At 73.0% G+C, this 56,867-nt stretch carries 48 protein-coding genes and 2 pseudogenes (2 of these 50 cut by a window edge); 19 read left to right on the forward strand and 31 right to left on the reverse strand.

Annotated features, from left to right (window positions below):
* The 5 genes from ACZ4VF_RS21390 to ACZ4VF_RS21410 all read right to left on the reverse strand — a co-directional run.
* Positions 1-56 carry the 5' portion of a cold-shock protein gene (locus ACZ4VF_RS21390; protein ID WP_467927761.1) on the reverse strand. It extends 145 nt beyond the left edge of the window, so the window shows 56 of its 201 coding nt (coding positions 1-56); it begins with the start codon at positions 54-56; its stop codon lies off the left edge, out of view.
* A gap of 439 nt (positions 57-495) precedes the next feature.
* Complete coding sequence (locus tag ACZ4VF_RS21395) at positions 496-891, reverse strand: DUF2267 domain-containing protein (protein ID WP_467927763.1); 396 nt, start codon at positions 889-891, stop codon at positions 496-498.
* 97 nt (positions 892-988) lie between these two features.
* Positions 989-1,525 carry a nucleotide exchange factor GrpE gene (gene grpE / locus ACZ4VF_RS21400; RefSeq protein WP_467927764.1) on the reverse strand — a complete coding sequence of 179 codons (537 nt, stop codon included), beginning with the start codon at positions 1,523-1,525 and terminating at the stop codon, positions 989-991.
* Positions 1,522-3,414: a molecular chaperone DnaK gene (gene dnaK, locus ACZ4VF_RS21405; protein WP_467927765.1), complete on the reverse strand. Its 1,893-nt coding sequence runs from the start codon at positions 3,412-3,414 to the stop codon at positions 1,522-1,524. The genes grpE and dnaK overlap by 4 nt, the downstream gene beginning before the upstream one ends.
* 40 nt (positions 3,415-3,454) lie before the next feature.
* Positions 3,455-3,838 (reverse strand): J domain-containing protein, encoded by a 384-nt coding sequence (locus ACZ4VF_RS21410; protein ID WP_467927767.1) that lies wholly within the window; start codon positions 3,836-3,838, stop codon positions 3,455-3,457.
* A 382-nt stretch (positions 3,839-4,220) separates the two neighbouring features.
* Between ACZ4VF_RS21410 and ACZ4VF_RS21415 the strand changes: the two genes are divergently transcribed.
* Positions 4,221-5,123: a hypothetical protein gene (locus ACZ4VF_RS21415; protein WP_467927768.1), complete on the forward strand. Its 903-nt coding sequence runs from the start codon at positions 4,221-4,223 to the stop codon at positions 5,121-5,123.
* A 322-nt stretch (positions 5,124-5,445) separates the two neighbouring features.
* Here ACZ4VF_RS21415 and ACZ4VF_RS21420 read toward each other — a convergent pair whose 3' ends face one another.
* Positions 5,446-5,718, reverse strand: a complete 273-nt coding sequence (locus tag ACZ4VF_RS21420) for a hypothetical protein (RefSeq protein ID WP_467927996.1) — start codon at positions 5,716-5,718, stop codon at positions 5,446-5,448.
* Positions 5,709-5,888: pseudogene (locus ACZ4VF_RS21425) on the reverse strand (4-hydroxy-2-oxovalerate aldolase); the annotation flags it as partial. The pseudogene ACZ4VF_RS21425 and the gene ACZ4VF_RS21420, both read right to left, overlap by 10 nt.
* Positions 5,889-6,169: 281 nt before the next feature.
* Here ACZ4VF_RS21425 and ACZ4VF_RS21430 point away from each other — a divergent pair.
* Positions 6,170-7,480 carry a GNAT family N-acetyltransferase gene (locus tag ACZ4VF_RS21430; RefSeq protein WP_467927769.1) on the forward strand — a complete coding sequence of 437 codons (1,311 nt, stop codon included), beginning with the start codon at positions 6,170-6,172 and terminating at the stop codon, positions 7,478-7,480.
* Here ACZ4VF_RS21430 and ACZ4VF_RS21435 read toward each other — a convergent pair.
* Positions 7,448-8,077, reverse strand: a complete 630-nt coding sequence (locus ACZ4VF_RS21435) for a DUF1707 SHOCT-like domain-containing protein (protein ID WP_467927771.1) — start codon at positions 8,075-8,077, stop codon at positions 7,448-7,450. The two genes, ACZ4VF_RS21430 and ACZ4VF_RS21435, sit on opposite strands and share 33 nt — an antisense overlap.
* Positions 8,078-8,106: 29 nt before the next feature.
* Positions 8,107-8,388 carry a hypothetical protein gene (locus ACZ4VF_RS21440; RefSeq protein ID WP_467927772.1) on the reverse strand — a complete coding sequence of 94 codons (282 nt, stop codon included), beginning with the start codon at positions 8,386-8,388 and terminating at the stop codon, positions 8,107-8,109.
* A gap of 474 nt (positions 8,389-8,862) precedes the next feature.
* On the opposite strand from ACZ4VF_RS21440, the gene ACZ4VF_RS21445 reads away from it, so the two are divergent.
* Complete coding sequence (locus tag ACZ4VF_RS21445; RefSeq protein ID WP_467927773.1) at positions 8,863-9,015, forward strand: hypothetical protein; 153 nt, start codon at positions 8,863-8,865, stop codon at positions 9,013-9,015.
* Positions 9,016-9,352: 337 nt separating this feature from the next.
* Here ACZ4VF_RS21445 and ACZ4VF_RS21450 read toward each other — a convergent pair whose 3' ends face one another.
* The gene (locus ACZ4VF_RS21450; RefSeq protein WP_467927775.1) at positions 9,353-10,288 is read right to left on the reverse strand and encodes a LysR family transcriptional regulator; all 936 of its coding nucleotides are present in this window, start codon (positions 10,286-10,288) and stop codon (positions 9,353-9,355) included.
* A gap of 133 nt (positions 10,289-10,421) precedes the next feature.
* Here ACZ4VF_RS21450 and ACZ4VF_RS21455 point away from each other — a divergent pair, with 133 nt between their 5' ends.
* From ACZ4VF_RS21455 to ACZ4VF_RS21465, 3 genes are all read left to right on the forward strand, one after another.
* Positions 10,422-11,690, forward strand: a complete 1,269-nt coding sequence (locus ACZ4VF_RS21455) for an MFS transporter (RefSeq protein ID WP_467927776.1) — start codon at positions 10,422-10,424, stop codon at positions 11,688-11,690.
* Positions 11,691-12,653: 963 nt separating this feature from the next.
* Complete coding sequence (locus tag ACZ4VF_RS21460; RefSeq protein WP_467927777.1) at positions 12,654-13,697, forward strand: vWA domain-containing protein; 1,044 nt, start codon at positions 12,654-12,656, stop codon at positions 13,695-13,697.
* A gap of 159 nt (positions 13,698-13,856) precedes the next feature.
* Positions 13,857-14,480, forward strand: coding sequence for a DinB family protein (locus ACZ4VF_RS21465; protein WP_467927778.1), 624 nt, complete (start codon positions 13,857-13,859; stop codon positions 14,478-14,480).
* Between the two features lie 12 nt (positions 14,481-14,492).
* Here ACZ4VF_RS21465 and ACZ4VF_RS21470 read toward each other — a convergent pair whose 3' ends face one another.
* Both ACZ4VF_RS21470 and ACZ4VF_RS21475 read right to left on the reverse strand, forming a co-directional pair.
* A complete protein-coding gene (locus ACZ4VF_RS21470; RefSeq protein ID WP_467927780.1) occupies positions 14,493-15,452 on the reverse strand; it encodes a RimK family alpha-L-glutamate ligase in 960 nt (319 codons plus the stop codon).
* 225 nt (positions 15,453-15,677) lie between these two features.
* Positions 15,678-16,421 (reverse strand): class I SAM-dependent methyltransferase, encoded by a 744-nt coding sequence (locus ACZ4VF_RS21475; RefSeq protein ID WP_467927781.1) that lies wholly within the window; start codon positions 16,419-16,421, stop codon positions 15,678-15,680.
* A gap of 665 nt (positions 16,422-17,086) precedes the next feature.
* Here ACZ4VF_RS21475 and ACZ4VF_RS21480 point away from each other — a divergent pair.
* Both ACZ4VF_RS21480 and ACZ4VF_RS21485 read left to right on the forward strand, forming a co-directional pair.
* On the forward strand, positions 17,087-17,989 hold the full coding sequence (locus ACZ4VF_RS21480) for an EamA family transporter (RefSeq protein ID WP_467927997.1): 903 nt from the start codon (positions 17,087-17,089) through the stop codon (positions 17,987-17,989).
* 158 nt (positions 17,990-18,147) lie between these two features.
* Complete coding sequence (locus tag ACZ4VF_RS21485) at positions 18,148-20,088, forward strand: DNRLRE domain-containing protein (RefSeq protein ID WP_467927782.1); 1,941 nt, start codon at positions 18,148-18,150, stop codon at positions 20,086-20,088.
* A 110-nt stretch (positions 20,089-20,198) separates the two neighbouring features.
* Here ACZ4VF_RS21485 and ACZ4VF_RS21490 read toward each other — a convergent pair.
* The 5 genes and pseudogenes from ACZ4VF_RS21490 to ACZ4VF_RS21510 all read right to left on the reverse strand — a co-directional run bounded on the left by ACZ4VF_RS21490 (position 20,199) and on the right by ACZ4VF_RS21510 (position 28,064).
* Positions 20,199-22,949: pseudogene (locus ACZ4VF_RS21490) on the reverse strand (bifunctional YncE family protein/alkaline phosphatase family protein).
* Positions 22,950-23,005: 56 nt separating this feature from the next.
* Complete coding sequence (locus tag ACZ4VF_RS21495) at positions 23,006-24,394, reverse strand: ABC transporter permease (RefSeq protein ID WP_467927783.1); 1,389 nt, start codon at positions 24,392-24,394, stop codon at positions 23,006-23,008.
* Complete coding sequence (locus tag ACZ4VF_RS21500; protein ID WP_467927785.1) at positions 24,391-25,368, reverse strand: ABC transporter ATP-binding protein; 978 nt, start codon at positions 25,366-25,368, stop codon at positions 24,391-24,393. Before ACZ4VF_RS21500 ends, ACZ4VF_RS21495 begins: the two co-directional genes overlap by 4 nt.
* A gap of 418 nt (positions 25,369-25,786) precedes the next feature.
* Positions 25,787-26,422, reverse strand: a complete 636-nt coding sequence (locus ACZ4VF_RS21505; RefSeq protein ID WP_467927786.1) for a response regulator — start codon at positions 26,420-26,422, stop codon at positions 25,787-25,789.
* A gap of 427 nt (positions 26,423-26,849) precedes the next feature.
* Entirely contained in the window at positions 26,850-28,064 is a 1,215-nt protein-coding gene (locus ACZ4VF_RS21510) for a sensor histidine kinase (protein WP_467927998.1), read from the reverse strand.
* Between the two features lie 290 nt (positions 28,065-28,354).
* Here ACZ4VF_RS21510 and ACZ4VF_RS21515 point away from each other — a divergent pair, with 290 nt between their 5' ends.
* Positions 28,355-29,443: an ABC transporter permease gene (locus tag ACZ4VF_RS21515; RefSeq protein WP_467927787.1), complete on the forward strand. Its 1,089-nt coding sequence runs from the start codon at positions 28,355-28,357 to the stop codon at positions 29,441-29,443.
* The gene (locus tag ACZ4VF_RS21520; RefSeq protein WP_467927789.1) at positions 29,440-30,123 is read left to right on the forward strand and encodes an ABC transporter ATP-binding protein; all 684 of its coding nucleotides are present in this window, start codon (positions 29,440-29,442) and stop codon (positions 30,121-30,123) included. Before ACZ4VF_RS21515 ends, ACZ4VF_RS21520 begins: the two co-directional genes overlap by 4 nt.
* Before the next feature lie 200 nt (positions 30,124-30,323).
* Here ACZ4VF_RS21520 and ACZ4VF_RS21525 read toward each other — a convergent pair whose 3' ends face one another.
* The 3 genes from ACZ4VF_RS21525 to ACZ4VF_RS21535 form a co-directional block, all read right to left on the reverse strand.
* Positions 30,324-30,770, reverse strand: coding sequence for a hypothetical protein (locus tag ACZ4VF_RS21525; protein WP_467927790.1), 447 nt, complete (start codon positions 30,768-30,770; stop codon positions 30,324-30,326).
* A 437-nt stretch (positions 30,771-31,207) separates the two neighbouring features.
* Positions 31,208-32,254, reverse strand: coding sequence for a beta-ketoacyl-[acyl-carrier-protein] synthase family protein (locus tag ACZ4VF_RS21530; RefSeq protein WP_467927791.1), 1,047 nt, complete (start codon positions 32,252-32,254; stop codon positions 31,208-31,210).
* A 116-nt stretch (positions 32,255-32,370) separates the two neighbouring features.
* Positions 32,371-33,204, reverse strand: a complete 834-nt coding sequence (locus ACZ4VF_RS21535) for an MmyB family transcriptional regulator (protein WP_467927792.1) — start codon at positions 33,202-33,204, stop codon at positions 32,371-32,373.
* Between the two features lie 1,074 nt (positions 33,205-34,278).
* On the opposite strand from ACZ4VF_RS21535, the gene ACZ4VF_RS21540 reads away from it, so the two are divergent.
* Positions 34,279-35,031 (forward strand): hypothetical protein, encoded by a 753-nt coding sequence (locus ACZ4VF_RS21540; RefSeq protein WP_467927794.1) that lies wholly within the window; start codon positions 34,279-34,281, stop codon positions 35,029-35,031.
* 422 nt (positions 35,032-35,453) lie between these two features.
* On the opposite strand, the gene ACZ4VF_RS21545 is transcribed toward ACZ4VF_RS21540, so the two are convergent.
* Together ACZ4VF_RS21545 and ACZ4VF_RS21550 are read right to left on the reverse strand one after the other, a co-directional pair.
* Positions 35,454-36,683, reverse strand: coding sequence for a cytochrome P450 family protein (locus tag ACZ4VF_RS21545; protein ID WP_467927795.1), 1,230 nt, complete (start codon positions 36,681-36,683; stop codon positions 35,454-35,456).
* 162 nt (positions 36,684-36,845) lie between these two features.
* Positions 36,846-37,211, reverse strand: coding sequence for a hypothetical protein (locus ACZ4VF_RS21550; RefSeq protein WP_467927796.1), 366 nt, complete (start codon positions 37,209-37,211; stop codon positions 36,846-36,848).
* Between the two features lie 216 nt (positions 37,212-37,427).
* Between ACZ4VF_RS21550 and ACZ4VF_RS21555 the strand changes: the two genes are divergently transcribed.
* On the forward strand, positions 37,428-38,405 hold the full coding sequence (locus ACZ4VF_RS21555; RefSeq protein ID WP_467927797.1) for an AraC-like ligand-binding domain-containing protein: 978 nt from the start codon (positions 37,428-37,430) through the stop codon (positions 38,403-38,405).
* Between the two features lie 24 nt (positions 38,406-38,429).
* Here ACZ4VF_RS21555 and ACZ4VF_RS21560 read toward each other — a convergent pair whose 3' ends face one another.
* The 4 genes from ACZ4VF_RS21560 to ACZ4VF_RS21575 are packed head-to-tail and all read right to left on the reverse strand — an operon-like array spanning position 38,430 to position 42,899.
* Positions 38,430-39,827, reverse strand: coding sequence for a GH1 family beta-glucosidase (locus tag ACZ4VF_RS21560; protein WP_467927799.1), 1,398 nt, complete (start codon positions 39,825-39,827; stop codon positions 38,430-38,432).
* A gap of 17 nt (positions 39,828-39,844) precedes the next feature.
* A complete protein-coding gene (locus ACZ4VF_RS21565; protein ID WP_467927800.1) occupies positions 39,845-40,678 on the reverse strand; it encodes a carbohydrate ABC transporter permease in 834 nt (277 codons plus the stop codon).
* Between the two features lie 5 nt (positions 40,679-40,683).
* Positions 40,684-41,628, reverse strand: coding sequence for a carbohydrate ABC transporter permease (locus tag ACZ4VF_RS21570; protein ID WP_467927801.1), 945 nt, complete (start codon positions 41,626-41,628; stop codon positions 40,684-40,686).
* Positions 41,625-42,899 carry an ABC transporter substrate-binding protein gene (locus ACZ4VF_RS21575; protein WP_467927803.1) on the reverse strand — a complete coding sequence of 425 codons (1,275 nt, stop codon included), beginning with the start codon at positions 42,897-42,899 and terminating at the stop codon, positions 41,625-41,627. Before ACZ4VF_RS21575 ends, ACZ4VF_RS21570 begins: the two co-directional genes overlap by 4 nt.
* A 282-nt stretch (positions 42,900-43,181) precedes the next feature.
* Between ACZ4VF_RS21575 and yicI the strand changes: the two genes are divergently transcribed.
* A complete protein-coding gene (gene yicI, locus ACZ4VF_RS21580; protein WP_467927804.1) occupies positions 43,182-45,452 on the forward strand; it encodes an alpha-xylosidase in 2,271 nt (756 codons plus the stop codon).
* 279 nt (positions 45,453-45,731) lie between these two features.
* Here yicI and ACZ4VF_RS21585 read toward each other — a convergent pair whose 3' ends face one another.
* Complete coding sequence (locus ACZ4VF_RS21585) at positions 45,732-46,808, reverse strand: Gfo/Idh/MocA family protein (protein WP_467927805.1); 1,077 nt, start codon at positions 46,806-46,808, stop codon at positions 45,732-45,734.
* Between the two features lie 104 nt (positions 46,809-46,912).
* On the opposite strand from ACZ4VF_RS21585, the gene ACZ4VF_RS21590 reads away from it, so the two are divergent.
* From ACZ4VF_RS21590 to ACZ4VF_RS21600, 3 genes are all read left to right on the forward strand, one after another.
* Entirely contained in the window at positions 46,913-47,500 is a 588-nt protein-coding gene (locus ACZ4VF_RS21590) for a TetR/AcrR family transcriptional regulator (RefSeq protein ID WP_467927806.1), read from the forward strand.
* A 61-nt stretch (positions 47,501-47,561) separates the two neighbouring features.
* A complete protein-coding gene (locus tag ACZ4VF_RS21595) occupies positions 47,562-48,128 on the forward strand; it encodes a GNAT family N-acetyltransferase (RefSeq protein WP_467927808.1) in 567 nt (188 codons plus the stop codon).
* Between the two features lie 52 nt (positions 48,129-48,180).
* Complete coding sequence (locus tag ACZ4VF_RS21600; protein WP_467927809.1) at positions 48,181-49,035, forward strand: GNAT family N-acetyltransferase; 855 nt, start codon at positions 48,181-48,183, stop codon at positions 49,033-49,035.
* 50 nt (positions 49,036-49,085) lie between these two features.
* Here the strand turns inward: ACZ4VF_RS21600 and ACZ4VF_RS21605 are convergent, their stop codons facing one another.
* Positions 49,086-50,030: a MurR/RpiR family transcriptional regulator gene (locus ACZ4VF_RS21605; RefSeq protein WP_467927810.1), complete on the reverse strand. Its 945-nt coding sequence runs from the start codon at positions 50,028-50,030 to the stop codon at positions 49,086-49,088.
* A 148-nt stretch (positions 50,031-50,178) separates the two neighbouring features.
* On the opposite strand from ACZ4VF_RS21605, the gene ACZ4VF_RS21610 reads away from it, so the two are divergent.
* From ACZ4VF_RS21610 to ACZ4VF_RS21620, 3 genes are all read left to right on the forward strand, one after another.
* Positions 50,179-51,186 carry an N-acetylglucosamine kinase gene (locus ACZ4VF_RS21610; protein ID WP_467927812.1) on the forward strand — a complete coding sequence of 336 codons (1,008 nt, stop codon included), beginning with the start codon at positions 50,179-50,181 and terminating at the stop codon, positions 51,184-51,186.
* Positions 51,187-51,194: 8 nt separating this feature from the next.
* Positions 51,195-52,766, forward strand: a complete 1,572-nt coding sequence (locus tag ACZ4VF_RS21615) for a sodium:solute symporter (RefSeq protein ID WP_467927813.1) — start codon at positions 51,195-51,197, stop codon at positions 52,764-52,766.
* A 68-nt stretch (positions 52,767-52,834) separates the two neighbouring features.
* Positions 52,835-54,004, forward strand: a complete 1,170-nt coding sequence (locus tag ACZ4VF_RS21620) for an anhydro-N-acetylmuramic acid kinase (protein ID WP_467927814.1) — start codon at positions 52,835-52,837, stop codon at positions 54,002-54,004.
* 59 nt (positions 54,005-54,063) lie between these two features.
* Here ACZ4VF_RS21620 and ACZ4VF_RS21625 read toward each other — a convergent pair whose 3' ends face one another.
* The 3 genes from ACZ4VF_RS21625 to ACZ4VF_RS21635 all read right to left on the reverse strand — a co-directional run.
* Complete coding sequence (locus tag ACZ4VF_RS21625) at positions 54,064-55,287, reverse strand: beta-ketoacyl-[acyl-carrier-protein] synthase family protein (RefSeq protein ID WP_467927815.1); 1,224 nt, start codon at positions 55,285-55,287, stop codon at positions 54,064-54,066.
* Entirely contained in the window at positions 55,284-55,592 is a 309-nt protein-coding gene (locus ACZ4VF_RS21630; protein WP_467927817.1) for an acyl carrier protein, read from the reverse strand. Before ACZ4VF_RS21630 ends, ACZ4VF_RS21625 begins: the two co-directional genes overlap by 4 nt.
* A gap of 141 nt (positions 55,593-55,733) precedes the next feature.
* A protein-coding gene (locus ACZ4VF_RS21635; RefSeq protein WP_467927818.1) for an MFS transporter crosses the window boundary here: on the reverse strand, positions 55,734-56,867 show its 3' portion. Its footprint extends 501 nt past the window's final position; the window shows 1,134 of its 1,635 coding nt (coding positions 502-1,635); its start codon lies beyond the right edge, outside the window; it ends in the stop codon at positions 55,734-55,736.

Consider the following 56,867-nt stretch of genomic DNA (forward strand, 5'->3'; position numbering starts at 1 on the left):
GCGATGAAGCCGAAGCCCTTCTCCGCGTTGAACCACTTGACGGTTCCCTGAGTCATTTCTTGCTCCTTGCAGGGGCTGGGTACGGGATCCACACCGTGTGGTGTCCCGGGCCGGCCTGGACGCGACTTCTCCAGTTCCCTGAAGGAAGGCGGCGCCCGCGACATCGTTCTTCGCGAGCGTGCGGTGAAACACAGACACAAAAACTACGACCGTCCTCAACAACCGAGGCTCCGCCGGATTCATTCCCGCCCCCCGAGATTCTTTCCGAAGCGCCGCCATTCCTCCCTGGCGGCTTCGCGCCTCCCACGGCCCCCCACGACGTTTCCCCAGGTCAGCGGCGTGACGGACGTCACGCGGCTCCGGCGCCGCCGACTAGCGGCACAGCGTCAGACCCATGACCAGTGCCGCCGGCAGAGCGATCCCGCCGAAGCAACCATGAGAGCGCTCCCATAGGTCCCGCCGCTGGTGGTCCCCCGCCCGGCGCCCGGCGCTCGATCACTCCGGCTGCGGGTGTCCGAAGAGCAGGTCGTAGCCCGGTGGCAGTTGGAGCAGGATGCGGTTCATCAGGTCCTCGCCCGCGATGTCGGCCACGACGCTGAGCACGGCGCCGACGTCCCAGGTGGCGGTCTTCTCCGTGGCGCCCTCGATCCAGGCCGCGGTGGCCCGGATGAACCGCTCGGGCGACAGCGGTTCGTGCGCCTGGAGCGGGTTGAGCAGGACGAGCCCGAGCGTCTCGGGGAGCCCTGCGGCCAGCTCGGCGCGTACGTCGCCGACCAGATGAGCGCCCAGCAGACCGAGGACGACCCGGGCGGCGCGTTCCGCCTCCTCCCGGGAGGGGTATTCACCGCGGTCCTGGACCGCGTCGATCAAGGCGTCCCAGTGCATGCGCATGATGTCCTCCCCAGGGGCCGGCCACCACGCCTCCCGACGGGCCGGGAAGCCGCGGTGGTCTGAGTGGCATCCGTTACGGGTCCCCGCACCGGCACGCTCACCGCGCCCGCGGTTCCGGGACGGACAGGCCGCGCCGGGACCGGCCGCCGCCGGATGCGCCGGACGGGTTCCGGGCGGGCGGGGCCGGACCGGTGACCTCCACGGAGGCCGGACGCAGCAGATGCCCGCCGAGCCGGTAGCCGGGACGGAGGACCGCCGAGCAGACCGGTCGCTCCGCGGCCGGGGAGACGCGGTACGTCAGGGCGTCGTGACGGGCGGGGTCGAAGGGATCGCCCACCTCGGCGCACGACGTGACGCCCAACGAGCCGAACCGTTCCCTCACGCTGTCCGTGATGTCCTTCAGACCGGGTGTCATCGCCTCGTGCGCGCACGCCCGGTCGACGGCGTCCAGCACGGGCAGCAGCGACCGGACCACGTTGGCCACCGCGATCTCCCGTACGGCCAGGCGGTCGCGCCGTACCCGCTTGCGGTAGTTGTCGTACTCCGCCTTCACCCGCCGCAGGTCGGCGGTCCGTTCCTCCACCAGGCACCGCAGGCGGGCGAGTTCGGCGCTCCGCGGCCCACGTCCTGTCATCGTCGGCCCGCCTCCGGCTTGTCGTCGTCGACGATCTCGGCGTCCACCACGTCGTCGTCCCTGCCGGATCCCGCCGCCTCGCCGCCGCCCCGCCCGGTCTCGCCCGGCTGCCCGGCCTGCTGGGCCTGCTCGGTCCGGGACTGCTCGTACATCGCCGTACCGATCCTCTGCGCGGCCTGTGCGGCGCGGTCCAGCGCCTGCCGGATCGCCGCCGTGTCCGCGTCCTCCGACGCCAGCCGCTCCTTCAGCTCGGCGAGCGCCGACTCGGTCTCGCTCCTGGCGTCGGCCGGGATCCGGTCCGCGTTCTCCCGGATCAGCTTCTCGGTGGAGTACACCAGCTGCTCGGCCTGGTTCCGGGTCTCCGCCGCCTCCCGCCGCCGCCGGTCCTCCTCCGCGTGCTGCTCCGCCTCCCGCACCATGCGGTCGATGTCGTCCCGGGGCAGCGCCGAACCCCCGGTCACCGTCATCTTCTGCTCCCTGCCCGTGCCCAGGTCCTTCGCCGAGACGTGCATGATCCCGTTGGCGTCGATGTCGAAGGCCACCTCGATCTGCGGCACCCCCCGCGGCGCCGGCGCGATACCCGTCAGCTCGAACATCCCCAGCTTCTTGTTGTACGCGGCGATCTCCCGCTCCCCCTGGTACACCTGGATCGTCACCGACGGCTGGCTGTCCTCCGCCGTGGTGAAGATCTCCGAACGCCGGGTGGGAATCGTGGTGTTCCGCTCGATCAGCCGGGTCATCACCCCGCCCTTGGTCTCGATCCCCAGGGACAACGGCGTGACGTCCAGCAGCAGCACGTCCTTGACCTCCCCCTTGAGCACCCCCGCCTGCAGGCTCGCCCCCACCGCCACGACCTCGTCCGGGTTCACCCCCTTGTGCGGCTCCTTGCCGGTCAGCTCCCGCACCAGCCCCGACACCGCCGGCATCCGCGTCGAACCGCCCACCAGCACCACGTGGTCGATGTCGGACACCTTCACCCCGGCGTCCCTGACCGCGTTGTGGAACGGCGTCTTGCACCGCTCCAGCAGATCCGCCGTCAGCTGCTCGAACTGGGCCCGCGTCAGTTTCTCGTCCAGGTGCAGCGGGCCCTCGGCGGAGGCCGTGATGTACGGCAGGTTCACCGTCGTCTCCGACGACGACGACAACTCGATCTTCGCCCGCTCCGCCGCCTCCCGCAGTCGCTGCACCGCCATCTTGTCCCGCGACAGGTCCACCCCGTACCCGCTCTTGAACCGCTGCACCAGATGGTCCACCACCCGCTGGTCCCAGTCGTCCCCTCCCAGACGCGTGTCACCGTTGGTCGCCTTCACCTCGATGACGCCCTCACCCATCTCGAGCAACGACACATCGAACGTGCCCCCGCCCAGGTCGAACACCAGAACCGTCTGCTCGCTCTCCCGGTCCAGCCCGTACGCCAGCGCGGCCGCCGTCGGCTCGTTGATGATCCGCAGCACGTTCAGCCCGGCGATCTCACCCGCCTCCTTCGTCGCCTGCCGCTGCGCGTCGTCGAAGTACGCGGGCACCGTGATCACCGCGTCCGTGACGTCCTCGCCCAGGTACGCCTCCGCGTCCCGCTTCAGCTTCTGCAGCACCCGCGCCGAAACCTCCTGCGCCGTGTACCGCCGGCCGTCGACGTCCCCCTGCTCCGGGAACCGCCACCCGTGGTCCCCCACGTGCCGCTTCACCGACCGCGCGGTCCGCTCCACGTTCGTCACGGCCTGCCGCTTGGCCACCTCGCCGACCAGCACCTCACCGTTCTTCGCGAACGCCACCACTGACGGCGTCGTACGAGCACCCTCCGTGTTCGTGATGACCGTCGGCTCGCCCCCCTCCAGAACCGCCACCACCGAGTTCGTCGTACCCAGGTCGATACCCACCGGACGCGCCATCGCCCTGCTCCCTCTCACCCGTGCTCACCCGTGCTCCGCGTCACGTCTGTGCTGCCCGCCGGGGTGTCCGCTCCCACCGGACGGGGCCAGCGCGCAGCGGAGGCTCGGGGCGGGCGGCCCCGGGCACCACGACGTACCGTCGCGCGGGCCTGACCGGCCGTGCGAGGTCGGGACCGCCGTCGCAGGCCCGCTCGGCCGTCCGCTCGCACCCCTGGTCGTAGGTGGCGCGCCGGACCGGGTCGCGCAGCGTCTCGTACGCCGCCCGCACCTCGCCGAAGCGTCCGGCGGTGGCCGCGTCGACGCGGGTGTCGGGGCGCAGCTCCCACACCCGGGCGCGGAAGGCGGAGGCGATCGCCTCGGCCGTCGCCGAGGGCTCCACCCCCAGCAGCGCGTACAGGTCCGTTCCCTGCTCCGGCACCTGCATCCCGGGCCACCTCCTCGCCTGCTGCGAGCTGTGTTTTCACCCGTTGTCCGCCTCTAGTCATGAAGTAAGACGTGAGCCCTCCCTTGTCAAGGTTCGAGAGGGCGGACCAGCGTGTGCGACACCCAGGGGCGGGGCCGCAACCGGAGTCTTGGGGCGAGGGCCGAGGGCGTGTCCCTCACCCGGACGGCCGAGCCACCGGTGGACACCGCCCTGCCGGTGACAGCGCCGGTGACAGGGCCGGTGACAGCGCGGCGCGGGCCCGGATCCCGTGCCGTCACGGGCCCTGTGCGGGCGGACTCCCGGCGGGTGATCATGGGGTGGGCCCCGCAGGATGATCCCGGCTGAACGCCGCCCGATCTCCGCACACGCAGGGAGCAGCCCGATGGCGATGACGCAGACCTTGATACCGGTGCTCGAGGATGCCCACCAGGCCCATGTCGCGGCGCGCGACCGGCTGCGGGCGGACGCGGCCGTCGCGCCGCCCGGCCCCCACCGGCAGATGCTGGAGCACGAGGCCGACGACCTCCAGGACCGGGTGCGCCGCATCGAACGCCATGTCCGCGGGCTGCGGCCCCGCGGACTGCTCGGCGGCGCGACCGACGTGGCGCGGTTCGCCGCCCGCACCACCTGGAAGACGGCCACGCTCCCGCTGGCCGTCGGACAGAAGGCCGTGACCGGGGTGATGCGCGGCCGAGGGCCGGCCGACGAGCGGCAGGTGCTGAGGAACATCGAGGACGAGTACGCCGCCGCTGCCCGGGCCCTGGCCAGCACCCGGGCCGGAGAGGTCCTCGCCGACCAGGCCCAGGACCGCACCAGCCGCGACCTGCTCCGGGACGTGTGCCGCGAGGACCAGGAACTGCTGGCCCTGCTGGAGGACAGCCTCACCCGGCAGGCCCGGACCCTGGCGGCCGCGAGCGACGGCCTCCGGGTCGAACAGCGGGCGCAGGGCGGCCTCGTCGACACGGCGACCCGCCCCCTGCGGGCCGTCGCCCACCGGCTGCGGCGGGCGCCCTGGCCCGGGCAGCATCCCGACACCGGGCAGGAGCCGGTGGTGGACCAGCCCGAAGTGAGTGCCGCGGCCGAGCAGATCCAGGGAGCGGTCAGCAGCGAGGAGAGCCTGCCCATCATCGGTTTCAGCCAGCTCGGCGTCGAGGAGATCGAGCGGCGCCTGCCCACGCTGTCCGAGTCCGACCTGCACGTCCTCGACGGGTACGAGCGCACCCACGCCCGGCGGAAGGCCGTCCTGGAGGCCATCGAGCGGCTCAGCTCCAGCAGGGCGGGCTGACCGCAGGGCGCCCCGGTCGACCGGTGGCGCGTCAGGTGGCACGGGCAGTGGCGTGCCGCAGCGCGGCCGCGAGTCCGTGCGGGTCGGGGGACGGACAGTGCGAGGCGCGCGTACGGGCTCCGCGGGTGCGGGAGGTCCACCACCAGGGCCGGCTTCCCCGCCACCAGCGCGACGAGGTCCTCCCGGCCCCTGGCGTGCACCAGCTCTCCGGCGCACCACCTTCCCGCGCGGAAGCGGTAGTGCCGGCCCGGCGCGCCGAGCCGCAGCGCCCGCCACCACGACGGCTCGACCCGCACCCGCGACACCGCCTCCAGCGGCACCCTCACGACGCGCCGCCGTGCGGCCACGGCCATGCGCCACGGCAGGCGGACGACGAGCCGGCCGCCGTCGACCCGAGCCCGTACCCGCACCGCGACCACCTCCCTGGTCCAGCCTCCCACCGCCGGCGGCCCAGGGCGATGCCGGTGATCATGCCCTCCTGGCCGCCGACCGTACGGCGCCGGCCGGCCTCCACGAGGAGGTCGCGGGCGGCCGACCTCGCGTCGCGCGGGGAGCTGGAGTACCCGCCCGCGCAGGCCGTTTCCTTCCGAGGGATGCCGCCGGGTCGAGGACGTCCCGGTAGGCGCGCACGCGGTCGCGAACGCCGTCCGTGGTGAGCCGGCCGCCGGAGTCGGTGACGTACACGCACCGGACGCCGTACCACTCCATCAGGTCGGCGTGGAGGGCGAGTTCGGCAGGTTCGGCCATGTGCGACGTCATCCGGAACCATCGCGGCCTCCTGCCGCAACTCCGCCTTCGCCTCGCCCCGCGCAGGTCGGACCCGTCATCAGGCCACCGCCCTCCCCGAGCCCGGCCGACGGAACGACGACTGCGGCGCGGGTCCGGCCGAGGCCGGTGCCGCCGTGCACTTTCTCGCCCCGCAACAGACCGCGGCAGGGCACCTTCCGCCGTACGCCCGGCAGGAGTTGACGGAGGCGCCCGCCCCGGGAGTCGCAGTACCCTCGCAGGGCACGCGACGAGCCGTGGCAGGACGAAGAGCGGAGCGCATGACGGAGCGCACGATTGACCTCGATCCCGATCTGCGTGGCTGGTGTTCCCGGAAGATTCACGTCCGGGCCTACCGCTGGTACGCGACGGTGTCTCTCGACCGCGACGGATACCTCGGCGCCAGGGGATCGCGGGGAGACGGCGGCCAGGTGCCCGCCGCCTACACGGAAGCCGTCGACAGGGCCCGCGAAGCCTGCGAGGACCGCCTCTCGTACGACGGCTGTCCAGGCCCCTTCGGCTCAGGAGACGGCGGCCCGGCCTGGGTCTCGCTGCTCGTTCCGTTCCCGCAGGTCGATGCCGCGGTCGAGGCACTGCGCGCCGCCGAACTCTGGCACGACTACGCCGGGCTCCGCACGCTCGCCGAACAACTGGCGCTCCCCGTCGGCGACTGGCTGGCTCCCGGTCAGCGTGAACTCGTACGCGGTGCCGACTTCGTCCCGCCGCCCGCCGTGTTCCTGCGGTTCCTGCGCCGCAAGGCCGAGGAGCAGGGACTACGCCTGAACGGTCGCGCCACGGCCGGGAGCGTGTGGATCCGTCCGACGCTGTCACCTGTCGAGAAGCGGAAGCGGGAAGCCCATCCGGAGCGGTATCCCGGGTGGGTGGACCGCTGGACCGGGTACGCCGAGCCGGACGGCGCTCCCACCAGACCCCCCGTAGGCGGCAGGCACCGCGGTCTCAGCCACGGCGCGGCACCCGTCCGGTTCCGTGCGGTCGAGACGCCGGGCCACGGCGACTGCCCCTGCGGCATGGACCTGCACGCCCGCGGGGAGGCCGACGGCCGGCACGCGACGCACCACGTGCAATGGGCGCTCGGTGTCCCCCTGCCCAAGAACCTCGCGTGGTGGGGCGACCTGGCCGTCGTGACCACCCGGTCGCCCATCGCGTGGCGGAAGCTGGTCTCCCGGGTGGCGCGGATGCCGCAGCGGGAGAACCACTACGACTTCAGCTCGTGGTCCCACCTCGATGCGCCTGAGGTCACCGCGGACGACGTGCGGGCGTACCTGCTGAAGGCGGACGAACGTGTCGTCGGCTACCTGGCCGCTCGGAACCACGGTCGGCACGCCGGATGGGATCTGGTCAGGGGGGCGGGGTACGGCGAGCGGGACGACACCCTGCGCCCGTGCGTCGACCTGATCTGGGTGGCGGACACCCACCGTCACCGGGGCACGGGCGCCCGCCTCGTGCGGGAGCTCGCCGACGACTTCGGCTGTCAGGTCTCCGATGTGTCCTGGACGGCCCCGCTCAGCGCGGCAGGACGGCGTCTCGCACGGCGGCTCTCACCAGGGGGTGTCTGGGTCAGCACCCCGTAGGGCCCTCGACGACGGCGCCGGCGGGCGGGTGCGGGTGGCCCCGTCACCGGAACCGTCTCGACGCCGCGCGTGGCGGATCCTCAACCGTCCGAATTCCATGGACCCGGAGATCCGGATCCTCGGCCCCCCGGGGTGTAGGCGTCGCGGGGGTGTGTAGCGCGTGTCCTTCCACGCGGTGTGCAGACCCTCGAGGTCGACGATCGCGTCACGAGGCACCGTGATCCTGGCTCCGCCGCTGCCGAGTTGCAGCTCGATGTCGACCACCGGATGCTCGATGACCGCCTGGGACAGGTCCAGGCGCACCCGTCCGAAAGCGGACGCGACCTTGAGGGCCCGGGGCACCCGCCACGCACCGCGCCGCTCGATCCGTCCGCCGGTGGCGGCGATGACGGACGTGCTGGCCGCGTTCTCCGCCGGGAGCGAGGCCAGGGCCGGCGCGAGGTCGCTGCGCGTCCGGGCGGTGAGAACCTGGTGGAGGCGTTCGTCCAGCTCCTCGTGGGAGATGTGCCCTGCCGCGTACGCGTCCTGTACACGCTGCACGGCCGTGTCGCGGTCGTCCTCGGAGAGCGGCGGCGGGTCTTCCGGCAGAGACGTCACCGTCCCAGCCTAGTGCCGTGTCCGTCGCGTCACCCGGAGGCCTCGCAGACGGCGAGGTGGTCGGCGTGGCCGTGTTGGCCGAAGTACCCCTCGCCGACCGTGCGGGAAGCGCCGGACGGCAGCGCGTAGCACAGGCCGGTCGCGCTGTCCTGGTAGACGACCATCACGTCGACCGTGTCGGAGCAGTCGCTGGCGGCGCTGGTGTACCGCCAGCTCTCGTACAGGGTGACGCAGGAGGGGGCGGCGGGGGGCGGACCGGGGTTCCCGGACGCCGCGGAGGCCGGCTCCGCGAGGGTGAACGGGAGGATCAAAGAGATGATGGAACCAGCCGTCCGTACAGACCATTTCATCTTACTCTGCACTGATTTGACTCCTTGACTCTTGAACAGAAGACGTACGAACGACCAAGGAAAGCGGGGAAGAAGGCTCCTTCATGCGTTCAGATGCCGAAGGAACCAGGTGTCGGGTTCGGACGCAACACGCCTGCGCCCGCCTTCGGACAGAGCGGCGGTTGCAGGGGGCGGACGGCCGTTGCCCTGGGGCGGGGCCGCAGGGGCCGTGTCCGCGGCCCGTACGACACTTCAACCATTTCAGCGCCGTGCGGCGCGCCCGCTCCGTTTCCCCAGGCAGCGTGCCCCGGCGTCGCCCGAGGCTCCGGCGCCTCCGCAAGCGGTGCGGCGTCGCGGCGGTCCGTCCTCGGCCGAAAGAGGCTGGACCGCCGGTCACCGGGTAGGCGGTTTCCGTGGGTCCCGACGAGAGCGGGGCACCCTGGTGAAAGGAGTGTCATGTCAGGAGTTCTGCAACGGCTCAAGGAGTTCACGCGCAGTCCGCAGGGGCAGCGCACGATCGAACAGGTACGCCGTACCGCGGCCGACCCGCGCCGCCGGGCCCAGGCTCAGCGGCTCTTCGACAAGCTGCGCACCCGCCGGTCCGCTTGAGCCCCGGCCCCTCAAGGGGTGAGGACCTGCCGCCCGTCAGCTCGCGGTCGTGCCCGGATCCGGCCCCGGGGCCCGGACGCGAGGGGTCGACGAGGCGGAGCGGCACGATGCCCACCGGGTGCGGCCCGGTGGGCGTGGGCGGGGCGAGTCGCGCCGGCCGGCGGCGGTCGGAGCCGCCCGCGCCCGACGTGCCGCCTGACGTGCCGCCTGACGTGCCGCCTGACATGGCGCGCTGACCGGCAGCCCGGCCCGGTACCCGCGTCCGGCCTGCCCACGGACGGTGCCGGGCGTGCTGTCCGCGTGGCGGCGGGTCGGGGCACCGGCGGACGGGACGCGTTCAGCGCGGCAGCACCCAGCCCGGGATCCACGTCCCGGCGGTGTCGTGGCCGGACATGGTGGTGGCGAGGTGGGCACGGAGGGCGGCCAGCGCCGGGTGCGGGTTGTCGCGGTGCCAGAGCAGCGAGTGCGGGTAGACGGGGGTGGGTCCGGTGACCGGGATGCGGCGCAGGCCGTGGCCGGCGGGCCAGACGAGACGCGTGTGCTCGCCCATGAAGGTGGCCAGGGCCGGGGTGTCGGCGACGGTGTCGAGGAGCGCGTCCGAGCCGAAGTTCGGGCCGGTCGCCTCGATGGTGAGGCCGAACTCGGCCACGAGATCGTCGTAGTAGGCGGCCCACTCGGTACCGGGGACGATGCCGGGCATCCAGATCCGGTGCCCGGCGAGCTCGGCGAGGGAGACCGACCGGGCGCCCGCGAGGGCGTGGCCGGGGCCGGTGAGGAGCTGGAGCGGTTCGTCGAGCACCCGGACGGACTCGACGTCCTCGGGAAGGGACCGGCCGGGCGCCGCGACGGCGCGGAAGGACGCGTCGATCGCCCCGGAGCGGATGGCGGCGACGGCCGTCTCGACGTCGAACAGCATCAGCACGTCGAGGTCGATCTCGGGGTGTGCCTGGTGGAAGCCGCGCATCAGACCTGACGGTGCGGCACGCGAGGCGATCACGTCGACGCGCAGCGGGCGGCGGCCGGTACCCACGGACGCGACCGCGCGCTCGGCGACGCGCAGCAGCTCGCGGGCGTGGGGCAGGAAGGCCTGCCCGTCGATGGTGAGCCGGGCGCCGCGCGCGGTGCGGGTGAACAGCCGTACGCCGAGGTCGCGCTCCAGCGCGGCGATGCGCTTGGAGACGGCCTGCTGGGTGACCGCCAGCTCGGCGGCGGCCTCCTGGAACTGCCCCGCGTCGGCGGCGGCGACGAAGGTCCGGACGGTGTCGAGGTCCACGCCGACACCCTACGCGCACAACCACTGGTTGTGGCCGGCGGTCCTGTGGTTGTTTGCTCCTGGGCCGTAGCGCTCGCTTTGATACTCCCGATCGCTGATCGGTTGTGCGGGTGAGAGCGCGAAGGGAGGCCGCATGCGGAGCGGGCAGGGGCCGGGACGTCTGTTCGGGCACCGGCTGGGGCGGCCGTTCGGATGCCTGTGGGCGGCGTACGGGACCAGCGCGCTCGGCACGTGGCTCGCCTTCGGCGCGTTCCCGCTGATCGCCATCCGGGTGCTGCACGCCGGGCCGGCGGAGGTCGCCGCTCTCTCCTCCGTGGCGGCGGCGGTGGGCGCGGCCGTGGCGGTGCCGCTCGGCCCGTGGACGGAGTTCCGCCGCAAGCGGCCGGTGCTCGTCACGATGGACCTCGTGCGGTGCGCGGCGCTGCTGACGGTCCCCGCCGCGTTCGCGCTCGGCGTGCTCACCTTCGTCCAGCTCCTGCTGGTCTCGGTCGTCGTCGCGGCGGCCGACATCACCTTCCGCGCCGCGTCCGGCGCGTACCTGAAGACGCTCCTGCCGGCCGACGGCCTGCTCGTCGCCAACGCCCGGTTCGAGTCGACGGCCTGGACGACCACGATCGTCGGGCCCCCGCTGGGCGGCGCGGCGATCGGGCTCCTCGGTCCGGTGGCGACGGTGCTGGCCGACGCGGTCAGCTACCTGCTCTCGGCCCTGGGCATCCGCGCGATGGGCGGGCCCGAGCCCGGACCCGAGCGCCGTGAGGCCGCGCGCGTGCGGCCCCGGGACCTGCTCGACGGCTGGCGGTACATCCTCGCCGACCCGGCGCTGCGTCCGCTGTTCCTCAACACCGCCCTGTTCAACGGCCTGGTGATGGCCGTCGAACCACTGCTGGCCGTCCTGATGCTCGGCCGGCTCGGCTTCGCACCGTGGCAGTACGGACTCGCCTTCGCCGCGCCCTCGATCGGCGGGCTGCTCGGTTCCCGACTGGCCCGACCGCTCGTCACCCGGTTCGGGCGGCACCGGGTCCTGGTGACGTCCGGGATGCTGCGCGCGGTCTGGCCCGTCGGCCTGGCCTTCCTGGGGCCAGGCACCGGAGGGCTGCTGCTGGTGATCGGCGTGGAACTGGGGCTCATCTTCTGCTGCGGGGTCTTCAACCCCGTCTCCGCCACCTACCGCCTTCAGCGCACCGCCGCCGACCGGGTCGCCCGCACCCTGTCCGCCTGGGCGGTGACGACCAAGGCCACGACCGCGCTGCTGACGGCCGTCTGGGGCGTGCTGGGCGGCCTGCTCGGCCCGCGTACGGCCATCGGCCTGGCCGGCGTGTTCCTGCTGGCGACCCCGCTGCTGCTGCTCCGCCGCACGGCAACGCCCCGCCCCGAGCCGGCTCCGGCGCCGAGCCACCCCTGACGGGACGGGGCACGCCGGTCACCGCCCCGGCGGACCGCTCTCGATACCGCTGTCCCGCAACTGCTGTCCCGCACGCGGTCCGGGCCGGTCATCCGGGAGTCAGGCAGTCCTCGAGCGCGGCCCGCTGCCGTTCGGGCAGGTGGTCTCCCAGGGGAGTCTTGCGCGGGCTGTGACCGCCGTCGCAGATCCAGCTGCGCTCGTCCGCGTCGAACCACCAGTCCTGGGCCCCCCCACATGGGGTGCCCCTGGAGCAACCGCTCGGCCAACGGCTCGCTCGCCTCGGACGCGCCCTGGGAGACCAGGGCCCGGGTCACGGCCGCCACGGCTTCGTCCGGGACCGCGGTGTCGCCGAGGACCGGAAGAAGGAGAAGCAGCCGGACATGCGGGTCGGTGATCCCGACGGCGTCTTCCGGTGCGCGCAGCAACGCGGCGAGTTCGGGCCAGCACAACCCGGGTCCGGTACGGTCCTGGTCGTCACTGGCCAGGACGAGATCCTGGTTCCAGTCGGGATGCGTGAGGAAGTAGTCCGTCGTGGTGAACTCCTCGCCACTGTTGTAGTGCACGACGATCGAGAAGCCGCCGGTCAGAGGCACTGTGAACAGAGGCCACGCCGACGGGTCGCGCAGCGTGTCCAGCATGGCGCCCGCGTCGCCCGCGTCCGAACCGAAGGCCTCCGGCGGGAAGCCCTCGGACAGGTCTGCCAGATACGCGGGCCAGAAGCCCGGCTCAGCCAGGAGCGGGTGCCCGTCCACGACGGGCGCCGAGGAGTACCAGTGCCGTGCCATCGCCATGCCGCGATTCTCCCCGACCCGGCCGGGAGCGTTCGCACGCCCCCCGGTCTCCCGTGCCAGCTTGCCCGGCGACCGGACACGGCCGCGGCCGCGACCGCGACCGCGACCAAGATCGATTGTCAGTGGTGGGTGAGAGAGTGAAGTACCGAGTCGGAAAGAGGGGGGACCCGTCATGTCCGGTAACCAGAACTACATCAATCACGTCGCCCTCGTGCTGGACGCCAGTTCGTCCATGTCGCACTTGAGCCGCAAGGTCGTCGAGGTCGCCGACCAGCAGATCGCGTATCTCGCCCGCCGCTCGCGGGAGCTGGACCAGGAGACCCGCGTCACGGTGTACGTCTTCGCCGACCAGGTGGAGTGCGTCATCTACGACAAGGACGTGCTCCGGATGCCGTCGCTGAAGCAGCTGTACCGGGTGGGCGGGATGACGGCGCTGCTGGCGGCCGCGCTGAAGTCGCAGCGCGAGCTGGCGCAGACGGCTCAACTGTACGGCGACCACAGCTTCCTGACGTTCGTCCTCACCGACGGCCAGGAGAACGCGAGTCACCGCTGCCCGGACGCCCCCGGCAGGGATCCGCTCGAACTGGTCGCGGCCGTGGCCGAGATGATCGAGACGCAGGAGGACAACTGGACACTGGCCGTCCTCGTGCCGGACCAGATGGGCAAGCGCGAGGCCATGCAGTGCGGTTTCCCGAAGGACAACATCGCCGTCTGGGACGCCACGAGCACACAGGGCCTGGAGGAGGCCGGGCAGGTCATCCAGCAGGCCACCGAGAAGTTCATGGTGGGCCGCGCCCAGGGGATCCGGGGGTCGCGGACGGTGTTCTCCATGGGCGCGGAAGCGGTCAACAAGGACACCATCAAGGCAGCCGGCCTCACCCCGGCGAACCCGTCGGAGTACCGGCTGATCCCGGTGACCCGTGACGCCGCGATCCGGGAATGGGTCGTCGAGAGCGGACACACCTACCGCACCGGTGGTGCGTTCTACGAGCTGAGCAAGTCGGAGAAGATCCAGGCGCGCAAGCGGATAGCGGTGCTGGAGAAGAAGACGGACCGGGTGTACACGGGCCCCGAGGCGCGAGCCCTGCTCGGCCTGCCGGACGTCGAGGTCCGCGTCAAGCCGGACCACAACGACGACTTCACCATCTTCGTCCAGAGCACCAGCGTGAACCGGAAACTCGTGCCGAACACACGGCTGCTGCTCATGCTCGGCTGAGAACGCCGAGTCAGGGCGTGGGCCACCGGCCGGCAGGGGTGGGTTTCCGGCCTCGGAGAGCGGCTTCCAGGGGGCGTTCGCCGGTACAGGCTCTTCGAGGAGGGGCGGTGCCGGCCGAGGGTCGAGCCCGGTCGGCAGCGCATGACAGGATCGTGCTCCGTGACCGGTGATTTCGCGAAGGAGTACCTGCACAGCGACCTGCGAGAGATACGCGAGGCGATGCTGTGGAAGCTCGACGGGCTCGGCGAGTACGACATCCGCCGCCCTCTGACCTCGACGGGGACCAACCTTCTCGGCCTGGTCAAGCATCTGTCGATCTGGGAGTCGAGGTACTTCGGCGAGGTCTTCGGCCGGCCGTTCCCCGAACCCCTGCCACGGTGGGACGACGCCGTGGAGCCCGGCGCCGACATGTGGGCGACCGCAGGTGAAACACGGGAGGAGATCATCGGCCGTTACCGTCGCGTATGGGTGCACTCGAACGCGACGATCAGTGTCCTGGCCGTTGACTCCCCCGGCTACGTGCCCTGGTGGCCCCGCCCCCACGTGAAGCTGTTCAACATCCTGGTCCACATGCTCACCGAGACCAGCCGGCACGCCGGACACGCCGACATCCTGCGCGAGCAGATCGACGACTCGACCGGGACGACGGCGCATTCGGCGGCCCTGCCGTACGACGCGGCCTTCTGGGCGGCCCGTCGCGCGAGGATCGAGCGAGCCGCCGAGGCCGCGGCCGGAGTGGCCGGGCCTGCCGGCTCCGTCGGCGTGCGCGACGACGGTCCGTGAGGTGAGCGGCCGTCAGGACGGCTTGGGACTGGGAGGGCCGGAGGCGGTCAGGTGGTGGTCGATCAGGGAGGTGATCGCCGGGGAGACCGCGGTCATCTCCGGGCGCCAGCCGGGGACGGCGTTCACCTCGCAGAGGGTGTGGGTGTCCGGGGAGGTGAAGAGGAGGTCGACGCCGGCGATCTGCAGGCCCAGGGTGTGGGCCGCTCGCACGGCCAGGTCCTCTGCCTGGGGGTAGCGGCCCGTGCACGCGGTGGCCGAGCCGCCGTTGGCGATGTTGGCGGCGAGTGCGTGGCCGTGGGAGGTGTGCAGGACGGCGGCGATCGGTTCGCCGCCGACGACGATGACGCGCAGGGTACGGCCGTGCGAGGGGGCGACGTGTTCCTGGAACAGGAACGGTGTGTCCCGGGTCAGACTGCCGGCCACCTCGCGCAGGAGCCGGGGATCGGGGGCCAGGAACACCTGGGCGCCCTTCGCGCCGTTGACGCTCTTCACCACGCACGGGGTGGTGAGGTGGGGGCTGCGGACGACACCCTCCAAAGGGGCGGTGGCGTACGAGAGGGTGTCGGGGACCGGCAGTCCGGCCAGCGCGAGTTCCTGTAACTGCCAGATCTTGTTGCGGGACTTCAGCTGGGCGTCCAGGGGGTTGACGAGTGTGCTGCCCATGCGTTCCAGGTGGCGCAGCAGGGTGACCTCGCGGTCCTGGTCCATGGGTCCCGCGACCTGACGCACGCACACCACCCTGGGTGCGGGTACGTCCGTGCCGCCCAGGGTGTGGAGGGTCAGCCGGCCGTCGCGGACGCCGAAGACGAGTTCGTCGGTGTGCCAGAGAGCGAAGCGGGGGCCGTGCGCGGCGGCCAGCGCTGCGGCGAGTTCCCGGGTGGAGCGGCGGAGCACGGCCGGGCGTTGTCGTACCAGCATCCATACGTCAGCGGCGGCAGGGGTGTCCCGCTGGGCGGAGTGCTGGTCGGTCACGGTGGCTCCTTGCCCCTGTTCGTCACCCGCCGCCCGCTCGGGCACCGGCGCGGTCAGTCTCGCAGTGTCACCGACCGCTTCCCGGTGTTTTCGCGGATCCTGGCGTGCCGGTGGCGGTGGCGTGGCGGAGGGGCGTGGGCCGGGTGGTGGTCCTCTCCCCGCCCCTCCTTCAGGCCGTGCGGCGGCAGCCGTGTCCGGAGCCGCTCGCGTCGCTCCCCCGGTTGGTCAGGCGCGGCAGCGCAGCATCTCCAGCGGGGGGTGCTCGAGGAGGTCCGCCCAGAAGTCCTCGCCGAACTCGCGGATGCCGGCCTCGGACACCTGCAGCGGCACCCACTCCACCGCGCTGAACCCGGCGGCGCCCAGACAGTCCTCGTAGACCTCGCGGCGCGGGGCCGAGGAGACGATGGTGATCGGCTGCGGGTCGATGAGAGCGGTGACCCGTACCCGCGTTCCCGTCTCGATCTCCTCGTCGACCGGCTCACAGAGGAACCCGTACTTGTCCAGGGACGGGTTGTCGAACCGGTAGTCGGGGTTCTGGGCGAGTACGAAGAACTCCCCGCCCGGCACGAGGTTCTGGTGGATGTTGTGGCACATCCGCTTCATCGTCGCCGCGTCCTCGGCGTAGTTGAGGCACTGCACTCCGAGCCCGATGTCGAAGCGTCGTCCCACAGGCCGGAGTTCCGCCACGTCACCGACCTCGTACCGCACGCCCAGCGGGTCGCGCTGCTCGATCTCCCGGGCGGCGGCGACCATCTCGACGGAGATGTCGACCCCGAGGACATCCGTGGCGCCGCGCCGCTTGAACTCCCTGCTGTAGAACCCCGTGCCGCACGCCAGGTCGAGAACGGACTTGCCGCTCACGTCCCCGACCAGGCCCAGGAAGCTCGGCACCTCGCCGTATCGCGTCAGCGGGAGGCCCTTGAAGCCCTCGAACGCCTCGCCGATCCCGTCGTACTGCTGCACGCTCACGTGCGCCCCCTCGTGTGTTCCGGTTCTGTACGCGGCTACGCCGGCCCGCCGTACTCGGAGGCTCGCCGGGGCCACGGCCGTGGCAGAGAGTCTTCCTCCGCGCGGGCCGCTCGCCGTACTGGCGGATGACACGAAACAGGGAGCCTGCGGAACCTCCGATCACCCAACTCCCGTGGGGCGGCCGGGTGTCCCGGCGTCGGACCCTCGTCTCGGAGCCTTGCCCGGAACCGGCCGGCCAGTAGCGGCGACGGCGACGGTGATCGCCTTGCCGTAGCCGTGACCCCGGTGTTCCCTGTGCACGGCCATGCGGCGGCCCGCACGTGCGCCCGCTCCGGTCCGCTCCGGTCCGGTCCGGTCCGGTCCGGTCGCCACGATCCTCACGCCCGGGTCCTGCGCCGGCTCCGTGAGGTCGCGGCGCGTGGCGTCCACGGTGTCCAGGTGCCGCCCGGCTGCCGCGCGGGCTCCTCGTCACGCCGGGCGTCCGGCGCGACCCTCGGCTCGCGTACCGGACCGCCGGAACCAGCCCGGAACCGCCGCACGGAGTCGCGTCGGCGCTCCGTCGTACTGCCGCTCCCCCAGCACACCGGGGCCGCCTGGAGTGGGACGGTTCGGGAAAACGATGTGACGCGTGGCGGCGGAGCCTCGACAATTCACGCGTGGCCACCATGAACCTCGACGGGACCGGGCGCGGGCCCTCCCCGCGACCCTCGCTGTCCGCGACGGCAGGCGGTGCCTTCGGCTCGGTCCCGCCGACGGCACTGGTCCTGCTCGGCATCGTCAGCGTTCAGGTGGGCTCGGCTCTGGCCAAGCACCTGTTCACGGCGGTGGGCAGTTTCGGGACGGTCTCGTTGCGGCTGTTCTTCGCGGCGGCGGTGCTGATGCTGCTGTGGCGGCCGTCGCCGCGCATGAGCCGTCGGACGTGGACCGTGGTGCTCGGTTACGGCGTGACGCTGGGGCTGATGAACCTGTGCTTCTATCTCGCGCTGGCCCGGATCCCGCTGGGTGTCGCGGTGACCGTCGAGTTCCTCGGGCCGCTGGCGGTGGCCCTGGCCGGGTCGAGGCGCTGGCTGGACGTGCTCTGGACCGGGCTCGCGGCAGGCGGTGTGGTGCTGTTGATGGAGGGACGCGGTGACCTCGACCTCGCCGGTCTCCTGTTCGCGGTCGCCGCGGGGACGTTCTGGGGCCTGTACATCCTGGTGGGCGCGGCCTTGGGCCGCCACACCGCGGAGGGTGACGGTCTGGCCCTGGGGATGGCCGTCGCGGCGCTGGTGGCCGTGCCCTTCGGCGTGGCCGGCAGCGGGACGGCGCTGGCGCAGCCGTCGGTCCTGGCCGCGGGACTCGGCGTGGCACTGCTCTCGTCCGTCGTGCCGTACTCGCTGGATCTGGAAGCACTGCGCAGGATCCCCCCGCGGGTGTTCGGCATCCTGATGAGCCTCGAACCGGCGATGGCGGCCCTCATCGGCCTGGTCGTGCTGCGGGAGTCGCTGCACTGGTCGCAGTGGATCGCGGTGCTGTGCGTGGTGGCGGCATCGGCGGGTGCCGCCCGCGGGGCCCGGGAAGACGTCTGACCGCCGTCGTGGTGGCCGCCGCGTCCCGCTTCGGCTTCCTCGCGGCCACCTCGCCGGGGCACGGGCGGGAGGCCCGGGAGCACGGACCTCAAACAGATGTTCCCTGATGTCATGATGATCGCCGGTCAGTGATCCGACGAGACGAGGGGGACCTCCACATGCGCCGTTCGTTCCAGCGCAGACGCACGACACGATGGGCGACGGCGGGAGGTGCCCTCCTCCTCGCCCTCTCCGCGCTGACGGTTCCCCGTCCTGCTCCCGCCTCCGCCGCCGCTCCCGCACAGGCTCCCGCGCTCGGCGATGCCGCCCTGGCCACGGCCACGGTCTCCCCGTACGCCCAGTCAGGCCCCAGGAACCTGATCAAGCGCCTGCAGGACACCTACATCAGCAGCGCCGACACCGCGGACCACTCCCAGGGCCACCTCCTGCACGTGGGAACGCCGGACAACGGCGCGACGAAGTACCGCAGTTTCCTGCGCTTCGACGTGTCCCGCCTGACCGGCGCGAACATCTCCAAGGCGTACCTGCGGGTGTACAACTCGTACGTGCCCGCGTCGGACTGCGGCAAGAACCCCTGGATGGGCGTCTACCGCGTCGCCGAACCCTGGGACGAGCACACGGTCACGTGGGCGAACCAGCCCGCGGTCGGCGAGGGCGTCGGCTCCTGGTTCGGGCTCGGCCACCCGGACTGTCCTGACGTTCCCAACACGTACCTGCCCGACAAGTCCAACGGCATCCAGCGCATCGACGTCACCGACATGGTGAAGGCCTGGACGCGGCCGGGCACCACCACGCCCAACTACGGGATCCGGCTCAGCACCACGGAGACCGGTGCCGGCGGGTACAAGGACTTCTGCTCCATGAACCCGACGACCGCCGGCAACGACGCGGCGTGCACCAGGGCCTACTTCGCCCCCACGCTCGAGGTCGAGTTCAACTCCGGTTCCACCCCGATCATCACCGGCAACGAGTACGGACCCCCCTACGCCGGCGGCTACCCCGCCGCCCACGAGGCGCTGGAGTTCCTGGACTCGGCCAACCCGTCCGTGTGGCCGGACTCGAAGCCGTACCAGCGCTGGCTGCCGGACGCGTACCACTCGGTGGACGACGCCTCTCTCAACGGCGCCAACTGGAACGGCGGCACCTCCCACAAGCTGCGTCCCGGAGGCGTCTACGGAGGGAACGTACTCGTCACCGGCGACGGCGGCAGCGGATTCGTCGGCGTGATCCCCTACCCGGCCCTGTCCGGCTACCACTGGGCCGTCAACGTCAACGAGGCGGGTGCCCCCGCCGACCTGCACGGTGTGGAACTGCTTCCCAACGGCAGCGTCGTCACCGCCTTCCCGTCCCGGACGATCGCCGGTGTGGCAGGGGGCGGGCTGCGGCTGTACAGCCGGGCCGCCGGCACCCCCGGCGCCTGGCACAACACCCCGGCAGCGGAACTCCCCCTGTCCGGCGCGCACGAAGTCGTCTACGACCCGGCCTCCGGATTCCTGTGGGCGGTCGGCAGCCACGCCCTGTACAAGGTCGGCGTCGCGAACGGAACGCTCTCGATCGCGGACACCTTCTACCTGCCGCGCCAGGCGTCCACCGCGCACCCCGAGACCGGTGACCCCGCCTACGGCCACGACCTGACGCCCGTCTACGGCAATCCCGACCGGCTGTGGGTTTCCGGCAACGGCGGCATCGTGCAGTTCTCCAAGAGCGGCAGCGCCGTCTGCTACGACACCAGCGTCTCCCAGTCCTGGCCGGTGAAGGCGTTCGTGGAGACCCTGCGGAACGAGAAGGGGGCGGTCGACACGGCGAAGGACGGCACCAGGCACTGGTGCAACGACTATCCGCACGCCCAGCAGATCAACACGCGGAAGTTCGTCAAGAGCGTCGGCAACGACCCGGTGACCGGCAAGGTGGCCACCACCTGCGCGGACGAGTGCCCCATGGCGAACACCCACATCGATCCGGCGACGGGTCGGGTGGTCAGGGACTACCACACCGCCGTCATCGAGATCATCCAGCCGGACGGCAGCCGAGGCGCGTACCAGTGGTCGGACAACAGCAAGCACTACCGGGCCACCTGGGCGGTCCCGTCCTACCAGTGACGCCGGCTCGGCGACGCCTTCTGTGAAGCCGGGGTGAGACGAGAGGGCCGGCGCGACCGCGAAGTCGCGCCGGCCCTCTCGCTGTTCAGCGCGGCCGGGATCCGCCGGCGTCAGTCGCCGGACTCCGGTGACGGGAGGTAGGCGCCGGGTACGTCGTTCGGTGCGTGGATCTTCTTCTCACCGGGGTACGGCCGCGTCCAGTTGTGCGTCTGGTACCAGGTGAGGTGGTTCATCTGGGCGGGGTTGGCGTAGTCGGGGACGGCGTGCGGGCCGGTCAGGTGCTGCTTCGACTTCCAGGCGTCCCACTGGGCCGCGAGGGACTTCTTGTCCGCCGGCACGTTCGCCGGCGGCACGGCCGCCGCCTTGGGGTCCTGCGCGGCCGGGGTGTCCACACCGCAGGACGGCGGGGTCTTCAGACCGTCGGTCAGCGAGGTCCGGTTGGGCAGCGCGGTGAACGGCGTGTAGTCCGGGTGCCGGGTGAACGCCTGCCGCATGGGGGTGGCCGCGCTGTCCTTCTGGTTCATCGGGTGGATCCCGAGGATCTGCTCGATGGTGCGGATCATCGTGATCTGCGTGTAGTAGTGGCTGTCGACGGTGCCGTGCCGGGCCCAGGGGCTGATGATCTGGACCGGGGCGCGGTGACCGTCGACGTGGTCGAGGCCGGCCTGGGAGTCGTCCTCCACGACGAAGACCGCCGAGTCCTTCCAGTACGGGCTGTGCGAGATCGTGTCGATGATCCTGCCGGTGGCGAGGTCGTTGTCGGCGACCTGGGCGGCCGGGCTCGCCGGGCCACCGGTGTGGTCGCTGGAGAGCCAGAACATGTTCAGGTTCGCCGGGCCGTTCTTCTCGAAGTCCCGCTTCCAGATCTGGTATCGGTAGACGTCCGGGACGCTGGTGTCGAACTTCGGGAAGCCGGGCACCGACACGCTGTTGAGCGACGGTATCGGCGACGACGAGCTCAGGGGGTAGGCGGTGGGCTGCCCGGTGGCGTCCATGTTCCTGGCGTCGCAGTACAGGTTCTGCCAGCTCGCCCCGGCGGGCTTGGCCAGGAACTGCTGGAACTCGCCGAAGTCCCGCACGCTCCTGCCGGCCGCCTGCGCGCCCGTCCACAGGAACCCGGATTTCTGGTGGCCGAGGGCGTCGTCCTCGGTGTCGTAGCTGCGCGCGTACTCGCCGGCCGAGGACTCGGTGTACTCGGGATTGTCGGCCTGCATCAGCCAGTTGTGGCCCTCGGCGGAGTTGGTGCCGATGTCGTAGGTGTTGTCGTAGAGCCCGAACTGCTCGGCCAGGGCGTGCTGGTTCGGTGTCACGTTCTCGCCGAACTGGGTCAGCGACGGGTCGCCGTCGCCCTTCGCGATGTCCCCGAAGACCTGGTCGTAGGTGCGGTTCTCCTTGACGATGAGGAAGACGTGCTTGATGGTCGACGGGTCGCCGATCCGTGTGGGGACCGGCTGCGGCTCGGCGTGGCTGCCGCCCTTGGCCAGCGGGACCGATCCGGCGCTCCAGCCGTTCTGCCGGAAGACCTTGGCGGTCTGGTCGCGGATGACACCGTCGCGGGGCAGGGTGAACCAGGTGAGGCTGGACGTCGTGTCGTGGGTGCCGTGGCCCGCGCTGCCGGGGCGGCGCGCGTCGATGCCGCGGGTGTGGGAGACGACGACCTTCCCGCCGGCGGTGGCGATCTCGGCGGGGAAGTAGTCGGTGGGCAGGAGACCGACGTAGCCGACCGGCTCCTGCGGGGAGGTGTAGCGGTAGACGGCGACGGCGTTGGCGCGGCCGAGCGTGACCAGCAGGCGGCCGTCGTCGGTGAGGGTCACCGCGTTCGGCTCGTAGCCGACCGACGCCTCGGGTCAGGGCTGGGTGGAGATGGTCTGGACGACCTTGTCCTTGGCGGTGTCGATGACCGACACGTCGTTGTCGGCGGTGTTGGTGACGAACACCGCTCCGTGCTTCGCGTACACCGCGGTCGGGTGCAGGCCGACGCCGATGGTGTCGACGGCGGCGGAGGGGTCGGCGAGGTCGATGACGCTGACCGTGCCGGTGGTGGTGGCGCCGGTCCGCGGGTCGGCGGGCACCTGGGTGCCGTAGGAGTTGAGGGTGGTGTCGCCGGACTCCGCGGGGCGCCCGCCCTCGTTGGCGACGTAGAGCTTGTCGCCGACGCGGACCATGCCGCGCGGGGCGTTGCCCACCGCCCAGCTCCGCTTGACGGCCCCGGTGGCCGCGTCGAGGGCGACCACCCGGTTCTGTCCGTTGACGGCGGCGTACACGGTGGAGCCGTCGGCCGAGAACACCGCGGCGGCGACCAGGGCGTGCCTGCCGCCGTCGGCCGGGATCCTGACGGTCACGGGGTCGGCGAGGGTGCCGTCCGGGTTCACCGTGAACCTGGTGTAGCCGTCGGTCTGGCCCAGCCACAGCTGTGTGCCGTCGGGTGAGTACGCGGGGCCTTCCTGGCCGACGGCGCCGCTGCCGATGCGCAGGTCGTCGGCGGCGTTGGTGCCGACGCGCTGCTTGACCCGCCCGGTCGCGAGGTCCACGACGACCAGCGCGGCGTCGCCGTCGGCGACCGAGGCGGCGAGGTGGCTGCCGTCCGGGCTGACCGTCGAGGACATGATCTTGCCGTCGTCGATGACGAGGCGGTCGCCGTACGGGGCGATGTACTGGTCGGCGGAGACGACCTGGCCCCTGTCGGTGACCTGGCCGACCCGGTCGGTGCCGAACCGGTGCGTCGAGGCGACGGCGGTGCCGGTGGCCAGGGCGGCCGTGGTGACGCAGGCCGTGACCATCGCTGCCCGGCGGCTGACGCGTCTGCCCAGCAGGTGGTGGTACCCCTTGTCCGTCTGCCGGCGGCGGCGCATTGTCTGCATGTGGTCATCCCTTCGGTAACTGCGGGACTGGAGCGGGGCCTTCGGGGTCTGCTGGCTCACGGGACTCGACGGGCCGGAACCGGTCGGGTCTTCGGGGAGGCGGTGAGCAGTTCGACGCTGCCGTCGAACTGCCACAGCGGGTTGGGTGCGTCTCCTGTCGGAGTCCGCACCAGGAAGTAGCCGTTCACTTCCTTCGGTCCGTCGCCGTCGGCGACGAACCGGCCGTCGGCCGTGATGTCGAGCTGGTAGACGGCCGATCCGGTGGCCGTGACACCCGGCAGGTGCCAGGAGACGACGCACCGCCAGTCGTTGCCCGGGCCCCGGGCGCCGTCCTGGACGCCGGCCTTGGCGCAGGCCGCCGTGGTCCGCAACTGCGCCTCCGTGACGGCGGGGCGGTGGAGCTGCGCGGTCTGCGTGCGATAGAGGTGGGCGAACTCCGTGGCGAGCGAGCGCTCCACCTTGGCCTGCTCGATCCCGGAGCCGGTGACGGTGGTCGTCGCCGCCAGGACCGCGACGGTCACCCCGAGGATGCCCGCGAGCGGCAGGGCGCCCATGGTGAGCGCGCGGCGCGCCGGACCGTCGTCGGTGGGATTGGTGAAGTCGCGGCGCAGGAAGAGGAGGCGGGCCAGCGCTGTCGCGGTCACCGCCCACACGAGGCCGACGGCGACGCCGATGAGGAGCGGGGTGAGCTGCGCCGGGCTGGTGAACAGCCCTCTCCAGACGACGAAGGCGTCACCGGGCAGCGCGAGGCGTACGGCGACGGGGAGCGGCAGCATCTGGGCGAGCTGCATCGCGAGCGCGACGAACGCGGGCAGCAGCAGACCCATCGGGGACCGCCCGAACGCGACCGATCCGAGGAGCCCGATGCCGGCGAGGGCCAGGGTCGGGGGCAGGACGCAGAGCCAGGCGAGGAGGACCCTGCCGGCGGCGTCCCCCGGCGCGAGGAGACGGCCGTCGAGGCCGACCAGCGGCTGGTCGCCGACGGCCGCCAGTCCGCCGACCGTGCTGGAGACGGCCGGCCCGGCCACGAGCAGCAGGAGGACGGTGAGGCCGGCGAGAGCCTTCGCGGTGAAGACGCGCCGGGGCGAGCGGACGGCGACGAGCAGGTGGCGCCAGGTGCCGAGCCGGTCCTCGGCGGCGAACACGTCGCCGGCGACGACGGAGGTGAGCAGCGGGAGTGCCCAGCTGCCGGCGAATCCGAGCGTCACCAGGGGGGCCGCCCACCCGGAGGCGTGCATCCAGCGGCCGAACAGGGTGTCCGTGGGCAGGGTGCTCTGCTCGCTCACACCGGCCACGAAGAGCGCCGGCGCGATCCAGCAGACGAGGACCAGCAGGCGGATCCGCCCTTGCGAGACGAGCTTGACGACTTCGAAGCGGTAGCTCCGGGCAACTGAGACACGGCCTGACACGGCGGTGAGCGCGGGAGCCGTGGAGGCCGCGGTCATCGGCCTGCCCCCTGCCGCGCACCGGCGGTGCCCTGCCGCCCGGCCGCCGGCTGCTCGGTCAGGGTGAGGAACGCCGCCTCCAGGGGGGAGACGACCGGGGCGAACTCGCGCAGCGCGACACCCGCTTGGACGAGCCGCGCCACCAGGTCGTCCAGGGCGGGCAGCGGTGCGCGCACGACGAGCGTCTCGCCGCCCTGACGTCCGGCGGTGTCGTCGGTCAGACGGATTCCCGGAGCGTCGAGGACCAGTCCGCGGGTGCGCTCGGGGTCGGACGTGACCAGCCGGTAGTCGAGTTCGCGGTTCGCGGCGGCCAATTCGCCCAGCGGCCCGGAGAAGACGACCCGCCCGGTGGCGAGGAGGGTGACCTCGGAGCACAGGGCCTCCAGGTCGTCCATGCGGTGACTCGACAGCACGACCGCGGTTCCCTCGCGCGCGAGCCGGGTGAGAACGCCGTGGACGTGCTTCTTGCCGGCCGGATCGAGGCCGTTGGCGGGCTCGTCGAGGACGAGCAGCCGCGGCCGGGTGAGCAAGGCCGCCGCGAGACCCAGGCGTTGGCGCATGCCCAGCGAGAAACCGCGGGTGCGGTCGTCGGCGACGTCCGTGAGCCCGACCTGGTCCAGAGCGTCGTCGATCCGCGCCGACCGCGAGTCGTCCCCGCGCAGAACGGCGAGCGCGGCGAGGTTCTGGCGGGCGGTGAGCGCGGGGTACAGACCGGGTCCGTCCACGAACCCGGAGACACCGACGGGGGCCTCGAACGCCCGGCCCACCACAGTACCGAGGATCTCCAACCGGCCGCTGTCGGCCGCGGCGAGGCCGAGCAGCAGGCCGAGCAGCGTCGTCTTGCCGGCGCCGTTCGGCCCGGCCAGGCCGTGGATCCGTCCCCGCGCCACCTCCAGGTCCACGCCGTCGAGGGCGACGACATCACCGAAGCACTTGGTGATCCCGCGAGCCCGGATCGCGAGCTGTGAGTCCATGAGCCCCTTCTTTCGGCACGCCTCATGGACCCTAGGAAGCACACACGACACCGACAGGAGGGGGCAGTTGAACGCTCAGGGAACGGCAGCCCAAACCGCGGTCAATTGCCTGACCGGGTGTCAGCGGCCGTCCGCCGAACGGGGCGTGAGCCGTCCGGCGAGCGGGCGGCGGACCGGATGCGTCGACCGAGCCGCGGAGGGCTGCTCGCGCCCGCGGTGTGCGCGGCCGCCGTCGACGTCCCGGACGGCGCCGGGTCCCAGGTCGGTGCGGTCCGACACGGAGGGAGGCGACGGTGGCGGTGACGGCCCGGTGCGCCCCCATGGAGCCGATGGCGACGATCGCTTCCTTCGCGTCCCCGGCGGTCGTGCTGCCGACGGCGGTTCGGGCGAGGCCGGAGAAGGCCTGCCGAGGTTCCGGTCAGCGGCGGATGAGGCCGAGCTGGGCGGCGGTGGCGACGGCGGCGGTGCGGGAGTCGACGGCGAGCTTGGTGTAGATCCGGGCCAGGTGGGACTTGACCGTGCCCTCCGTGAGGTGGAGGCGGCGGCCGACGGCCAGGTTGGACAGGCCCTCGGCGACCAGGGCGAGAACCTCGGTCTCGCGCCGGGTGAGGGTGGTGCCCGGTGTGCGCAGCCGGTTCAGGAGGCGTTCGGCGACGGCCGGGGCCAGGGTGGTGCGCCCGGCGGCGGCGGTGCGCACGGCGGCGGCCAGGTCCTCGGGAGGGGCGTCCTTGAGGAGGTAGCCGGTGGCGCCGGCCTCGATGGCGGGCAGGGTGTCGGCGTCGGAGTCGTACGTGGTGACGACCAGCACGCGCGGGGCGCCCGGGCGGGCGGTGATCCGGGCGGTGGCCTCGGCACCGTTCATGCCCTTGCCGAACTGCAGGTCCATGAGGACGACGTCGATGTCGCCCCCGGCGGCGCGGTCGACGGCCTGCTCGGCGGTGGCTGCCTCGGCGACCACCTCCAGGCCGGGCTCCGTCTCCAGCACGGCACGCAGCCCGGCGCGGACCACGGGGTGGTCGTCGGCCAGGAGGAGTCGGATGGGGGTGTCGGTCACGGGCGGGCCCTCGGGTTCGGTGGCGGATTCGGTCACGGGCGGGACGCGGGATCGGTGACGGATTCCGCCCACGAGCGGGGCGCGGACGCGGTCACGGGATCGGTGGCGGCTTCGGTCACGGGTGGGACGCGGGGTCGGTGGCGGATTCCGCCCACGAGCGGGGCGCGGACGCGGTCACGGGTTCGGTCGCGAGCAGACGCGGACGCCGAGGTGGTCACGGATCCGGTCACGGACAGGCCTCGGACGCGGCCACGAGCAGACGCGGACACCGAGGTGGTCACGGATCCGGTCACGGACAGCCCTCGGACGCGGTCACGGACTCGGTCACGAGCAGACGCGGACACCGAGGTGGTCACGGATCCGGTCACGGACAGCCCTCGGACGCGGTCACGAGCAGACGCGGACACCGAGGTGGTCACGGATCCGGTCACGGACAGGCCTCGGACGTGGTCACGGGCGCCGGCTCCCGTTCGGTCTCGGTACCGGTCGCGCCGGGTGGGGTCAGGGGCAGCCGGGCGGACAGGGCGGTGCCGTGGCCGGGGGTGGATGTGAGGGTCAGGGTCCCGCCGAGCGCGTGCACACGGGTGCGCATGGCGGCGAGGCCGAAGCCGCCGCTCTCCGGGCCGGGGGCGGGCAGTCCGCCGGGGTCGAAGCCGGTGCCGTCGTCGACGATGTCGAGGGCGACCCGGTCGCCGAGGTAGCCGAGCGTGACCTCGGTGGTGGTGGCACCGGCGTGGCGGACGGTGTTCGCGACGGCGGACTGGGCGACGCGCAGCAGGGCGACCTCGTGCTCGGTCGGGAGCGGGACCGGGTCGCCGGTGAGGTGGAAGCGCGCGGTGAGCCGGTGGCGGGTGCCGGTGGTGGCGCAGAGGCGTTCCAGGGCGCCGGCCAGGGTGGTGCCGTCCAGGGCGGGCGGGGTGAGGGCCGCGACGAAGCGGCGGGCCTCGGCGAGATTGTCCACGGCGGCCTGACGGGCGGCCTCCACGTGGCGGGCGGCGGCGTCGGTACGGTCGGGAAGGGCGCGTTCGGCGGCGCGCAGCAGCAGCTGGATGCTGGACAGTCCCTGGGCGAGGGTGTCGTGGATCTCCCGGGCCAGACGTTCACGCTCGGCCAGGACGCCGGCCGTGTGCTGGGCCTCCGCCAGGTCGGCGCGCGTGGCGGTCAGCTCCTCGATGAGGCGCCTGCGCTGCTCGCTCTCCCGGTACAGGGCGTCGTACCCCCACACCACCGCGACGGCGACGGCGGCCCCCAGCGCCGGGCCGATGGCCATGGCCGGGCTGAAGGAGCCCTGGTGGGCGGCGAAGGCGACGATGGCGGCCACCGCGGTCACGGCGACGGCGGGCAGGGCGGCGCGGCGGGACAGCAGGTGGAGCTGGAGGAAGTACAGCGGGAAGGCGGCCCACACCCCGTCGGCGGTCAGCGCCAGCAGCACGAGCCACACGGCGCCCACGGCGGCCAGCCACCAGCCGGCGGCCCGCCGGGAGCCGTGGATCCGGGGCAGCAGCGGCCCGGCCGCGTACACCAGCGCGCACACCGCCGCGACGGCGACGACCGGTCCCGCGTACGACCGCCCGTCCGCCACGGCCCGGACGCCGGCCAGGGCGAGCAGACCCACGGTCAGCAGGTGCAGGCACCAGGCCATGGCGCGGGTGGTGGGGGTCGGGGCGGGAGCGGTGGTGGTGTTCACAGTCCCTCCAGCGTAAGGAAGCGGACTCGGCGGTGTCCTCTATCGAAAGTGGGAGCCCGGGGGTCACCTTCCGGCGCGAGAACCGCCGTCCCTCGCCGGATGCCGGCGCAGGGGGCGGACGGCGAGAGTGGTTGCGCTCCGCTGCCGACAGGCGGGGCGCGTCCCGCCGCACCGCAGGGGAGCGCATCCCGCCGCGCCGCTGGGCATCGTTCCGCTTCCACCGCCGGAAAGGACTGGCCAAGGCCGTGTTCGTCGCCTGGAGAGACCTCAGGTTCGCCAAGGGGCGGTTCGCCCTGATGGGAACCGTCATCGTGCTGATCACCCTGCTGGTCGGGCTGCTGTCCGGGCTGACCGCCGGGCTGGGCCGGCAGAACATCTCCGCGATCACCGGCCTGCCCGCCGACCGGATCGCCTTCGACGCGCCCGGTGACGGGCAGGAGCCGTCGTACGGCGACTCCACCGTCACCGAGAAGCAGTGGCGGCGGTGGGCCCGGACTCCCGGCGTCACCGGTGCCGAGCCGCTGGGCATCACGACGACCAGGGCCACCGCGGGGGTCCGCAGCGCCGGGGTCTCCGCCTTCGGTGTCGAACCCGGCTCCCGGCTCGCCCCCGACAGCGACCGGATCACCGAGCGCGCGGCGGTGCTGTCCGTCGCCGCCGCCGACGCCCTCGGTGTCAGGCAGGGTGACGCCTTGACCCTGGCCGGGCAGCGGCTGACGGTGGCCGCCGTCCAGGGGGACGCCTCCTTCAGCCACACCCCGGTCGTCTGGACCAGCCTGGACGTCTGGCGGAGGACGGCGCCCCCCACCGGCGACGGCGCGGGGCCGACCGCGACCGTGATCGCCCTGCGCACCACCTCCGCCGTCGACGTGCCGGCCGCCGACCGGGCCGCGGGCACCGAGACGGTCTCCAAGGCGGACTCGCTGTCCGCGATCGGCTCCTACGCCTCCGAGAACGGGTCCCTGCAGCTCATGCGCGGTCTGCTGTTCGTCATCTCCGCCCTGGTCATCGGCGCCTTCTTCACCGTCTGGACCGTCCAGCGCGGCAGCGACATCGCCGTCCTGAAGGCCCTCGGCGCCTCCACCGCGCACCTGCTGAGAGACGCCCTCGGGCAGGCGGTCGTCCTGCTCACCGGCGGCACCCTGCTCGGTACCGCCGTGGCCGCCGCCCTGGGTGCCGTCGTCGCCGGCTCGACGGTGCCCTTCGTGCTGACGCCGGCGACCGTTCTCGTACCGGCCGCGGTCACGATCGTGCTCGGCGCGGTCGGGGCCGCCCTGGCCGTGCGCCGCATCACCTCCGTCGACCCGCTGACCGCCCTGGGGGGCGCCCGATGAGTCTGCAGCTGACCGGCATCACCCTCACCTACCCCGACGGCGAGGGCCGCCTGACCGCGCTCGACCACGTCACCCTGGACGTCCCCCCGGGCAGCCTGACCGCCGTCGTCGGCCCCTCCGGCTCCGGCAAGTCCAGCCTGCTGGCCGTCGCCGCGACCCTCGTCGCCCCGGACACGGGCACCGTCACCGTCGACGGGACCACCACCACCGGCATGACCCGCGGGGACCTCACCGACCTGCGCCGCCACAAGATCGGCATCGTCTTCCAGCAGCCCCGTCTGCTCCCCTCCCTCACCGCCGTCGAACAGCTCCAGGTGATGGCCCACATCGACGGCCGCTCCCCTGCCGGGGCCCGCGGCCGGGCCCTGGACCTGCTCGACGCGGTCGGCCTCGCCGACCACGCGCACCGCCGCCCCCACCAGCTCTCCGGCGGACAGCGCCAGCGCGTCAACATCGCCCGCGCCCTGATGAACGACCCCACGGTGCTCCTGGTCGACGAGCCGACCAGCGCCCTGGACCACGAACGCGGCGCCGCCGTCATCGACCTCATCGCCCGCCTCACCCGTCGGCGGGCCACCGCCACCGTGCTGGTCACCCACGACCGGGCCCACCTCGGCGCCGCGGACCGGATCGCCGAAGTCCACGACGGACGGCTCCGCCTGCCGGCGGGCGGCGGCTGAGCCGGCGTGCGGCCGCCGGGCACCCGTCACCCGCCAACCGGCTCTCCCGCCGGCGCGGGGCAGCGGCACCGCACTGCCGGACACGGGTCGTCTCGAACCACCGGCCGGTCACCGCGCACCGGGACGCTCCCCGCTTCCGCGGCGGCCCACGGCCGCCTGTCCGACGCCCCCCGGGGGCGGTGGGCTCCCCCCGGTGCGGCTCACCTGCCGGGCAGAGTGTCGTCGTCCCTCGGATCTGCGGTCCGCCGCCTGCGGCGAGGCGGCGGCTCGACCTGACCGACGAGCACGGCGACCCTCCTCTCACCCCCGTCCCGTACGGTCCGCTGTCGGTGTTCGGAGGCTGGCACTAGATGCAGCAGTCCGTCCCGCGATCTCTGCCAGCAGTTGCCCTCGGCGTCCCTGAAGGAGACCGAGACGCCGGTCGCCCGTGCCATGACGGCCGCCTCGGTCGCGTGAGCGATCAGGAAGGAACCGACCCTCACGGGCCGAAGCGTGGGTGGAACCGTGGCACGGATCTGCCAGAGCAGGGGGCTGTCGTGGAAGTCCACCCAGAGATACAGCCGAAGGTCGTACACGGGCAGCCTGGAGCTGTTGATGAGGTAGACGTCGGGATACGCCTCCTCCGTGGAGAGGGCGGCGCTGGTCACCAGGTCGGTGTCCGGACGGTGCCCCGTCCAGGCCGCGACGCCGGACGCCTGCTCGGACCGGCGCTCCTGCTCCCTCTCGCGATCCCGTTGGCGTTCCAGGCGCAGCAGGTGAAAGGCGGCTCGCCCCGCGTAGATCGCCGCTCCGAGGCCGACCCAAGTCCCGGCCGATCCCACCCATGTGGCGATATCACCGACGCTCGCCATGCCACTCCCCCCGCCCGGCACCCTGCCGGCTCGTCACCCGGATCCTGCCCGCCCGGGGAACGGTCCGACCACCCGATCGGCCGGTACGGCGCTGTGCCGGCGGGCGGGGACGGCCACGGCCGCCTCCCTGTCCGTCACCGACACCCGGATCCGGTCCGCTCCCGCGACCTGGCGGCACCGCGGCGCGGGCCCCCAGGAGGAGGGGCAGGCCCTGTGCGGCCCGGCCGGCCCGGCTAGTTCCGCCAGGTGCCGTGGAGGGCGGAGACGGAGAACCCGGGGCCGTAGGCGACCATCAGCGCGCTCCGGTCGTCGGCCGGGGGCCGGTCGTGGGTGCGTTCGAGGACGCGGAGAACCGATACGCCGCCGAGGTTGCCCTCCTCGACGAGGGTGTCGAGGGAGTGGCGGACGTCGGTCTCGGTGAGGCCGAGGGCGGTGGCGGTGTCGAGGATGATGGGCTTCGACCCGGGGTGGATGACCGGCACGTCGACGGGGCGGCCGGCGAGCCAGTCGAGGACGGCGGGCATCACGTGCCTGGCTCCGCCGGTGGCCTGCTTCGTACTGTCGAAGTGCAGGCCCGTGCCGTCGATGCGGCCGGCGTACATGGTGAGGCTGTCGGGGAGGGCGTACTCGAAGACCCCGTCGGCGTCGACGGTGAGACCGGGACCGAGAGGTTCGCTGGAGACGAGGGTGGCGGCTCCGCTGTCGCCGAACAACGCCTTGTAGATCATGTGCTCGATCTCGGTGTCGGCGTGGTTGTAGGCGGTGGACAGGACTTCCGCGGCGACGACGAGGACCCGGGACCCGGGGCGGAGGAGGGCCTGCTCCACGGCCTTGACGAGGGCGTGGGCACCGCCGGCGCAGGCGACGGTCGTCAGGGCCGTACGGCGGACGGTGGGCCGTAGGCCGAGCCGGGCGATCAGGTGGATGTCGAGGTTGGGGACGGCCCAGCCGGTGGCGTGGGTGGTGATGAGGCCGGTGATGTCGCCGGGCTGGAGCCCGTGTCGGTGGAGGGCGGCACGGGCGGCTTGTTCGGCCATGGCGAGGCCGTCCGCGAAGGCGCGGGTGGCGCGTTCACCGATGCCCGCGGTGCCGTTGACGGTGGGCGTGTCCAGTGGCTGCGTGAAGTAGCGGGTGTCCACACCGCAGTTGCGAATGACGCGCAGTATCGCACCGAGGCGGGGATGGTCGGGATGATGGGTCCGGATGTCCTCTGCTATCTCGTCCGTGGTGATTTTGTGCGGGGCGAGGACGGTACTGGGGCGGGCGATATGAGCGGGCATGAGTTCCCCCCTGGAGGCGCTGCGACCTGATTGGGTCAAGGTACGGCAAAGTTGGCTGGTTCGTTTCCTTCACCGTCCCCGAAATAGTGCTGGCCGTGCACCAAAGAGGGGCAAATTCAGGCGTCCAGGCGGGTTCCCGGTGCCTGCAACATGCGCGGCCGGGTCCCGGCCCGCCGCGGACCCGACCGAAAAACGAGGATCATGCACCGGGATCCGGGCGCGGCGAGCGGCTGCGCCACACACATCGTCACCCAGCCCGGCCCCTCGACCGCGTGCCGGATCGGACGCTCGTCACCGTCGGGGTGGATGGAGGCGCCGCCCTTCTCGTACAGGAGCCGGGCGGCGGGGTCGGCGAGGACCTCCGCCTCGATCTGCCGGAGCACCTTGTCCTCGGGGCGCTGGGCGAGCGCGGCCTGCAACTGCGGCATCACCAGCGGCGCCCACGCCGTGTCCCACTCGATGAGCTGGTCGCGTCCGTCGAGGAGCATCCACCGCATGGTGTTGGCGGGGGCCTGGCCGCTCTCGAACAGGGCGTGGAAGCGGTCGTTGCAGGTGACGAGGTTCCAGGAGGCGTCGGTGACGTACGCGGCGTGCGTGATGCCGGCGACGGCGTCGGCCCAGGCCGCCGGGAGGGCGTGGCCGGAGGTGTCGTACAGCGGGCCGGGCGGATCCTCGCCCCGGGCGTACCGGCAGAGGCTGATCCACTCCTGCTCGTTCATGTCGTAGAGGCGCGCCACGTCCCGGAGGAGGTCGACCGGGGGATGGGGGTAGTTGCCGGACTCCAGGCGCTGGTACGTGCGGTCGGCGTAGCCGAGGAGTTCGTCCACCTGCCCCTGGGACAGGCCCGGGGCGCGGCGCCCCCGGCCGGTGGGGCGGGACAGTCCGTGGGATTCGGGGGATATGAGGGCACGGCGGTCTTTGAGAAGTTTTTTCAGTGCGTGGCGGTTCACTGGAGCGTAGTCCCCCGGGGCTTGTGTTGACTGTCGGTCAGTGTAATTAGTGTCATGAGCTTTTGCTGTAAAAGATTGGCCCTAGATATCCGGTGATTGTGTGCTGCATGCTCGGTGACGCGGGGTCGCCGGCCGTCATGTGCGGTCATCAGTGATCTCGCGCACCCCTCGTGGGCGCGCATCGGCAATGCGGGACGCGCCGACTGCTGTCCGCGAGCGGGAGACCGGGGGCGAGCCGGGTTTGCCGTCGGTTTCCGGGGCCGTTTCCCGTAAGCGGGAATCGCGGGTACGGCACCTGGGAATCCGTCAGCACTCCAGATCTCGCGTCCCGGCGGCCAGGCCACGGCCGGTGCCCCCTCGCCCCACCCCAGGGGCCTCGGCACCGGCCGTCCGGTGCTGCCGCGGGTCGCAGGCCGGAAGACCGTCGCCGCGTTCACCGCGTCACCGGCGAGTGCCGGCCGGCTCCGCCTCGTGTCCGGCCGTCATGCCGTCACCTCCCGTCCGCCGTCGGCCGCTTGCCCATGCACGGCGGAGCGCAGCGACCGGCTCAGGTCGCCGGTGGAGCCGGTTCCGGCAGCGGAGGCCGTTCGTGTACTCGTGGGTGTCGTCGCCGCCGTAGCCGCGTTCGACCGCATCCACGAGCCGCCCCCACGCGTCCACCCGGTCGGCGACGGTGAACGCCGTCCGTCACTCCCGCCGGTGCGGTTTCCCTGTGCGTGCCCATCGCCGCGAGGTTCCCACGACGGTGCCCGGCGGCGCCACCGGGCTTCCGGGTGAGCCGGGAGCGGCCGCACCGCGACGCCGGGAGCGGCTGGAAGCCCGTTCGGACGCCCGCGGATCCGGAAACCCGCCAGGTGCCCGCGGATCCGAAAGCCCGTCAGGCACCCGGGGATCCGGAAACCCGGCGGCCGCCCGCACCTGCCGGTCGCCGGCCGGTGCCCGGCAGGTGCGGGCGCGGTGTGCCGCTCGTACCCGGCGCGTGGGCGACGATCCGCCGCGGTCGGCCACCCGGCGAGGGGCGAGCGAAGACTCCTGGGAGAATGGCCGTGCCGGACGTGGACGAGGAGGGGGCCGATGGCAGACGTACGCGGAGAGCCGGTGGCGGCACCGGGTCCCCTCCCCCACCCCCTGCGGACGGGCGCTCTCGCGAGGGAGTGCGCCCGCGCCGGGGAGTTCCTCGCCGCGGGCGCGTGGCGCCTTTCCCCGGCGGACGCCCACGCCGTGGGGGCCGTCCTGGCCCGCCTCGGCGCTCCCCTCCCCACCCGGCGGGGCCCTGCGGAGAAGATCCGGGCGACGGACCGGGACAGGCGGCTGCAACGCGTTCTGCGGACCGCCGTCCACCACCTCGACGCCGGTGCCGTCGGCCCGCCCGCCGCCGCCCTCCTGGCCGCCGTCGCCCGCGCCCTGCTGCCCTGGCACGCCGCCCCCGACCCGCCGAAGGCGGCCGCGGCCCCCAGGTACGCGGCCGTCCCGGGTACGGCGGACGGCGCGGCGCCACCGACCGCGGCGGGAGAAGCCCTGCTCCCCGAGCTGACCGCGCTGTTCACCGCGCTCGCCGCGACGAGCGCCCCCGGCACCCTCCCGCTCACACCGCCGGTCGAGCCCTGGCGGGTCCGGCACTCGGGGAGGTTCCGCCACTACAGCAGGCCCGGCCCCGGGGTGTGGGCGGCGAGAACCGTCGCCTGCCCGGGATGCGGCGGCAAGGACGGGCCGTGGACGGTGACCTGCGACTGGCGCCGGGCCGCGCTGGGCTGTCCCTGCGGAGTGGTGAACCGCGAACACGGCCTCGCCCTCTCCGAGATCTGGCTCGTACTGCCGGGGGCGTGAGCACCGGCACCGGCGACCGGTGCGCATGCGGCGCGGGCGGCACGGAGGGGCGTCGCACCCGTCCCAGGACCCCGGTTGGGCGGCACTCCGGCCCGGCGCATGCCGGCGCCTGTCCGCACGCACGCCTGTCCGCACGCGCCGACCTCACCGCCGGGTCCGTCTCCACCGGCCCCGGGGGGCTCGGCGTCCTGGAGCTCTGACGTCCTTCGTCGGACGGGAACCGGAACTCGGGGCCATCGCTTCCGACCCTTCCGACGTGCACAGGGCCCGCCTGGTCACCCTGACCGGACCGGGCGGCTCCGCGAGTACCCGCCTCGCGCGCGAGACCCACGCGGGCGGCGGTCCGCCGTGTTCCCGAGGACGTCGGCGTCGAGGGAGCGGACCGTGCGGACCGGCGCCGCGGCTTCCGGCCCTTCCCCGGTTCAGCGGGCCCGGCCACCAGGAGTGAACGTGACGGGAAGCCGGGCCGGGCCGCGGAGGCCGCCGGGCCGCCAGTCCAGTGCCGCCGGGGGCACGGCCAGGGCGAGGCCAGGGAGGCGGCGCAGCACCGTTCCGATGGCGACCCGGCCTTCGAGCCGGGCGAGCGGCGCGCCCAGGCAGTAGTGGATGCCGTGTCCGAAGGCCAGGTGGGCGTTGTCCCGCCGGGTGATGTCCAGCCGGTCGGGGTCGGGGAACCGGGCCGGATCGCGGTCGGCGATGGCGGACGCGATGAGCACGGTCGCGCCGCGCGGGACAGTCACGCCCGCGATCTCGACGTCCTCGAGGGCGAACCGGGCGATGCCCGGGCTGACCGGGCCGTCGTAGCGGAGGAACTCCTCGATCGCGTCGGGCAGCAGGTCCGGCTGCCGGCGCAGGAGGGTCAGCTGGTCGGGGTGGGCGAGCAGCGCGGCGATGCCGCCGCCGATCAGGTTGACCGTCGTGACGTAGCCGGCGACCAGCAGCAGGAAGGTCATGGCGATCAGCTCGTCGTGGTTCAGCCGCCGCTCCTCGTCGTGGGCGGTGATCAACGCGCTGAGGAGATCGTCTCCGGGGTGGGCGCGCTTGGCGTCGAGGTGCGCGGTCACGTAGGCGCGCATCCGCTGCCAGGCCTCGTCGACGGCGGCCGGGTCGGGCAGTTCCTCCCCGCGGACGAGCATGGCGTCGGTCCACCGCTGGAAGTCGTGCCGGTCGTCCACGGGCACGCCGAGCAGCTCGCAGATCACGGTGACCGGCAGCGGCAGCGCGAAGTCCGCCACGAGGTCGGCCCGGCCGGCCGGTACCACCGCGTCGAGGAGCCGGTCGGTGATCTCCTGGACGCGGGGCTCCAGCGCGGCGACCCGGCGTGCGGTGAACGCCTTGGAGACCAGGCGGCGCAGCCGGGTGTGGTCGGGCGGGTCGGAGCGGAGCATGTTGCTCATCATCGACTCGCGCTCGAACCGGGGCAGCTGCTGGACGAGCCGTGGGTCCGAGGCGTCGCGGACATCGCTGCTCAGCCGGGGGTCGGACAGGGCGGCCAGGCCGTCCTCGTAGCGGGTGACCAGCCAGGCGTCCAGGCCTCCGGCGAGAACCGCGCGCCGGACCGGGCCGTCCTCGCGCAGCCGCCGGTAGAGCGGGAAGGGATCGGCCACGAAGGCCGGGTCGGCGTAGGGGAGAAGGACTGGCTGCCGGCTCATCGTGCCTCCCGTGCGGGCACCGACCACACGTGCCCCCGTCGTCTGGTCTCTCACATGCCCCTTTTGCAAGCTTTCGAGGGGAATGTTCCCAGTGTGCCGGGGACCGGAGCCTTTCTCACCCGCCCACGCGGCCGGGGCCCGCGCAGGGCCCCGGCCGGGGGGTCAGCAGGCGTCCACGTACCAGACCGGTGCCCAGTCGCCGCTCGCGTCCGACGAGGGTGCGCCCGGAGTGGTGTAGATGAGCCTCTTGTTCTTGTCGTACATGCGGGCCTTCGTGCCGGCCGACTGGTTGTTGTACCAGGAACCCCCGCTGTTCAGGCCGTCGGGGATCTCCTGGATGTAACAGTCCTTGAACCGGAAGGCGAGGTCCTTGAAGTTCGCCTTCTTGTAGCCGCAGAAGTAGTACTTCGGGCAGTCGGACGGGGCCGCCGTCACCCGCGGCTGCGCGGAGGCGGTGGGGGCGAGCATGCCGGCCAGGCCGAGCGCCGCGGCGGCCGCGGCCAGACCGGCCTTCTGTGACGTCCGCACGAAAGATCCTCCTGTCTCGGGGAAACACCGCCTGGAGACCGGCGGTGCGATCCGAGCCTGCCCGCTCGCCGCCCCCGGTGTCGTGAGCGCACGGCGCACAGTGCTTGGCACACGGCGCACACGGCGATTGACGCGGAACCGCCTTCCGGTGGGCGCCACGAGCGGCCGAGAGTGCTGGAAGACCACCGGCAGTACGCGACACCACGGGGAAACACCATGATGACCGTCCTGGACACCTCCTGCCTGCCGCCCGCCGAGAGGACGGCCGCCTGGGCGGAGGCCACCGCCGAAGCCCTGGTGACCACCTGTATGAGGTTTCCCGACCCCGCGAACTTCGGCGCGCGGATCAGTGCGATGGCGCTGGGGCCGGTGCAGCTGTCGGCGATCTCGTACGCGCGTCTGGTCTCCTACCGCTCTCCGCGGCTGATCCGCGCGTCGGACCCCGAGCTGTACCAGATCGGCGTGATCACCTCCGGCCGGCAGAGCATCGAGCAGGCACGGCACAACACCGTCGTGGAGCCCGGTGAGATCGTCCTGTACGACAGCTCCCGGCCGTTCGAGGCATCGGCCTGCGGTCCGGGCCGCTGCGGTTCCCTGGTCCTGCAGTTCCCCCGGAGCCTGCTGCCGTTACCCGACCACCTGGTCGCTCCGCTGTGCGGAACGGCCCTCGGCACGGCCGACGGCGTGGGGCACGTCTTCCGCGAAACCCTGGTCAGCCTGGCGCGGGCGGACACCGACCTGACGCCGCTGGACCGGCAACGGCTGGGCGCGACCGTCGTCGACCTCGCCGCGGCGGTCATCGCGCGGTGCGTCGACCGTACGTCCGCGCTGCCTCAGGAAAGCCGCTCGGCGACGCTGTTCCGGCAGGTCAGGGCGTTTGTCGCGGAGCATCTCCACGACCCCGGGCTGGGTCCGGCCACGGTGGCGGCGGCGCACAGCATCTCCGCGCGCTACCTGCACCGGGTCTGCCAGGCGCACGGGACGACCGTGAAGAGCCTCGTCCGGCAGGAGCGGATCGCGCGGTGCAGGCGGGACCTCGCGGACCCGCTGCTCCACGCGACCCCCGTCAGCGCGATCGGTGCCCGCTGGGGCTACCCGAGGGCCTCCGACTTCACGCGCGCCTTCCGGACCGCGACCGGGATGACACCGACCGCGTACCGGAACCTGTGGAGGGGCGCGGATGCCGCGGGGTGAGCGGGCCCGGCCGGCGACGTACGGTCACCGCCGCTGCGCCGCGATCAGCGCGCGGTACCAGTGGTAGCTGTCCTTCGGCGTCCGCCGCAGGGTGTCGTAGTCGACCCGGACGATCCCGAACCGCCTGCCGTAGCCGAAGGCCCACTCGAAGTTGTCCAGCAGCGACCAGACGTAGTAGCCGCGGACGTCCACGCCCGCGTCCAGCGCGGCCTTCAGCGCGGTGAGGTGGTCGCGCAGACAGGCGACCCGGTCCCGGTCGTGCACCCTCCCGTCCGCGCTCGGCTCGTCGTGTTCGGCGGAGCCGTTCTCCGTGATGTGGACCGGCGGCAGCGCGTCACCGTACCGCTCCTTCAGCGCCACGAGCAGGTCGGTGAGGCTCTCCGGGACGACCGGCCAATCCATCGCGGTGTGCCGCGCCCCCGCCGGCCGGACCTCCGCGTAGCGGTTGTCCGTCGCCGTCCGCCGCGCCGGGTCGGCCTCCCGGTGCGGGGCGTCGGCGACGACGATCGGCCGGTAGTAGTTGACGCCGAGGAAGTCCAGCGGCTGCCCGATCAGGGCCAGGTCGCCGTCGCGCCGGAAGTCCTGGCCGCTGATCAGCTCGCCCCAGGTCTCCTCCTCGGTGTCCGGGTAGCGGCCGGCGAGCAGCGGCTCGGTCCACACCAGGTTGTGCTGGGTGTCCGCGCGGACGACGGCCGCGCGGTCGGCGGCGGAGCCGGTGGCGGGCAGGTTGCGGTCGAGGTTGAGGGTGATGCCGGCCTCGCGCACCCCCGCCGCCCGCAGTGCCTGCACCGCCAGCCCGTGCCCGACCAGCAGGTGGTGGGCGGCGGCGAGCGCGCCCCGGCCCTCGCGGGCGCCGGGGGCGTGGCGGCCGACGGAGTAGCCGAGGAAGGCGCTGCACCACGGCTCGTTGAGGGTGATCCAGCGCGGCACGCGGTCACCGAGGTGCTCGGCGACGACGGCCGTGTACTCGGCGAACCGCTCGGCGGTCTCCCTGACCCGCCAGCCGCCCCGGTCCTCCAGCGCCTGGGGCAGGTCCCAGTGGTAGAGGGTGGCGGCCGGCTCGATGCCCGCCGCGAGCAGCTCGTCCACGAGCCGCGCGTAGAAGTCCAGGCCCCTGGGGTTCACCGCGCCGGAACCGGCGGGCACGATCCGCGGCCAGGCGATCGAGAACCGGTAGGAGTCCACCCCCAGTTCCCGCAGCAGCGCCACGTCCTCCGGGTAGCGGTGGTAGTGGTCGCAGGCCGTGTCGCCGGTGTCGCCGTTCGCGACGAGTCCGGGGGTGTGGCTGAAGGTGTCCCAGATCGACGGGCCGCGGCCGTCCTCGCGTGCCGCGCCCTCGATCTGGTAGGAGGCGGTGGCGGCGCCGAAGACGAACCCCGGGGGAAAGCGCGGGACATCGGTCGTGTCGCTCATGTCGCGCATGTGCGGGGCTCCTGGGGTCACTTGACGGAACCGCCGGTGATACCGGCGGCGATGTACTTCTGCGCGAGGACGAGCAGGATCGCGGCGGGGATCGCGGACAGCACGGACGCGGCCATCACCGAGCCCCAGTCGCCCACGTGGGCGCCGATGTACTGGTAGATGCCCAGCGTGACCGGCTTGACGTCGTCGGTGGTGTTGAGGGTGAGCGCGAACACGAAGTCGCTCCACGCGAACAGGAACGCGAACAGGCCCGAAGTGATCAGGGCGTTGCGGCTCATCGGCAGCACCACCCGCACGAAGGTCCGCAGCGGCCCGGCCCCGTCCATCTGCGCGGCCTCGATGACCTCGCCGGGGATGGACACCATGAACGAGCGCATCAGCACGATGGAGAAGGGGATGCCCAGCGAGGCGTCCGCGAGCATCAGCCCGGCGTAGGAGTTGACCAGGCCCAGGTCGACGTACGACGTGTAGAGCGCGTTGGCGACGACGATCCCCGGCACCATCTGGGTGATCAGGGTGCCGAACACGAGGGTGCGCGTGCCGGGCAGGCGGAACCGCGCCAGCCCGTACGCCGCCGGGGCCGCGATCGCCAGGCACACGGCCACGGCACCGAGCGAGACCACCAGCGAGGTCAGCAGGTGCCCGCCCTGGTCGTCGAGCGCCTTGGAGAAGCCGGACAGGTCCACGCCGTGCGGCACGGGGGCGACCTCGACCAGCCCGGCCTCGGGCTGGAGTGCGGTGTCGAGCATCCAGTACAGCGGGAACAGCATCACGGCCAGGACGAGCACACCGGTCACGGTGGAGCCCAGGCGGTGTCCGCGCGCACGCGGCCTCACGTTCTCGGCGGTCATCGCCGTCACGTCCCCTCGGTGCGGTTGGCCCGCAGGTAGAACACCGCGAACACCGCGGAGATCAGGATCAGTACGTTGCCGACGACGGCGCCCGCCCCGAAGTCCAGCCGTACGAATGAGTTCTGGTAGGTGAGCGTGCCCAGCGTCTGGGTGGCGTCCGCGGGGCCGCCGTCGGTGAGGGCCAGGATCAGGTCGAGGATCTTGACCGTCGACATGAATCCCAGGACGAGGACGACCGTGACGACGGGCCGGAGCACCGGCAGGGTGACGGAGCGGAACGTCCGCCAGGCGGAGGCACCGTCCAGGGCGGCCGCCTCGTGCAGCTCGCGGGGTACCTCCTGCAGCCCGCCGTACAGGACGACCATGTTGAACGGGATGCCGATCCAGATGTTGACCAGGACGACGGACAGCAGGGCCGTGTGCGGATCGGTCAGCCATGGCGTGTGACCGGCGAGGCCGATCGTGTCGAGGAAGGAGTTCAGTACACCGGTGTCCTGGTCGAGGATGCGCCGCCAGACGATGCCGGAGACCACCATGGGCACCAGCCAGGGCAGCAGGATCAGCGACCGGAGGACGCCGTTCAGGGGGAACTTCCGGGTGAAGAAGACGGCGAGGGCGAGGCCGATGCAGAACTGTCCGAGGAGGGAGCCGGCGGTGAAGACCAGCGTGTGCCGCAGCGCCTTGCCGAAGAGGGCGTCCTGGAGGACGTTCGACCAGTTGTCGAAGCCGTTCAGGGGCGCCTCACCGGTGAAGAACGTCCTCGGCGTGTAGTGCTGGAAGCTCATCACGACGTTGCGGAGGAGCGGGTAGCCGAAGAACAGCAGCATGAACAGGACCGCCGGGGCGACGAACCCCCACTGGGCGAGCCGGTTCCGGCGCCGCGGCCGGGCGGGGACCGGCACGCCGGCCGGGGGCACCGCGGTGGGCGTGGTCACGGTGGACGTGGTCATCCGCGCGTACCTCGGTTCCCGTTCGTGGCCCGCTGCTGGGCCCGCTGGAGGGCGGCCTGGCTGGACTGGCCGGTCAGGGCGGACTGGAAGGCGCTCTGCAGGGCGAGCGACACGCCCGTCCAGCCGGCGCCGAGCCTGGCCGTGCGGGACCGGGCCGCGGCGACCTGGTCGGCCAGCGCGTCCAGCTCCGGCACCCGCTTGCGCCATACGGCGGCGGCCTTCTCGTTGGCCGGGACCATCCAGCTGTTTAGCGCGTAGGCCAGCTGCTCCTTCTCGCCGGCGAGGCAGGCGACGATCCTCCCCGCCGTCCGCTCCCGCCGCCGGTCACCGGTGTCCGGCACGGTGAGCACGGCACCGCCCAGCGGGCCCACGGACCTCTCCCCCGGCCTCGGCACCGGGATCCGTGCGATGCCCCAGTGCAGCGACTTGTCGGAGTCGAGCGTCTCGACCTGCCACGGGCCGTTGATCATCATCGCCGCGTTGCCCGCCATGAACTGGTCGTTGACGTCGGCCTGCGTCCAGCCCACCGTCGATTTCGACAGCGAGCCGTCCTCCAGCAGGCTCTTCCAGTAGTCCAGCGCCTGGACGACCTTCGGCCCGTCGAGCCGGGTCTCGTCCCCGCCGTTGGACCACATGAACGGCGTGAACTGGAAGACGCCGTCCTCGGCGCCGCCGGCGCTGAGCGCGAGGCCGTACCGCTTGCCCCGGGTGAGCTTCTTCGCGGTCTCGCGCAGCTCCGCCCAGGTCGCGGGCACCTTCAGGCCGGCGCCGTCGAGGATGTCCTCGTTGTAGAAGAGCGCGAGTGTGTTCACCGCCCGGGCGGCACCGTAGTAGGTCCCCTTGTAGGAGCCGAAGTCGACGATGCCCCGCGGGACGTCCTCGGTGCCCAGCCCGAGCGTCCTGAGGTCGACGAGCCCGCCGGCCTCGGCGAACGTCGGCATCTCCGAGGCGTCGAACTGCACGATGTCGGGCAGCGACCTGGAGGACGCCATGCGCAGTGCCTTCGTCATCACCTGCGCCGCCGGGACGCTCTGCTGCTCGACGGTGACGCCCAGCCGCCTGCCGCAGCGGGCCATCGCCTGCGCGTCCCAGCGGTGGTAGGTCTCGTCGGTCGACGAGTTCAGCACCGTGTAGACGGAGCTGTCGCGCTGCCGGCCGCAGCCGGTCGACGCCGCTCCGGCGACCAGGGCGAGGACGGCCACGAGGGGTATGACGGCACCGCGTGCGGATCGGACGGCACTTCGAGGGAGTCTATTGAAGCGCTTCGACATGCGCGGCCCCTGCTGTCGCACTACTCCGGCGGCATTGCCGGACACGTTTGTTCACAGCCATGACTAATACGCCATGCGCGCGCCGGACGGAAGACCCGAGCACCGGTCCATCCCGGCGCACCGTCCCGTGACGACGGCCGAGAGGCCCGTGATCATGGCTGGTCACCGTGGTTTTACCGGGACTTGCCCCTGTCCGGCGGCGAGACGGTCTGTGTACGATCCACATCCCGGGCGACGCCTCCGCGCCCCGCTCGAACCACTCCGCCTCCCCCGAGGAAGAACATGAAGTTCACCAACGGCTTCTGGCGCATCCGCGACGGCGTGCAGATCGCGTACGCCGTCGAGACGCGCGACGTCTGCGTGGAATCGAAGCGCTTCACCGCCTATGCGGCCGCGAAGAAGGTGGCGCGGAGGGGGGACACGCTCAACGCGCCGCTCCTCACGGTCGACTGCTTCTCGCCCGCCGAGGGCGTGATCGGCGTCCGGGTGACGCACCACGCCGGCACGCGCCGTCCCGGCCCGGACTTCGCGCTCACCGTCGCGCCGGACGGCGCGGGCACCGTCCGCCGCGACGGCACCGTCACCGAGCTGACCAGCGGCCCGCTGACCCTCCGCCTGGACGAGGCGGCCCCCTGGGCGCTGGCGTTCGAGGGGGCGGACGGACGGGAGCTGACGCGGGCCGGCGCCAAGGGCACCGCCTTCGCCACCACCGACGACGGGGCCCACCACGTCCTCGCCCAGCTGGCGCTCGGTGTCGGCGAGCAGGTCTACGGGCTCGGCGAGCGCTTCACCCCGTTCGTGAAGAACGGCCAGGTCGTCGAGGTCTGGCAGGCCGACGGCGGCACGAGCAGCGAACAGGCCTACAAGAACATCCCGTTCTACCTCTCCTCACGCGGCTACGGCGTCTTCGTCAACCATCCCGGCAGGGTCTCCTTCGAGGTCGGCTCCGAGTCCGTCGGCCAGGTGCAGTTCAGCGTCGAGGACCAGTCCCTCGAGTACTACGTGATCGCCGGCCCCACGCCGAAGGAGGTCCTCGCCCGCTACACCGCCCTCACCGGCCGCCCGGCCCTGCCGCCCGCCTGGTCGTTCGGCCTCTGGCTGACCACCTCCTTCACCACCGACTACGACGAGGCGACGGTGACGTCCTTCGTCGACGGCATGGCCGAGCGCGGTATCCCGCTGACCGTCTTCCACTTCGACTGCTTCTGGATGCGCGAGTACCAGTGGTGCGACTTCGCGTGGGACCCCGCCGTGTTCCCCGACCCCGAGGGCATGCTCGCCCGCCTGAAGGCCAGGGGTCTGAAGGTCAGCGCCTGGATCAACCCCTACATCGCGCAGAAGTCCCCGCTGTTCGAGGAGGCGGCGCGGCTGGGCCACCTGGTGCGCCGGCCGAACGGCGACGTCTGGCAGTGGGACCTGTGGCAGGCCGGCATGGGCCTGGTCGACTTCACCAGCCCGGACGCCCGGGACTGGTTCCGGGCCAAGCTCCAGGCGCTGCTCGACCAGGGCGTGGACTGCTTCAAGACCGACTTCGGCGAGCGCATCCCCACCGATGTCGTGTGGCACGACGGCTCCGACCCGGAGCGGATGCACAACTACTACACCCATCTGTACAACCGGACCGTCTTCGAACTGCTGGAGAAGGAGCGAGGCCAGGGCGAGGCCGTCCTGTTCGCCCGCTCCGCGACCGCCGGCGGCCAGCAGTACCCCGTGCACTGGGGCGGCGACTGCTGGGCGTCCTTCGAGGCCATGGCCGAGTCCCTGCGCGGCGGGCTGTCCCTGTCCCTGAGCGGCTTCGGCTTCTGGAGCCATGACATCGGCGGCTTCGAGGGGACCCCGGACCCCGCGGTGTTCAAGCGCTGGCTCGCCTTCGGCCTGCTCTCCTCGCACAGCCGGCTGCACGGCTCCACGTCGTACCGCGTGCCGTGGAACTTCGGCGAGGAGGCCGTGGCGGTCGCCCGGCGGTTCACCCTGCTCAAGCACCGTCTCATGCCCTACCTCTACGGCGCCGCGGCCGAGGCCCACCGCACCGGCGTCCCGGTGATGCGCCCGATGCTCTTGGAGTTCCCGCACGACCCGGCGTGCCGCGCGCTGGACCGCCAGTACCTGCTCGGCCCGGACCTGCTGGTCGCCCCGGTGTTCACGGAGGACGGCGAGGTCGAGGTCTACCTCCCCGAGGGCACCTGGACGCACCTCCTGACCGGCGACCGGGTCACCGGCCCGGCCTGGCGCACCGAGCGGCACGGCTACGACAGCCTGCCGCTGTACGTCCGCGAGGGCGCCGTCCTGCCCCTGGCCTCCGACGACAGCCGCCCGGACGGCGACTGGCTGGCCACCCCCACCCTGCTGGTCCACCCGACGGCCGCGCCCGGCTACACCGCCGAGGCCACGGTCCCCGACCTGACGGGCGCCCCGGCCGCGGCCTTCACCGTCCGCCACGACGGCACACGGCTGCGCGTCACCGCGCGCGGCACCGGCCGCCCCTTCACCGTCCGCGTTCCCGGCGGCGCGAGCGCGACCGGCACGGGCGAGGTGGTCGTACCGGTGGACTGAACGGCGGGGCGGCGTCATGGCCCTGGACCACGGCACGCTCCGACGGGCCGCGGCACGCTCGGGCCGCGGTCAGCCGGGAGAGGGTGGCCCGGGCGGGGGGCGGTGCGGTCGATCCCGGGAACGTGCCCGACGTGCGGGCGGGGGCGGCGCCCGGATCCGGTGGGCGCCGGTGCGACGAGTCGGCTTCCGCGCCGACCGCGGAGGCAGCCGTGACCGTCACCGTCAGCCGTGACCGACCGTGGACCGCAGCCGTGGCCGTAGCGCCCATGGTCGCCCGCCTCACCGGACCTTGACCACGGCACCGGTCTCCGCGGAACGTTCGATGGCCGCGAGCACCCTGTGGTGGGCCGCGGCGGCGTGGAAGTCGGGCTGGGGCCGGCGCCCTTCGGCGATCGACCGGGCGACCTCCTGGTAGACGGACGCGACGTTGGCGACCGGTCCGGCGGCGGGGTCGAAGGGGACGGTGCGGTAGTCGTCGGGGACCTTCACCGGCTCGCCGTCGACCTTGATGTCCCAGTCCGTCCAGTGCATGTACGTGCCCGGCCGGGTGGGGGCCACCGTCACGACGCCCTCCGTGCCCACGAGTTTGACGAAGAACCCGTCCGGAGTGCCGCTGCCTCCGTGCACGGCGACGGACGCGGTGGCGCCGTTCTCCAGGACGCCGTGGAGCAGCACCTGTGCGGGCACCCCGTTGGGAACCGTGCGGCCGGTCCCGGCGACTTCGACGTGGTCGTACGGGCGGGGCAGCCTGGCGGAGACCTCGGCCAGCCGGCCCGCCATCCGGTCCAGGGCGGCCAGGAAGTGGCCGGCCATGACGGTCAGGAGCGAGGTGCCCGCGGCGGGGTCGGTGGACCAGGCCAGCTCCGGCGCGATGCGGGCGCCGCCCAGCGGGTCGCCCGCGGCGACCAGCACGACCGACTCCAGCCGGCCGATCGCGCCTTGGGCCACCAGGTCGGCCACGTACCGGGCGTCCGGCGACTGGTATCCCTGGAGGTTCACGGCGTGGACGACGCCGGCGGCACCGGCCGCCCGGGCGAGGTCCTCCGCTTCGGCGACGTCCACGCCCAGCGGCCACTCGGACAGCACGTGCTTGCCCGCCTCCAGAGCGGCCCTGATCACCTTCGCGTGGCCGGCCGCCTTGACCGACACCACCACCAGGTCCACGTCGGGGTGGGCGGCGAGGGCTTGGGCGTCGGCGAACGCGAGCGGTACGCCGTGGGCCGCCGCCGCTCGGTCGGCGCTCGCCTGACGGGTCGTCGCGACCGCGGTCACCTCGAACCCGGCCAGTCCGGCGAGCGCGGGCAGGTGCGACACGCCGGCCCAGCCACCGGCACCGACGATCCCTGCTCTGATCATGCGTCCTCCCCTGTTTCTTACCGATCGATACAAAACTAGGGGGACTCGGAGGCGGGCCGCAAGGGGTAACGTACCGATGGGTAAAAAACCTGAGGAGGTACGGCATGCCAGGCGGCCGCCCGCGCGCCTTCGACGCGGAGACCGCGCTCGACCGGGCGCTGGAGGTCTTCTGGCGGCAGGGCTACGAGGGCACGTCCCTGTCGGATCTGACCGCGGCCATGGGTGTCAACAGGCCCAGCCTCTACGCCGCGTTCGGCAACAAGGAGCAGCTGTTCCGCGCGGTGCTCGACCGCTACTTCGCCGGCCCGGGCGCTTTCGCCGTCGAGGCCCTGGACGCGCCCACCGCGCGGGAGGTCGTCGAGCGACTGGTCCGCGGCGCCGTCGAGCTGACCTGCGGGCCGCACACGCCCCAGGGGTGCCTGAGCGTCAACAGCGTGCACGCCTGCGGTCCGGAATCCGACCCGATCCGGCGGGAGGTGATCGCACGGCGGATGGCCGGCGAGGCCGCGTTGCGCCGGCGCTTGGAGCGGGCGGCCGACCTGCCCGCGGACTGTGACCCGCGCGTCCTCGCCCAGCTCGTGCACACCGTCACCGACGGCATCGCCGTGCAGGCGGCGAGCGGCCGTACCCGGGACCAGCTGCACCGGGTGGCCGACCTGGCCCTGCGCACGCTCTTCCCACCGCCCAGCTGATCACTGCCGTGAGCAACTAGGCTGTCCGGCAAGGCTGTCGGCAGCACAGGGGGGATCTGCCATGACGACCGTCTCCGGGACCGTTCCGGTGACCATCACCACCGAGAGGCTGGTGCTTCGGCCGTTCACATCCGGCGACGTCGAGGACCGGTACGCGTACCAGTCGCTGCCGGAGGTCGCGCGCTATCTCTACCGGCCGCCGCTCACCCGCCAGGCCTGCGCCGAGTCCATCGCGGCGCGGTCCGCGGGGACCGGCTGGAAGGCCGACGGCGACGGACTCCTGCTGGCGGTGTGCCGGACGGGAGAGCCCGGCGTCATGGGCGAGGTGGTCCTCACCCTCGCGAACGCCCACGCACGGCAGGCCGAGATCGGCTGGGTGTTCCACCCCCGCCACGCGGGACACGGCTACGCCACCGAGGCGGCGGGCGCACTGATGTCGCTGGCTTTCGGCCGGCTGGGCGTCCACCGGGTCTTCGCCCGGCTCGACGCCCTCAACACCGCGTCGGCGGCCGTGTGCGAGCGGATGGGCATGCGCCGCGAAGCGCATCTGGTCGAGAACGACCTCGACGGGGACCGGTGGGGCAGCGAGTACGTGTACGCGATGCTGGCCCGGGAGTGGAACGGCTGAACTCCGCACGCCCGGGGTCCGCGTGCCGTCGGGCGGTTCGGGATGATGAGGCATGCGCCCGGACGACTGGCACCTCACCGACGACATCGACGACTTCCTCACCCGCGCCGGGGACTTCCTGCGCTCGCGGCCCGCGCTGCACAACACCCCGCTGACGACGATCGAGAAGCTGCGCACCCGCGGGGCGGACGCGTTCGGCTCCGAGGGCACCGTCTTCGGCCGGCTGGAGTCGGGGGGCGAGGTCCGCGCCGTCTGCTACCGCCTCGCGACCCACCGCCTGACCCTCACCCCGCTCTCCCCCGGGCGGGCCGACGGCCTCGCCGTCCGCCTGGCCGGCCTGGGCCTCAGGCTCTCCGGTGTCACCGCGGACCAGGACACCGCCGTCGCTTTCGCCGAGGCATGGCGGCGGCACGCGGGTGCGGCGGCCGAGCACGACTGGCGGGGCCGCCTCCACCGTCTCGGCGCGCTCACCCCGCCGGAGCCGTGCCCGGAGGGCCGGAGCCGTGTCCTGGGCGCGGGCGACCAGGAGCACCTCCTGCGCTGGTGCAACGAGTTCGTCGCGGAAGTGGGAGAGGCACCGCTCGACGCCGCCTCCTGGGCCGGCTCGCGCTTCGCCGGCAAACACTTCACGTTCTGGGAGACGCCGGACGGCACACCCGTCTCCCTGGCGGGCTCGACCCCGATGGTCGCCGGCATGGTCCGGGTCGACCCCGTCTACACCCCGACCCGCCTCCGGGGCCGCGGCTACGCGGGCGCCGTGACGGTCACGGTGACCAGGGCCGCGCTCACCGCGGGCGCGACGGACGTCGTCCTGTTCACGAACCCGGCCAACACCACCAGCAACGCCCTGTACCGGCGGATCGGGTACGTCCCGCTGGCCGACTTCGCCGGGTACGCCTTCTCCTGAGAGGGGTACGCGCCTTCCGCCGAGAGGCCTGCCCGCCCGGACGGAGCCGCTCAGCCGGCGGCGGGCCCGCGGCGGGGCTGCCGCGGGGGCCTGCGGCGCTGGACGGCACGGTAGGTCCGGTGCAGGGCCGCGGTCGCGGTGTCCAGGCGGCGCTGGGCGACACCGACGAACAGGCAGTCCACGACGGCGAGCTGGGCGATGCGGCTGACGGTGGCGCCGGAGCGGAAGGGCGTCTCGCGGGCGGAGGTGGTCAGCACCAGGTCCGCGCTCCGCGCCAGGGTGGAGCGGGGCGCGTTGGTCAGGGCGATGGTGGTCGCGCCGCGTTCGGCGGCGACCTGGAGCGGCTCCACGGTGTCCTCGGTCTCGCCCGAGTGGGAGACGGCCAGGGCGACGTCGCCGGGCCCGAGCAGGGCGGTGGCGGTGAGGGCCGCGTGCCGGTTGGTCCAGATGAAGGCCATGTGGCCGATACGGTGCAGCTTCTGGTGGAGGTCCTGGCCGACGAAAGCGCTGGCGCCGGCACCGAAGATGTCGATCCGCCGGGCTCCCGCCACGGCGTCCACCGCTCGGCCCAGGACGTCGATGTCCAGCCCGGCCCCGGAGTCCTCCAGGGCGCGCACCTCGTTGTAGATGATCTTGTCGACGATCTCGCCCAGCGTGTCGGTGGCACTGAGGTCGGTGCTCGGTATCGGACGGTCGGCGTCGAGGGCGTGCTCGCGGGCCGCGGCGGCGGCCAGCGCGAGACGCAGCTGGGGGTACCTGGTGACGCCTATCGTGCGGCAGAAGCGCATGACGGTGGCCACCGAGGTGGCCGCCCGTTCGCCGAGCGCGCTGATGGACAGCTCCGACGCCCCCGCCGGATCGGCCAGGACGACGTCCGCCACCCGCCGCTCCGAGGGCGCCATGGACGGCAGCTCCGCGCGGATGCGCGCCAGGGTCCCGGCGGGTGAGGCCTGCTCCGGCCGGGCCGGGGTGCGGGGTGGTTCCTGGCCGGCCATGACCGCTCCCTCCTGGGTGGGTGGGACACGGTAACTCCACCCCGTCGGCCCGTCAAAAATTTACGCGGCTCACGGAACGAGGTCACTTGTTGACATCCGGAGGTCCGCGTTCTGATACTCGCTGCAACCCCGGATGAAGGCGTGCCGCATGACAGCAGCAGTCGCGGTGGACCTGGGCAAGACCGGCTGCCGTGCCGTGCTGTGGGACGGCGCCGGTCCCGCCCGGGCCGTTCACGAGGCGCCCGGTGCCCCCGGGCTCGCCACGGACGGCGGAGTGGAGGCGGCCCGCACGGCCGTACTCGCCGCCGTCCGCCCGCTCCTGGCCCGGGCGCCCGCCCTGCGGCCCGCGGCACTCTGCGTCGGTGCGGCGGGCGCCGCCGCCGCGCCGAGGGCGGCCCGCGACCTGGCCGGTCTGCTCCTCGGGGAGCTGCCCGCGGACGAGGTGGCCGTCACCAGCGACGCGGTCACCGCCCACGCCGGCGCCCTGGGCGGCCGGAGCGGCGTGGTCCTCGCGATCGGCACCGGCGCGGTGGCCGTCGGCATCGGGGACGACGGGTCGTACGCGCGCGTCGACGGGTGGGGGCCCTGGCTCGGTGACGAGGGCAGCGGCGCCTGGATCGGCGCCGCCGGACTGCGCGCCGCACTGCGCGCCCACGACGGACGCGGACCGGACACCGCGCTGCTGGCCGCCGCCGGCGAGCGCTTCGGCGACCCCGACCGGCTGCCCGTCGCCCTGAGCCTCGACGGCAACCCCGCCCGCACCGCCGCGTCCTTCGCCCCGGACGTCGCCCGCGCGGCGGCGGCGGGGGACGCGCCGGCCGCGGCGATCGTCCGGGACGCCGCCACCGCGCTCGGCGAGACCGTGCTCGCCGCGGCCCGCCGGATCGGCGGGGACGATCTCCGCGCCGCCGTCACCGGCGGCCTCACCGGACTCGGTGAACCGCTGCTCGGACCGCTGCGCTCGACGCTCGCCGGATCCCCGCGCCCGCTGCGCCTGCGGCCCCCGCTCGGGGACCCGCTGGACGGTGCGCGGCTGCTGGCCCTGGACACCCGCACCCCCCACGAGCCGCACGTCGTCCGCGTCCGGCGGGCGGCGCCCCTCCCCACCGCCCCCACCGCCCCCACCCCGCCGGTTCCCCCGCCGGCCGTCGCCTAGGAGACAGCGTGCGCCAACTCGACCTCGTGGTGATCGTCGTCTACCTGGTGGCGATCGCCGTGACCGGACTGCGCCTGGCCGGCCGGCAGACGACGTCGAAGGACTACTTCGTCGGCGAGAGCAGCATGCCGTGGTGGACCGTCTCGTTCTCGGTGGTCGCCACCGAGACCAGCGTGCTCACCGTCATCAGCGTGCCCGGCGGCGCCTACAGCGGCCAGGGTTTCGGCAACGTGGAACTGGCCCTGGGCTACGTCGTCGGCCGGGTCGTCGTGGCCACCGTCCTCATCCCCCTGTACAAGCGGGGCGGCTTCGTCAGCGCCTACCAGTACCTCGGCACGCGCTTCGGGCCCAGGCTCCAGGGTCTCGCCTCGGTCACCTTCGTCTTCACCCGTCTCCTGGCCGAGGGCGTCCGGCTGTTCGCGTCCGCGATCCCCATCAAGCTGCTGCTCGACGAGTTCGGCGTGCACGCGGGCTACCGCCTCATCATCGTCGTGCTCACCGTGATCACCGTCCTCTACACCTATCTGGGTGGTATCAAGGCGGTCATCTGGACCGACGCCATCCAGATGGGGCTCTACCTGGGCGGCGCGGTGCTCGCCATCGCCGTCCTGTCCGCGCACGTCGGCGGCGCCGGCCTGACGCGCGCCCTGGACGCGGGCCGGTTCCGGCTCTTCGACACCGACTTCACCCTCGCCCACATCCTGACCAGCCCGTTCGCCCTGCCCACCGCCATCGTCGGCGGCGCGATCTTCGCCATGGCCAGTCACGGCTCCGACCAGCTCATCGTCCAGCGCATCCTGGCCACCCGCTCCCTGCGCGACGGCCAGAAGGCCATGATCGCCTCCGGTGTCTTCGTCACGCTCCAGTTCGCGGCCTTCTCCCTGGTGGGCGCGCTCCTGTGGTCGTACGACGAGGGCAGGAGCTTCCAGGAACTGGGCCTGAGCAGCTCCGACGACCTCTACCCGAACTTCATCCTGCACGGGCTGCCCGTGGTGATCTCCGGTCTGCTCGTGGCCGGCATCCTCGGCGCCGCCATGGGCTCGCTGTCCTCCGCGCTGAACTCCATGTCCAACTCGACCGTCGCCGACATCATCCGCAGCTTCTTCCGCAGGACCCCCTCCGAGGCCTCGCTGCTGCGGCTCGCGCGCGTGATGACGCTGGTGTGGGCGGCGCTGATGGCGGTGTTCGCCTGCGCGTTCAGCACCGGTACCGGGAACGTCTACCTCACGGGCCTCACGATCGCCGGTTACACCTACGGCGCCCTGCTCGGCGCGTTCCTGCTCGGCCGCACGGTCCGGCGGGCGGGCGAGACGGACGCCGTCGTGGCGTTCCTGGTGACGGTCGCGGCGATGACGTACATCGTGCGCGAGGTGAGGATCGACGTCGCCACGGCCGCCGGCGGCACCGTGCCGACGGCCATCGCCGCCCAGTGGCTGGTCCCGGTCGGAGTGGTGGCCACCCTCGCCGTCGGCGGCCTGATGAGCCTGCTGCACCGCGCCCCCGAGACCGCGGAGGTCCGGGCGGACGGCGACCAGCCGGATCCCGGCCAGGGCCGCGTCCCGACGGCCACCCCCCGCTGACGGCCCATCACCGCGGGTGCGGCAGCCGCGCCCCGTCCCTCTCGACCCCGACAGCCGTGGGAGGCACCATGCGGGTGATCGGCCTGATGTCAGGCACCTCGTACGACGCGATCGAGGCGGCCGCCGCCGACCTCACGCTGGACGACGACACACTGCTCCTGCGGCCCGTCGGGCACCTCTCCGTCCCCTACCCGGACGCCCTGCGCGCCCTCATCGCCGCCTCCCTGCCGCCGGCCACCACGACGACCCGGGCCGTGTGCGCCCTGGACAGCGGTATCGGGCAGGCCTTCGCCCGCGCCGCCGAGCGCGCCCTGCGCGACCTGTGCGGGGGCACCGCGGACCTGGTCGTCTCGCACGGCCAGACGGTCCACCACTGGGTGGAGGACGGCGTCGTCCGCGGCACGCTCCAGCTGGGCCAGCCGGCCTGGATCGCGGAGGCGACCGGGCTCCCCGTCGTCTCCGACCTGCGCGGCAGGGACGTCGCGGCCGGCGGTCAGGGCGCCCCGCTGGTCGGGATGACCGACGCCCTGCTGCTGCGCGCCCTCCCCGGTGTCCCGGCGGCGCTGAACCTCGGCGGCATCGCCAACGTCACCGTCCTCGCGCCCGGCGCCGGTCCGCTGGCCTTCGACACCGGCCCGGCCAACGCGCTGCTGGACGCGGCCGTGCACCACTTCACCGGCGGCGGGGCCACGCACGACGAGGACGGGCGCCGTGCCGCCGCCGGACGGGTCAGCCCGGAGCTGCTCCGCTTCCTCCTGGACGACCCCTACTACCGCAGGCCCGCCCCGAAGACCACCGGAAAGGAGCACTTCCACCTGCCGTATCTTCAGCGGGCGCTCGACGCCGTCCCCACGCCCGCCCCCGACGACGTCCTGGCCACCCTGACCCGGCTGACCGCCGTGACGGTGGCCGACGCCTGCCGTGCCCACCAGGTCACCGAAGTCGTCGTCTCCGGCGGCGGCACCCGCAACCCGGTGCTCCTGCGCATGCTCGCCGAGGAGCTGCCCGGTGTACCGCTGCGCCGCTGCGACGACCTGGGGCTGCCCTCCGACGCCAAGGAGGCCCTGGCCTTCGCCGTCCTCGGCTTCCTCACGGTCCACGGCCTCCCCGGCACCCACCCCGCCGCCACCGGCGCCTCCAGGGCCACGCTGCTCGGCAGCATCACCCCGGGCCTGGGCCCCCTGCGCCTTCCCGAACCGGCCGTCCGCGCACCGCAGCGGCTCCGGATCGTCCGCTGACACCGCCGGGAGCTCCGGCCCCTGCGCGACCGGCCGCCCGACAGGGGGACGGTCGGTGGTCAGGGTGTCTGGAAGACGAGCACGGCGTTCTGTCCGCCGAAGCCGAACGACGTGCTCAGGACGGTGTCCAGCCGGCAGGCCCGGGCGGCCTTGGTGACGATGTCGAGGTCGATGCCGGGGTCGGGGGTGTCCAGGTTCGCGGTCGGGTGGATGGTCTGGTGCTGGAGCGACAGCACGCACACGGCGGCCTCGACGGCGCCCGCCGCCCCCAGGGAGTGCCCCAGGATGCTCTTGGTGGCCGTGACCGGCGGCGGACCGGGGAAGACCTGGTGCAGTGCGGCGGCCTCCACCCGGTCGTTCACCTGGGTCGAGGTGCCGTGCGCGTTGATGTGGTGCACGTCGCCGGGGGCCAGTCCGGCTTCCGCCAGTGCCGCTCGCAGCGCTCGTACGCCACCCTCCCCCTGCGGATGGGGGCTGGTCGGGTGGTGGGCGTCGCTGGTGGCGCCGAACCCGGAGAGGACCGCTTTCCCGGTGGCGCCCCGGGCGCGCGCGTGTTCCGACCGCTCCAGGACGAGGACTCCGGCGCCCTCCGCCAGCACGAAGCCGTCCCGTTCCGTGTCGAAGGGGCGTGAGGCACCCGCCGGATCGTGGCGGCGGGTGGACAACGCGCCCAGCCGCCAGAAGCTCAGGGCGGCCAGCGGCCCGCACGGGCTCTCCGCCCCGCCGACCAGCGCGATGTCGCACATGCCGCCCTTCAGCAGCTGCCGGCCGACACCGATGGCGGTGGCGCCGGAGGCACAGGCGGTGCTGACGCCGAGGCCGGGTCCCTTCGCGCCCAGGTCGGCGGCGATCTCACCGGCGGCCATGTTGGGCAGGGCCCGGGGGACCGTGGTCGGCGAGATCTTCCGGTACGCGCCCGCGGCCAGGCACTGGTTCACGTGCAGGTCGGTGTCGCGGCCGCCGCTGCCCACGCCGATGACCACGGCGACCCGGTCGGCGTCCCACTCCCCCGGCTCCAGACCGGCGTCCCGGGTCGCCTCCCGTGCGGCGGCGAGCGCGAGGTGGATGAACCGGTCGGTGCGCCAGCGCAGCCCGCGTCCGAGGGCGGCGGCGAGTTCCGCGTCCGGGACCCGGCAGCCGAAGTCCACCGGCAGGCCGGCGAGCCGGGGGTCGGTGGACGCGGTCGGTGTGCCCGCGCACAGCCGCCGCCAGGTCGCGTCGGCACCGATTCCGGCCGGGGTGGCCAGACCGATGCCCGTGACGACGGTCTCCGACCGCCTCACGCGTCGACGTCCGCCGGCGCGGCGGCCAGCGTGTGCAGGACGGCGCGGGTCGAGTCGTCGGCGAAACGGGCCACGTAGTCGGCCACCGCGCCGATGGTGACCTCGGACCCCGCCGGCATCGACTCGTCCGTGAGGGGGACGTCGATGCCGGTCTCCTCCTCGACGACGACGAGCAGTTCCGCCATCGCGATCGAGTCGAGGCCGAGGTGCTGCAGATTGCTGTCGGCGCTCAGTTGCCCGGCGTCCATTTCGAAATGGCGGGCGATGAGACGGACAAGGGTGTCGACGATCAGCTGGTCGGCCACGCATTCTCCCCGGGTCTGAAAGGACGTTCGAGCGGCGGAAAGTCAGCAAAGCGCACCCGTGCCCGGCCCGTCCGGCAAGCGGCGTGTGTGTCGGAGAACAATGACCGGAGTGGTCTACGCGGGGGCAAGGGCGACGGTGGTCTACGAAGGGGTTCCGCTGCGCCGCGCGGTGCGCCTTACCGGACGGGACTCCCGGCCGGACGCGTCACCGGACTCCTGGCGGCGCGGGGAAGGCGTGGCGGCGGGGCGCGGCATCCCCCGCCACACGGCCACCGCGCCCGTGACGGCGACCAGGGCCGCCACCCAGGCGCTGCGGGAGAGCCCCGCGACGAAGGCGTCCGTCGCGGCGGACAGCAGCCGGCTTCTCACGGCGGGGGCGGCGTGCCGGCCCGCCAGGGCGGCGGCGACGACACTCTCCCTGGCCGCGGACGGCCACCCGCCCGGTCCCGCGCTCGCCGCCGCCTCGCCGATCCGGGCCCGGTAGACGGTGGCGAGGACGGATCCCTGGACGGCGACGCCGAGCGTGGCGCCGACCTGGCGGGTGGCGTCGTTGACGGCCGATCCGACACCCGCGTACGCCTCGCCCACGCTCTCCATCACCGCGGCGGTACCGGCCGCGGCCGTCAGCCCCGCCCCCACGCCCGCGACGACCTGCACCAGGGCCAGGCGCGGGTAGCCGGACTCCGACGTCGTGCCGGACAGCAGCACGAACGAGCCGGCGACCACGACGAGGCCGGTCACCAGGACGGACCGGTGGGTCAGGCGCGCGCCGAGCGCCGCGGCCAGCGCCGCGCCGGCGACCAGAGCGGCCGGCAACGGCAGCGTGCGCACGCCGGCCTGCCAGGGGGTGTAGCCCAGCACCCCCTGAAGATAGAGGGAGATCACGAAGAGCGCGCCGAACATCCCGAAGGCCATCATGGCCAGTGCCGCCGCCGGGACCGTGACCTCACGTCGCCTCACATGCCGGGGCAGCATGGCCGCCGGCGCCCGCCGCAACCACACCCCGAACGCCGTCAGCAGCCCGGCGCCCACGGCGGACGCGACGAGGACCGGTGCGCTGGTCCAGCCGCGGCCGGGGCCCTCGATGACCGCCCAGACGAGCGCCAGCAGCCCCGCCGCGGAAAGCACGGTCCCCGGAAGGTCGACGGGCTCCGTCCGCGCGGGCGGCGGAGCGGGGACCACCAGGAGCGTGAGCACGATGACCGCCACGGCGAAGGGGACGTTCAGCCAGAACACCGCCCGCCAGGAGTGATGGCTCACCAGCCAGCCGCCGAT

This window comes from Streptomyces sp. NPDC029151, from assembly GCF_055564315.1.

Bases quoted from the DNA above. Each gene is read 5' to 3' on its own strand.
- ACZ4VF_RS21395 (WP_467927763.1), bottom strand. From the start codon at position 891: ATGCGCATGCACTGGGACGCCTTGATCGACGCGGTCCAGGACCGCGGT.
- grpE (WP_467927764.1), bottom strand. From the start codon at position 1,525: ATGACAGGACGTGGGCCGCGGAGCGCCGAACTCGCCCGCCTGCGGTGC.
- dnaK (WP_467927765.1), bottom strand. From the start codon at position 3,414: ATGGCGCGTCCGGTGGGTATCGACCTGGGTACGACGAACTCGGTGGTG.
- ACZ4VF_RS21410 (WP_467927767.1), bottom strand. From the start codon at position 3,838: ATGCAGGTGCCGGAGCAGGGAACGGACCTGTACGCGCTGCTGGGGGTG.
- ACZ4VF_RS21415 (WP_467927768.1), top strand. From the start codon at position 4,221: ATGGCGATGACGCAGACCTTGATACCGGTGCTCGAGGATGCCCACCAG.
- ACZ4VF_RS21430 (WP_467927769.1), top strand. From the start codon at position 6,170: ATGACGGAGCGCACGATTGACCTCGATCCCGATCTGCGTGGCTGGTGT.
- ACZ4VF_RS21445 (WP_467927773.1), top strand. From the start codon at position 8,863: ATGTCAGGAGTTCTGCAACGGCTCAAGGAGTTCACGCGCAGTCCGCAG.
- ACZ4VF_RS21455 (WP_467927776.1), top strand. From the start codon at position 10,422: ATGCGGAGCGGGCAGGGGCCGGGACGTCTGTTCGGGCACCGGCTGGGG.
- ACZ4VF_RS21460 (WP_467927777.1), top strand. From the start codon at position 12,654: ATGTCCGGTAACCAGAACTACATCAATCACGTCGCCCTCGTGCTGGAC.
- ACZ4VF_RS21480 (WP_467927997.1), top strand. From the start codon at position 17,087: ATGAACCTCGACGGGACCGGGCGCGGGCCCTCCCCGCGACCCTCGCTG.
- ACZ4VF_RS21485 (WP_467927782.1), top strand. From the start codon at position 18,148: ATGCGCCGTTCGTTCCAGCGCAGACGCACGACACGATGGGCGACGGCG.
- ACZ4VF_RS21495 (WP_467927783.1), bottom strand. From the start codon at position 24,394: ATGACCGCGGCCTCCACGGCTCCCGCGCTCACCGCCGTGTCAGGCCGT.
- ACZ4VF_RS21500 (WP_467927785.1), bottom strand. From the start codon at position 25,368: ATGGACTCACAGCTCGCGATCCGGGCTCGCGGGATCACCAAGTGCTTC.
- ACZ4VF_RS21510 (WP_467927998.1), bottom strand. From the start codon at position 28,064: ATGGCCTGGTGCCTGCACCTGCTGACCGTGGGTCTGCTCGCCCTGGCC.
- ACZ4VF_RS21520 (WP_467927789.1), top strand. From the start codon at position 29,440: ATGAGTCTGCAGCTGACCGGCATCACCCTCACCTACCCCGACGGCGAG.
- ACZ4VF_RS21530 (WP_467927791.1), bottom strand. From the start codon at position 32,254: ATGCCCGCTCATATCGCCCGCCCCAGTACCGTCCTCGCCCCGCACAAA.
- ACZ4VF_RS21540 (WP_467927794.1), top strand. From the start codon at position 34,279: ATGGCAGACGTACGCGGAGAGCCGGTGGCGGCACCGGGTCCCCTCCCC.
- ACZ4VF_RS21545 (WP_467927795.1), bottom strand. From the start codon at position 36,683: ATGAGCCGGCAGCCAGTCCTTCTCCCCTACGCCGACCCGGCCTTCGTG.
- ACZ4VF_RS21555 (WP_467927797.1), top strand. From the start codon at position 37,428: ATGATGACCGTCCTGGACACCTCCTGCCTGCCGCCCGCCGAGAGGACG.
- ACZ4VF_RS21560 (WP_467927799.1), bottom strand. From the start codon at position 39,827: ATGCGCGACATGAGCGACACGACCGATGTCCCGCGCTTTCCCCCGGGG.
- ACZ4VF_RS21565 (WP_467927800.1), bottom strand. From the start codon at position 40,678: ATGACCGCCGAGAACGTGAGGCCGCGTGCGCGCGGACACCGCCTGGGC.
- ACZ4VF_RS21570 (WP_467927801.1), bottom strand. From the start codon at position 41,628: ATGACCACGTCCACCGTGACCACGCCCACCGCGGTGCCCCCGGCCGGC.
- ACZ4VF_RS21575 (WP_467927803.1), bottom strand. From the start codon at position 42,899: ATGTCGAAGCGCTTCAATAGACTCCCTCGAAGTGCCGTCCGATCCGCA.
- yicI (WP_467927804.1), top strand. From the start codon at position 43,182: ATGAAGTTCACCAACGGCTTCTGGCGCATCCGCGACGGCGTGCAGATC.
- ACZ4VF_RS21585 (WP_467927805.1), bottom strand. From the start codon at position 46,808: ATGATCAGAGCAGGGATCGTCGGTGCCGGTGGCTGGGCCGGCGTGTCG.
- ACZ4VF_RS21590 (WP_467927806.1), top strand. From the start codon at position 46,913: ATGCCAGGCGGCCGCCCGCGCGCCTTCGACGCGGAGACCGCGCTCGAC.
- ACZ4VF_RS21595 (WP_467927808.1), top strand. From the start codon at position 47,562: ATGACGACCGTCTCCGGGACCGTTCCGGTGACCATCACCACCGAGAGG.
- ACZ4VF_RS21600 (WP_467927809.1), top strand. From the start codon at position 48,181: ATGCGCCCGGACGACTGGCACCTCACCGACGACATCGACGACTTCCTC.
- ACZ4VF_RS21605 (WP_467927810.1), bottom strand. From the start codon at position 50,030: ATGGCCGGCCAGGAACCACCCCGCACCCCGGCCCGGCCGGAGCAGGCC.
- ACZ4VF_RS21610 (WP_467927812.1), top strand. From the start codon at position 50,179: ATGACAGCAGCAGTCGCGGTGGACCTGGGCAAGACCGGCTGCCGTGCC.
- ACZ4VF_RS21620 (WP_467927814.1), top strand. From the start codon at position 52,835: ATGCGGGTGATCGGCCTGATGTCAGGCACCTCGTACGACGCGATCGAG.